This window comes from Ensifer aridi, from assembly GCF_002078505.1.
In the GTDB taxonomy this organism is placed as follows: domain Bacteria; phylum Pseudomonadota; class Alphaproteobacteria; order Rhizobiales; family Rhizobiaceae; genus Sinorhizobium; species Sinorhizobium aridi.
This window is the reverse complement of the sequence record NZ_LUAV01000034.1, coordinates 56,496-111,947: the sequence shown is the minus strand read 5'-3', so window position 1 is coordinate 111,947 and position 55,452 is coordinate 56,496. Positions and strand designations below refer to the sequence as shown.

55 protein-coding genes (2 of these 55 running past the window's edge) are annotated in these 55,452 nt (G+C 62.7%); 28 read left to right on the top strand and 27 right to left on the bottom strand.

The genetic code is table 11. From position 1 onward, the window contains the following. Positions 1 to 1,125, top strand: the 3' portion of a protein-coding gene (locus AYK65_RS25460) for an SfnB family sulfur acquisition oxidoreductase (RefSeq protein ID WP_081161807.1). Its footprint begins 93 nt before the window's first position; the window shows 1,125 of its 1,218 coding nt (coding positions 94-1,218); its start codon lies beyond the left edge, outside the window; the stop codon is at positions 1,123 to 1,125. A gap of 47 nt (positions 1,126 to 1,172) precedes the next feature. On the opposite strand, the gene AYK65_RS25455 is transcribed toward AYK65_RS25460, so the two are convergent. The 5 genes from AYK65_RS25455 to AYK65_RS25435 form a co-directional block, all read right to left on the bottom strand. After that, positions 1,173 to 1,628, bottom strand: coding sequence for an RrF2 family transcriptional regulator (locus AYK65_RS25455; RefSeq protein WP_081161804.1), 456 nt, complete (start codon positions 1,626 to 1,628; stop codon positions 1,173 to 1,175). 344 nt (positions 1,629 to 1,972) lie between these two features. Next, positions 1,973 to 2,734, bottom strand: coding sequence for an ABC transporter ATP-binding protein (locus tag AYK65_RS25450; RefSeq protein ID WP_026616547.1), 762 nt, complete (start codon positions 2,732 to 2,734; stop codon positions 1,973 to 1,975). Further along, positions 2,728 to 3,798 (bottom strand): FecCD family ABC transporter permease, encoded by a 1,071-nt coding sequence (locus AYK65_RS25445; RefSeq protein ID WP_139793347.1) that lies wholly within the window; start codon positions 3,796 to 3,798, stop codon positions 2,728 to 2,730. The genes AYK65_RS25450 and AYK65_RS25445 overlap by 7 nt, the downstream gene beginning before the upstream one ends. Continuing rightward, positions 3,795 to 4,931 carry an ABC transporter substrate-binding protein gene (locus AYK65_RS25440; RefSeq protein WP_081161801.1) on the bottom strand — a complete coding sequence of 379 codons (1,137 nt, stop codon included), beginning with the start codon at positions 4,929 to 4,931 and terminating at the stop codon, positions 3,795 to 3,797. The genes AYK65_RS25445 and AYK65_RS25440 overlap by 4 nt, the downstream gene beginning before the upstream one ends. Positions 4,932 to 4,983: 52 nt before the next feature. Further along, positions 4,984 to 6,117, bottom strand: coding sequence for an ABC transporter substrate-binding protein (locus tag AYK65_RS25435; protein ID WP_026616544.1), 1,134 nt, complete (start codon positions 6,115 to 6,117; stop codon positions 4,984 to 4,986). 104 nt (positions 6,118 to 6,221) lie between these two features. Here AYK65_RS25435 and AYK65_RS25430 point away from each other — a divergent pair, with 104 nt between their 5' ends. Together AYK65_RS25430 and AYK65_RS25425 are read left to right on the top strand one after the other, a co-directional pair. Next, entirely contained in the window at positions 6,222 to 7,037 is an 816-nt protein-coding gene (locus tag AYK65_RS25430) for a class I SAM-dependent methyltransferase (protein ID WP_081161799.1), read from the top strand. Positions 7,038 to 7,806: 769 nt separating this feature from the next. After that, complete coding sequence (locus tag AYK65_RS25425) at positions 7,807 to 8,226, top strand: DUF4168 domain-containing protein (RefSeq protein WP_026616542.1); 420 nt, start codon at positions 7,807 to 7,809, stop codon at positions 8,224 to 8,226. 73 nt (positions 8,227 to 8,299) lie between these two features. Here the strand turns inward: AYK65_RS25425 and AYK65_RS25420 are convergent, their stop codons facing one another. From AYK65_RS25420 to glgX, 4 genes are all read right to left on the bottom strand, one after another. Beyond that, positions 8,300 to 8,671, bottom strand: coding sequence for a hypothetical protein (locus AYK65_RS25420; RefSeq protein WP_026616541.1), 372 nt, complete (start codon positions 8,669 to 8,671; stop codon positions 8,300 to 8,302). Positions 8,672 to 8,763: 92 nt separating this feature from the next. Continuing rightward, positions 8,764 to 9,192: a CBS domain-containing protein gene (locus tag AYK65_RS25415; RefSeq protein ID WP_046117213.1), complete on the bottom strand. Its 429-nt coding sequence runs from the start codon at positions 9,190 to 9,192 to the stop codon at positions 8,764 to 8,766. Positions 9,193 to 9,281: 89 nt separating this feature from the next. Beyond that, positions 9,282 to 9,539, bottom strand: coding sequence for a DUF2934 domain-containing protein (locus AYK65_RS25410; protein ID WP_046117214.1), 258 nt, complete (start codon positions 9,537 to 9,539; stop codon positions 9,282 to 9,284). 380 nt (positions 9,540 to 9,919) lie between these two features. Further along, positions 9,920 to 12,022, bottom strand: a complete 2,103-nt coding sequence (gene glgX / locus AYK65_RS25405; RefSeq protein ID WP_081161796.1) for a glycogen debranching protein GlgX — start codon at positions 12,020 to 12,022, stop codon at positions 9,920 to 9,922. Positions 12,023 to 12,225: 203 nt separating this feature from the next. Here glgX and treZ point away from each other — a divergent pair, with 203 nt between their 5' ends. Next, a complete protein-coding gene (treZ, locus tag AYK65_RS25400) occupies positions 12,226 to 14,031 on the top strand; it encodes a malto-oligosyltrehalose trehalohydrolase (protein WP_046117216.1) in 1,806 nt (601 codons plus the stop codon). A gap of 80 nt (positions 14,032 to 14,111) precedes the next feature. Further along, positions 14,112 to 14,753 (top strand): UdgX family uracil-DNA binding protein, encoded by a 642-nt coding sequence (locus AYK65_RS25395; RefSeq protein WP_046117217.1) that lies wholly within the window; start codon positions 14,112 to 14,114, stop codon positions 14,751 to 14,753. 41 nt (positions 14,754 to 14,794) lie between these two features. Here AYK65_RS25395 and AYK65_RS25390 read toward each other — a convergent pair whose 3' ends face one another. Next, positions 14,795 to 15,517 carry a glutathione S-transferase gene (locus tag AYK65_RS25390; RefSeq protein WP_026616536.1) on the bottom strand — a complete coding sequence of 241 codons (723 nt, stop codon included), beginning with the start codon at positions 15,515 to 15,517 and terminating at the stop codon, positions 14,795 to 14,797. A 25-nt stretch (positions 15,518 to 15,542) separates the two neighbouring features. Further along, positions 15,543 to 15,839 (bottom strand): DUF3175 domain-containing protein, encoded by a 297-nt coding sequence (locus AYK65_RS25385; protein ID WP_081161793.1) that lies wholly within the window; start codon positions 15,837 to 15,839, stop codon positions 15,543 to 15,545. 87 nt (positions 15,840 to 15,926) lie between these two features. Between AYK65_RS25385 and AYK65_RS25380 the strand changes: the two genes are divergently transcribed. Further along, positions 15,927 to 16,436, top strand: coding sequence for a cupin domain-containing protein (locus AYK65_RS25380; protein ID WP_081161790.1), 510 nt, complete (start codon positions 15,927 to 15,929; stop codon positions 16,434 to 16,436). A gap of 12 nt (positions 16,437 to 16,448) precedes the next feature. Here AYK65_RS25380 and AYK65_RS25375 read toward each other — a convergent pair whose 3' ends face one another. Further along, entirely contained in the window at positions 16,449 to 16,664 is a 216-nt protein-coding gene (locus tag AYK65_RS25375) for a hypothetical protein (protein WP_026616533.1), read from the bottom strand. A gap of 172 nt (positions 16,665 to 16,836) precedes the next feature. Between AYK65_RS25375 and AYK65_RS25370 the strand changes: the two genes are divergently transcribed. Then, positions 16,837 to 17,163, top strand: coding sequence for a hypothetical protein (locus AYK65_RS25370; RefSeq protein ID WP_081161787.1), 327 nt, complete (start codon positions 16,837 to 16,839; stop codon positions 17,161 to 17,163). A 36-nt stretch (positions 17,164 to 17,199) separates the two neighbouring features. Here AYK65_RS25370 and AYK65_RS25365 read toward each other — a convergent pair whose 3' ends face one another. After that, on the bottom strand, positions 17,200 to 17,379 hold the full coding sequence (locus AYK65_RS25365) for a hypothetical protein (protein ID WP_026616531.1): 180 nt from the start codon (positions 17,377 to 17,379) through the stop codon (positions 17,200 to 17,202). A 336-nt stretch (positions 17,380 to 17,715) separates the two neighbouring features. Here AYK65_RS25365 and AYK65_RS25360 point away from each other — a divergent pair, with 336 nt between their 5' ends. Beyond that, complete coding sequence (locus AYK65_RS25360; RefSeq protein ID WP_081161784.1) at positions 17,716 to 19,386, top strand: HWE histidine kinase domain-containing protein; 1,671 nt, start codon at positions 17,716 to 17,718, stop codon at positions 19,384 to 19,386. Further along, positions 19,370 to 19,756 carry a response regulator gene (locus AYK65_RS25355; protein WP_026616530.1) on the top strand — a complete coding sequence of 129 codons (387 nt, stop codon included), beginning with the start codon at positions 19,370 to 19,372 and terminating at the stop codon, positions 19,754 to 19,756. Before AYK65_RS25360 ends, AYK65_RS25355 begins: the two co-directional genes overlap by 17 nt. Positions 19,757 to 19,888: 132 nt before the next feature. Here the strand turns inward: AYK65_RS25355 and AYK65_RS25350 are convergent, their stop codons facing one another. Both AYK65_RS25350 and AYK65_RS25345 read right to left on the bottom strand, forming a co-directional pair. Further along, complete coding sequence (locus tag AYK65_RS25350) at positions 19,889 to 20,158, bottom strand: hypothetical protein (RefSeq protein WP_139015788.1); 270 nt, start codon at positions 20,156 to 20,158, stop codon at positions 19,889 to 19,891. A gap of 151 nt (positions 20,159 to 20,309) precedes the next feature. Next, complete coding sequence (locus tag AYK65_RS25345; protein WP_026616528.1) at positions 20,310 to 21,593, bottom strand: DUF763 domain-containing protein; 1,284 nt, start codon at positions 21,591 to 21,593, stop codon at positions 20,310 to 20,312. Between the two features lie 149 nt (positions 21,594 to 21,742). Here AYK65_RS25345 and AYK65_RS25340 point away from each other — a divergent pair, with 149 nt between their 5' ends. The 8 genes from AYK65_RS25340 to AYK65_RS25310 all read left to right on the top strand — a co-directional run bounded on the left by AYK65_RS25340 (position 21,743) and on the right by AYK65_RS25310 (position 30,668). Continuing rightward, on the top strand, positions 21,743 to 22,300 hold the full coding sequence (locus AYK65_RS25340) for a DNA-3-methyladenine glycosylase (protein ID WP_026616527.1): 558 nt from the start codon (positions 21,743 to 21,745) through the stop codon (positions 22,298 to 22,300). Between the two features lie 97 nt (positions 22,301 to 22,397). After that, the gene (locus AYK65_RS25335) at positions 22,398 to 23,285 is read left to right on the top strand and encodes an NAD(P)-dependent oxidoreductase (protein ID WP_081161781.1); all 888 of its coding nucleotides are present in this window, start codon (positions 22,398 to 22,400) and stop codon (positions 23,283 to 23,285) included. A gap of 204 nt (positions 23,286 to 23,489) precedes the next feature. After that, positions 23,490 to 24,299, top strand: a complete 810-nt coding sequence (locus tag AYK65_RS25330) for a TIM barrel protein (protein ID WP_046117224.1) — start codon at positions 23,490 to 23,492, stop codon at positions 24,297 to 24,299. A 233-nt stretch (positions 24,300 to 24,532) separates the two neighbouring features. Beyond that, positions 24,533 to 25,462 (top strand): sugar ABC transporter substrate-binding protein, encoded by a 930-nt coding sequence (locus AYK65_RS25325; RefSeq protein WP_081161911.1) that lies wholly within the window; start codon positions 24,533 to 24,535, stop codon positions 25,460 to 25,462. Between the two features lie 141 nt (positions 25,463 to 25,603). Further along, the gene (locus AYK65_RS25320) at positions 25,604 to 27,145 is read left to right on the top strand and encodes a sugar ABC transporter ATP-binding protein (RefSeq protein ID WP_081161779.1); all 1,542 of its coding nucleotides are present in this window, start codon (positions 25,604 to 25,606) and stop codon (positions 27,143 to 27,145) included. A 32-nt stretch (positions 27,146 to 27,177) separates the two neighbouring features. Next, a complete protein-coding gene (locus AYK65_RS25315; RefSeq protein WP_081161776.1) occupies positions 27,178 to 28,203 on the top strand; it encodes an ABC transporter permease in 1,026 nt (341 codons plus the stop codon). A gap of 201 nt (positions 28,204 to 28,404) precedes the next feature. Further along, a complete protein-coding gene (locus AYK65_RS33560) occupies positions 28,405 to 28,527 on the top strand; it encodes a hypothetical protein (RefSeq protein WP_267885973.1) in 123 nt (40 codons plus the stop codon). A 329-nt stretch (positions 28,528 to 28,856) separates the two neighbouring features. Then, positions 28,857 to 30,668 (top strand): methyl-accepting chemotaxis protein, encoded by a 1,812-nt coding sequence (locus AYK65_RS25310; protein ID WP_081161774.1) that lies wholly within the window; start codon positions 28,857 to 28,859, stop codon positions 30,666 to 30,668. Between the two features lie 45 nt (positions 30,669 to 30,713). Here AYK65_RS25310 and AYK65_RS25305 read toward each other — a convergent pair whose 3' ends face one another. After that, positions 30,714 to 31,742, bottom strand: a complete 1,029-nt coding sequence (locus tag AYK65_RS25305; protein ID WP_026616520.1) for a LacI family DNA-binding transcriptional regulator — start codon at positions 31,740 to 31,742, stop codon at positions 30,714 to 30,716. A gap of 167 nt (positions 31,743 to 31,909) precedes the next feature. On the opposite strand from AYK65_RS25305, the gene AYK65_RS25300 reads away from it, so the two are divergent. The 3 genes from AYK65_RS25300 to AYK65_RS25290 all read left to right on the top strand — a co-directional run bounded on the left by AYK65_RS25300 (position 31,910) and on the right by AYK65_RS25290 (position 35,550). Then, the gene (locus AYK65_RS25300) at positions 31,910 to 33,436 is read left to right on the top strand and encodes a sugar ABC transporter ATP-binding protein (RefSeq protein ID WP_046117228.1); all 1,527 of its coding nucleotides are present in this window, start codon (positions 31,910 to 31,912) and stop codon (positions 33,434 to 33,436) included. 75 nt (positions 33,437 to 33,511) lie between these two features. Then, complete coding sequence (locus AYK65_RS25295) at positions 33,512 to 34,522, top strand: ABC transporter permease (protein ID WP_081161771.1); 1,011 nt, start codon at positions 33,512 to 33,514, stop codon at positions 34,520 to 34,522. 92 nt (positions 34,523 to 34,614) lie between these two features. Further along, entirely contained in the window at positions 34,615 to 35,550 is a 936-nt protein-coding gene (locus tag AYK65_RS25290; RefSeq protein ID WP_373414911.1) for a substrate-binding domain-containing protein, read from the top strand. 382 nt (positions 35,551 to 35,932) lie between these two features. Here the strand turns inward: AYK65_RS25290 and AYK65_RS25285 are convergent, their stop codons facing one another. After that, positions 35,933 to 37,312: a sensor histidine kinase gene (locus tag AYK65_RS25285; RefSeq protein WP_081161768.1), complete on the bottom strand. Its 1,380-nt coding sequence runs from the start codon at positions 37,310 to 37,312 to the stop codon at positions 35,933 to 35,935. Further along, on the bottom strand, positions 37,309 to 37,986 hold the full coding sequence (locus AYK65_RS25280; protein ID WP_026616515.1) for a response regulator transcription factor: 678 nt from the start codon (positions 37,984 to 37,986) through the stop codon (positions 37,309 to 37,311). The genes AYK65_RS25285 and AYK65_RS25280 overlap by 4 nt, the downstream gene beginning before the upstream one ends. Before the next feature lie 79 nt (positions 37,987 to 38,065). Here AYK65_RS25280 and AYK65_RS25275 point away from each other — a divergent pair, with 79 nt between their 5' ends. From AYK65_RS25275 to AYK65_RS25255, 6 genes are all read left to right on the top strand, one after another. Continuing rightward, complete coding sequence (locus AYK65_RS25275) at positions 38,066 to 39,133, top strand: ABC transporter substrate-binding protein (protein WP_026616514.1); 1,068 nt, start codon at positions 38,066 to 38,068, stop codon at positions 39,131 to 39,133. 237 nt (positions 39,134 to 39,370) lie between these two features. Continuing rightward, complete coding sequence (locus AYK65_RS25270; protein WP_026616513.1) at positions 39,371 to 40,315, top strand: Bug family tripartite tricarboxylate transporter substrate binding protein; 945 nt, start codon at positions 39,371 to 39,373, stop codon at positions 40,313 to 40,315. Next, positions 40,312 to 40,806 carry a tripartite tricarboxylate transporter TctB family protein gene (locus AYK65_RS25265; RefSeq protein WP_026616512.1) on the top strand — a complete coding sequence of 165 codons (495 nt, stop codon included), beginning with the start codon at positions 40,312 to 40,314 and terminating at the stop codon, positions 40,804 to 40,806. Before AYK65_RS25270 ends, AYK65_RS25265 begins: the two co-directional genes overlap by 4 nt. Before the next feature lie 14 nt (positions 40,807 to 40,820). Further along, the gene (locus AYK65_RS25260; RefSeq protein ID WP_026616511.1) at positions 40,821 to 42,338 is read left to right on the top strand and encodes a tripartite tricarboxylate transporter permease; all 1,518 of its coding nucleotides are present in this window, start codon (positions 40,821 to 40,823) and stop codon (positions 42,336 to 42,338) included. Positions 42,339 to 42,537: 199 nt separating this feature from the next. Then, a complete protein-coding gene (locus AYK65_RS32115) occupies positions 42,538 to 42,702 on the top strand; it encodes a hypothetical protein (protein ID WP_139793346.1) in 165 nt (54 codons plus the stop codon). A 175-nt stretch (positions 42,703 to 42,877) separates the two neighbouring features. After that, complete coding sequence (locus AYK65_RS25255; RefSeq protein WP_081161765.1) at positions 42,878 to 43,654, top strand: TIGR01458 family HAD-type hydrolase; 777 nt, start codon at positions 42,878 to 42,880, stop codon at positions 43,652 to 43,654. Between the two features lie 73 nt (positions 43,655 to 43,727). On the opposite strand, the gene AYK65_RS25250 is transcribed toward AYK65_RS25255, so the two are convergent. Continuing rightward, a complete protein-coding gene (locus AYK65_RS25250; RefSeq protein ID WP_026616509.1) occupies positions 43,728 to 44,762 on the bottom strand; it encodes a glutamine synthetase beta-grasp domain-containing protein in 1,035 nt (344 codons plus the stop codon). A gap of 580 nt (positions 44,763 to 45,342) precedes the next feature. Here AYK65_RS25250 and AYK65_RS25245 point away from each other — a divergent pair. Continuing rightward, entirely contained in the window at positions 45,343 to 45,537 is a 195-nt protein-coding gene (locus tag AYK65_RS25245) for a DUF2735 domain-containing protein (protein ID WP_026616508.1), read from the top strand. Positions 45,538 to 45,584: 47 nt separating this feature from the next. On the opposite strand, the gene AYK65_RS25240 is transcribed toward AYK65_RS25245, so the two are convergent. The 8 genes from AYK65_RS25240 to AYK65_RS25205 form a co-directional block, all read right to left on the bottom strand. Then, positions 45,585 to 46,259, bottom strand: coding sequence for an HAD family hydrolase (locus AYK65_RS25240; protein WP_046117232.1), 675 nt, complete (start codon positions 46,257 to 46,259; stop codon positions 45,585 to 45,587). Positions 46,260 to 46,451: 192 nt separating this feature from the next. Beyond that, positions 46,452 to 47,465 (bottom strand): ScyD/ScyE family protein, encoded by a 1,014-nt coding sequence (locus AYK65_RS25235; protein ID WP_081161762.1) that lies wholly within the window; start codon positions 47,463 to 47,465, stop codon positions 46,452 to 46,454. Further along, positions 47,444 to 48,223, bottom strand: coding sequence for a formylglycine-generating enzyme family protein (locus AYK65_RS25230; protein ID WP_244560114.1), 780 nt, complete (start codon positions 48,221 to 48,223; stop codon positions 47,444 to 47,446). The genes AYK65_RS25235 and AYK65_RS25230 overlap by 22 nt, the downstream gene beginning before the upstream one ends. A gap of 67 nt (positions 48,224 to 48,290) precedes the next feature. Then, entirely contained in the window at positions 48,291 to 49,364 is a 1,074-nt protein-coding gene (locus AYK65_RS25225; protein WP_046117234.1) for an ABC transporter ATP-binding protein, read from the bottom strand. A 20-nt stretch (positions 49,365 to 49,384) separates the two neighbouring features. Beyond that, complete coding sequence (locus AYK65_RS25220) at positions 49,385 to 50,245, bottom strand: carbohydrate ABC transporter permease (protein WP_026616503.1); 861 nt, start codon at positions 50,243 to 50,245, stop codon at positions 49,385 to 49,387. A gap of 4 nt (positions 50,246 to 50,249) precedes the next feature. Further along, positions 50,250 to 51,170: a carbohydrate ABC transporter permease gene (locus AYK65_RS25215; protein WP_026616502.1), complete on the bottom strand. Its 921-nt coding sequence runs from the start codon at positions 51,168 to 51,170 to the stop codon at positions 50,250 to 50,252. A 128-nt stretch (positions 51,171 to 51,298) separates the two neighbouring features. Further along, on the bottom strand, positions 51,299 to 52,558 hold the full coding sequence (locus tag AYK65_RS25210) for an ABC transporter substrate-binding protein (protein ID WP_046117235.1): 1,260 nt from the start codon (positions 52,556 to 52,558) through the stop codon (positions 51,299 to 51,301). Positions 52,559 to 52,781: 223 nt separating this feature from the next. Next, a complete protein-coding gene (locus AYK65_RS25205; protein WP_046117236.1) occupies positions 52,782 to 53,846 on the bottom strand; it encodes a glycosyltransferase family 2 protein in 1,065 nt (354 codons plus the stop codon). A gap of 348 nt (positions 53,847 to 54,194) precedes the next feature. On the opposite strand from AYK65_RS25205, the gene AYK65_RS25200 reads away from it, so the two are divergent. Then, positions 54,195 to 55,452 carry the 5' portion of a mannitol dehydrogenase family protein gene (locus AYK65_RS25200; protein ID WP_081161757.1) on the top strand. Its footprint extends 206 nt past the window's final position, so only the first 1,258 of its 1,464 coding nucleotides appear in the window; it begins with the start codon at positions 54,195 to 54,197; its stop codon lies off the right edge, out of view.

Sequence of the window (55,452 nt, the reverse complement as noted above, 5' to 3'; positions counted from 1 at the left end):
GCGGCGGAGCTCGCCGAGGGCGCCAGCGAGCGCGACCTCGAGCGAGTCCTTCCCTATGAGGAACTCGACCGGCTTGCGCAATCGGGGCTGCTGGCGATCAGTATTCCTTCGGAACACGGCGGCATCGACGTCTCGAACGCTGTGCTTGCCGAAGTGACGGCGATCCTGGCCGAGGCCGACAGTTCGATCGGGCTGATCCCGCAAGAGCACTTCTACATCCTGGAAGCGTTACGCCAGCATGGGAGCGAGGAACAGAAACAGTTCTTCTTTGGCCGCGCGCTCGCCGGCGACCGCTTCTGCTGTGCGCTTTCGGAGACCGAGACCAGTGCAGCCGGTCACTACGAGACCCGCATTACAGAAGATGGCGCCGGCTACCGCATCGATGGCCGCAAGGAACATTCGACCGGCGTTCTCTTTGCCGATTGGATCGCCGTCTTCGCGCTCGACGCGGCCGGCCGGATCGCCTTGTCCATCGTTCCTCGCGGGGCCGAAGGCATCCAGATCATCGACGACTGGGATAGTTTCGGACAGCGCGTCACCGGTACTGGCACCGCGGTCCTGCAGAACGTCTATGTGAATGCGGACTCCGTCATCCGGCACCACCGGGGCTTCGAGCGGCCGACGGCGATCGACGCCGTCGGCCAGATCATCCACGCGGGCGTCGATCTCGGCATTGCCCGAGCCGCCTTCCGCGAGACCGTCCACTTCGTTCGCTATCACGCGCGCCCCTCGCCAGGGAGCGGTGCCGAGCAGGTATCGGAAGATCCGTTGGCGATCACCGAGCTCGGCAAGATCGCCACCCACCTGGAGGCGGCAACCGCCTTGATCGAGCATGCGGGCCGGAAGGTCGACGCCGCCCAGGTCGATCCGACGGAGGAGCACGCGGTCACAGCCAGCCTCGCGGTTGCCGCCGCCAAGGTGGTCACGAGCGAAGTCGCACTGGAGGCCGCCAACACGCTCTTCGAACTGGCCGGCACCGCCGCGACCAGGGTTGCGCTCAATCTCGACCGCTATTGGCGCAACGCCCGCACCCACACGCTGCATGACCCGCTTCGTTGGAAATACCACGCCGTCGGCAATTACCACGTCAACGGGGTCAAGCCTCCGCGCAACGGCGCGCTATGATCGGGGCCCCCCCGAACTTGATAACGGCCCTCTCCAGCCGGGAACGCCTAACCCGCTTCGCTGAGAAGCGGTGCGATGACATTCTCTTCCTCGCTTGCCGCGAACTGCTCGAGAGTCATGTTGTCGAGAATGCCGGCCATGGCATCGCGCACCACGATCATCGACCGACGCACATGACAGGTTTGCGGATCCGAACAGTCGTCGCAGACTTCATAGGCCGTGCGGCTCGCGCAGCGGATCGGAGCCAGCGGGCCGTCAAGCGTGCGGATCACCTGGCCGACGCGGATCTCGGATGCGGGTCGCGCCAGCGAATACCCACCGCCAGGCCCTTTTTTCGAGCGAAGAAAGCCGGCATTTCTAAGTTCCAGCATGATCGTGTCGAGGAATTTCTTCGGCAAGTTGTTGCGAACGGCGATATCGGTGATGAAAGCCGTTTCGCCCGGCTGAAGCTGGGCGAGGTCCACCATCGCCTTCAGACCGTATTTTCCTTTTTTTGTCAGCATGAGACATCGCTTTCGAGACGATCGGGGACGCGGAATGGAAAAGCGCGCGCTTTCCGCCCGCATCCACGACTGAAACACTGGAGAATCGACCACGTCTGATCCGGACTCGCGCCGGAATCACCCTGATCCGGTGCCGTCGAGCGCCACCCCGCCGGCTCTGTAGGGGCGGGCTTGCGTATCGGTTCCAGTTATAAATCAGCCGCATTTCAGCGGCAAGAAATCAATTCAGTTCTCAGATAGATTTACTTGAAAGTTCTAAGCGTCGCTAATGGTCGCACACGAGTCGGCGCGGAAATTTTCACATTTAATCGGGGCCGCGGGGTGGCGGCAACCGTGACCCCATCTCACCCAAGTGAGATGGAATCGTCGACGATGATGACCGGACGGCCGAGCGAGCAGGCCTCGACGCGCGCTTCGACGCGGTAGACGGATTTCAGCATCTCCGCGGTGATCACGGTGTGCGTCGGCCCGCTTGCGATCACTGACCCGTTGCTGATCACGATCGTATCGTCGCAATAACGGAGTGCGTGATTGAGGTCGTGGAGCGCGATCAGCACGGCCATGCCGGACTGTGCTGCGAGGCGCTTCATGAAGCTGAGGACCTCGATCTGGCGGAAGAGGTCCAGCGCCGAGGTCGGCTCGTCCATGAGGAGGACTTCCGGCTTGCGCACCAGTGCCTGGGCGATCGACACGAGCTGGCGCTGCCCGCCGGAAAGTTCGCCGAGTCCGCGGAAGGCGAGATCATCGATCCTGAGCGCCGCGAGCACCCGATCGATCTCGGCGAGCTCCCCGTCCTTCACCTTCCACCCGGAGCCCTGCTTTGCAGAAAGCAGGACCGACTCGTAGACCGTCAAGACGGCATTGGCGCCGGTGTCCTGCGGCATGTAGCAGATCGCTTCCTGCCCTTTCGCTGTATCGGAAAGATGGACGAGGCCGGGACCGGCGGCGAGGCCGGCGATACGTTTGAAGAGCGTCGATTTTCCGGCTGCATTGGGGCCGATGACGGCAGTCAAGCGACCGCCGCTCAATGTGCCCGTATTGATGTCGGACAGCACGATGCGGCGGCCATAGGTCGCGCCGACATCCTTGAGTGCGAGGCCTACCATGAGCGCCTCCTGTTGGTGAAAATCAGCACAAAGAAGAAGGGGACGCCGACGAGCGCCGTGATAATGCCGATCGGCAGCACCGCCCCCGGAATGAGCATCTTGCTGACGACCGACGTGACCGAGAGCAGGAGCGCGCCGCAGAGGACGGAGGCCGGCAGGAAGAAGCGCTGGTCTTCGCCCACCAGCATGCGGGCGATGTGCGGCCCGACGAGGCCGACGAAGCCGATCGTGCCGACGAAGGAGACGGGGATCGCCGAGAGCAGGCTGACCGTCAGCATGGTTTCGAGCCGCAGCCGGCGAACATTGATGCCGAAGCTCGCCGCCTTGTCGTCACCGAGCCGGAGCGCCGTCAGAGCCCAGGCATGCCGCGCGAAAAGCGGCACGGCGAAGACGAGCACTGCCCCGGTTATCCAGACCTTCGGCCAGGTCGCCTTGGTGAGGCTGCCCATGGTCCAGAACACCACCGCCGCGAGCGCCTGCTCGGAGGCGAGATATTCGAGCAGCGACAGCGCCGCGTTGAACGTAAAGACGAGCGCAATGCCGAGAAGCACGATCGTCTCCACGGTGACGCCGCGCATCGTCGAGGCGAAATGGATGAAGAGCGCCGCGACCATCGCCATCAGGAAGGCGTTGAGCGGCACCATGTATTGAACCGCCACCGGAAAGACCGCCACACCCGCAACGAGGCCGAGTGCCGCGCCGAAGCCGGCAGCGGCCGAAATGCCGAGCGTGAAGGGGCTTGCGAGCGGGTTGGCGAGGATCGTCTGCATCTGCGCGCCCGCGACAGAGAGCGACGCGCCGACGGTCACCGCCATCAGCGCGATCGGCATGCGGATATCCCAGATAACGACGCGAAGCTGGTCGCCGACGCTCTCGGCCCAAAACAACGCCGTCAGCACGTCTGCGAGCGGATAGTTGGCAGGTCCGAGTGCCATGTCGACGGCGACGGAAAGAAACAGTGCCACGAGAAGGCCGGAGAGCAGGAGCACACGACGCGCAACGAGCGCGCGGTAGCGTCCGCGTCCTTCGAGACCGGCGATTTCATCGGAGATCGCCACCATCATTCACCCCCATCCGAAAGCGAGACGAAATAGCCGGGCCGATAGGCGACCGGGAGGAATTTCTCATGGAATTCGCGGAAGGTCCGGTCAGGATCAATATCGGCGAAGAGGTCCGGGTGGAACCACTTGGCGAACTGCTGAATCGGAACGAACTCGTAGGGCACGCCATAGAACTGGTGCCAGACGGCGTGCACCCTGCCCGCCTTCACCGCATCGAGGCTGGCAAAGGCCGGGCGCTGCATCAAGCCCCTCAATTTCTCCCGGGCCGCCGTGGGATCGGCGCCGCGGCCGACGGCTACGAACTGATTGAGATCGGATTCGGCCGACCAGTTGCTGCCGGTCACGATGACATGATCCGGATTGGCAACCACGAGCTGTTCGGGATTGAGATCGCCGAAGGTCGCTGTGATCACGTCGGAGCCGATATTGTGGCCCCCAGCCTTTTCCGCCATCTCGCCGAAATTCGCCGGGCCGAAGGTCCGGCAGCAGGCCGTCTCCCCGGTGATCCCGGGCGAGCGTTCGATGAAGACCTTCGGGCGCTCGATCGCACCGGCGTTAGCGAGCCGGTCGGTCACGATCGCGATTTGGGCGCGCCGGTAGTCGATGAACTCCTTCGCCCGCGTCTCGGCGCCGAAGAGCTGCCCAAGTATCTCGATCGATCTCTCGCTGTTCTTCGCGGGATCCACACGGAAGTCGAGATAGACGACGGCGATGCCTGCGGCTGTCGCCTTTTCGATGAAACCTGCTTCCTCGACAGCCTTCTCAGCTTCGAGGTTCAGCGTCAGCACGTCGGGCTTGAGCGCGATTGCCGCTTCCAGGCTGAAATCGCCGCTCGGGATGTAGCCGAAGCGCGGCAGCTTCTCGACCGCGGGAAACCGCTCCGAGTAACCGGCATAGGAATCCGGATCCTTCTTGATCAGATCGTCGCGCCAGCCGACGATCGTGTTGAAGACATGTTCGCCCTTGAGCGCCGCGCCGACATGAATCTGACGCGCCTCGCCGAGCAATATCCGCTTGGCCGGCAGCTCGATCTCCACGTTGCGGCCGGTGACATGGGTGATTTCCGCCGCAAACGCCGAAGCCGCGGCCATGGCCGCGGCAGCGAGTGCCAAAAGGACGTTCTTGAGAATCGGCATTCCAAGACCTCGAAATAGGCGAGCGGAGGGCTTTTGCCCTCCGATACGGTGCTTATTGACCCACATTCAACGAAACGAAGTAGCCGCTCTTGTAAGGCAGCGGCAGGAAGCGCTCGTGCAGTTCCTTGAACGTCGTTTCCGGATCGAGGTCCGCGAAGAGATCGGGATGCAGCCACTTGGCGATCTGCTGGATGGCCACGAACTGGTAGGGGTTGTTGTAGAACTGGTGCCAGATGGCGTGGACGTTGCCTTCCTTGACGGCCTTCACACCGGTGAAAGCCGGGCGCTTGGTCAGGTTTTCGAGCTTGCGCAGCGCTTCCTTCTCATCCGCGCCATAGCCGACACCGACCCAGTTTCCGCCCGGGACATAACCTTCCCAGTTGCCGCCGGTCACGATGATCTGGTCGGGATTGGACGCGATGATCTGCTCCGGATTGACCGTGCCGAAGGTTCCCGGAATGATGTCCTTCGCCATGTTCACACCGCCGGCGAACTCGACCATCTTGCCGAAATTCTCGTTGCCGAAGGACATGCAGCAATCGTCGGAATAACCGCCGGCGCGCTCGACGAAGACGAGCGGCTTCTTCGGATTGGCTTTCGCCAGCACGTCGGTAACCTTGGCGATGCTGTCGGCGCGGAATTTGATGAATTCCTCCGCCTTTTCCTCCTTGCCGAAGAGCTTGCCTATGAGGCGCATGCTCGGTTCGGTGTTCTCCATCGGCTTTTCGCGAAAATCGACATAGACGAGCGGGATGCCGACCTTTTCGAGCTTCTCGATATAACCCGCTTCTTCCGTCGCCGTCTTGGCGTCGATGTTCATCAGCATGACGTCCGGCTTCAGCGCCACCGCCTGCTCGATATCGAAGGTTCCGTCCTTCATGCCGCCAAAGGTCGGCAGCTTGGCAATCTCGGGATATTTGGCGAGGTAGGCAGCGTAGGTTTCGGGGTCTGCCTTTGCGAGGTCGTCGCGCCAGCCGACGACGCGCTTGAAGGGCTCGTCTTTATCCAGGGCACCGACGAAATAGATCTGGCGCCCCTCGCCGAGAATCACATGCTCGACCGGCACGTCGACCTCGACCTCGCGACCGGTGACATCTTTCACCTTCACGGTGTCGGCGAGCGCCGTCGTCGAAATAAGCACGCAAAGACCCGCGGCGGCAGCGGCCACCTTGTTGAAAAGCCTCATTGTTCCCTGCTCCATTAAAATTCGGTGCCTTCTAATATTTCCTGACTTTACCAGTCAACATATATCTTTTAGAACGCTTCCAAACAGCAGGGGCCTGAATAAAGATGAGCGACGTGGCAGCGCGCCCGAACTACGATCTTCGTGACGAAATCAAAGCCTATTGGTCCGCGCGTGCCGCCACCTTCGATCTTTCGCCCGGACACGAGATCTTCTCGGAGGAAGAACGCGCCGCTTGGCATAGGCTCTTCTTGCGTCATCTCGGCGAGGGCGCCGGACGCTCGGCGCTCGATCTTGCAAGTGGAACCGGGGTCGTCTCGCACCTGCTTGACGATCTCGGCTTCAGGGTCACCGGCCTCGACTGGGCCGAGCCGATGCTCGAACTCGCGCGGCGCAAGGCAACGGCACGTGGACGCAATATCTCCTTCCGCATCGGCGACGCGGAGAACACGATGGAGCTGGACGGCCACTACGATGTCGTGGTCAACCGGCACCTGGTCTGGACCCTCGTCGCCCCGGCCGCGGCTTTCAAGGAATGGCGACGCGTGCTCAAGCCTGGGGGCAGGCTGCTGATCGTCGATGGCGATTTCGTCAATACGAACCGGCTGGAACGGTTCTTCTCGGCGCTGAATGCCTGGGGCCAGCGTCTCGGCCTTCTCAAGCCCGACGCACCGTCGCTTTCGGGCGAGATGATGAACACGCATCGCAGCATTCTCTCCCGCGTCCACTTTTCGCATGGAGCTCGCGCGGACGCCGTGGTCGACCTGCTTCGGGCGGCCGGTTTCGTCGACATAGAGGTCGACACCGGTCTCCATGACATACACCGGACGCAGGCGAAGAACTGGAATTTTTTCAAGGGGCTAGCCCGCAGAAGCCAGCATCGCTACGCGATTGCCGCAAGCAAGCCGAAGGAAGCCCCCTGATCCGAGGGGCGGCGCGACGCAGCGATGCATAGCCAAAAAAAGAGCCTGCCGCGGGAGGAGGGCGGCAGGCTCTTCGGAAAGAACCGATCAGCAACATGGGAGGAGGAGGGTTGCTGATCCCGCGGGCAACCTCGGGAGGAGGAGAAGGCCGCCCACAAGTCGACGCCACGCGGGAGGAGGTGCATCGCTTCGACGGAGTGGACTATACGCCAGGCACGCGCATCTCATCAGACGATTCTTTGCAGGTCTGCTATGTGCTGCACGCGCAGCGCGCGATCTAGCACATGTTTCCTTGACCGGAACCGGCCTCAGGACAAAAAACTACAGCAATTCAAAGCGGTACAGGCGACCTCTGTGCATCTGAAAAGACGCGCGGCGCTGTAGGTCACGGGTCGCTCTCAGGAACCGCTCTGCCTCTTGAAATCGGCGGCGCCCGTCTCCATCTCTCGGCCACTACCCGTCATCGAGAACCAGGCGCGCGGATGTTGGTCCGCCGCGCTCGCGTTTTCCGGGTCAAAGGGCGCTCCCCGAAAGGGTCGAGCGCCCTTTTCGATTCCGCAGCCTCCGGATGCGGCTGTCCCTTCCTCATCCCGCGCTAGGGCCACAAAGCTGCCGCTTAATGGTCAGCAAATTGCCCCGCCCTCGCCGCACCGAGCACTTCCGAGGCCTGCATGCTTGAGGAATCGCTTGCGTCGCACGTTCCGAGGCCAAGCGAATGAGCAGGCGGTATTGCTGCCGATCACGTCATGCACGTCACGGAGAACCGAACATGATCACTCGTTACGCACTCGTCGCATCGCTGGCCGTTGCAGTCACCAGCCTAACGGCTATTGGACCGGCCGCGGCGCTAGAGGTCGCGCAGGCGCAACAGCCGGCGCCGGCGCAGCCCGATGCGAGCGGAGCGACCGCCCCCATCAGCGAGCAGAAGATCGATGCCTTTGCCGTTGCCTACCTTCAGGTGGACAAGGTCAGGCAGGAATATTCCGCCAAGATCGAAGCGACCACGGACGCAAACGCCAAAGCAAAGCTCGAGGCCGAAGCGAGCCAGCAGATGGTCAAGGCAGTCGAAGGCTCGCCGAACATGTCGGTCGAGGAATATACGACGATCCTGAAGGCCGCGCAGAGCGACCCGGCACTGGCGAAGAAGGTCCAGGAAAAGCTTCAGACGCCCGCGCCGTCGCAGCAGTAGAGCACCCAACAGCACCCGTGCGCCTTATCAGACGCACGGGTGCTGAAGACATGGAATCGCTGCTTGTTTTTCGTCAGCCGGCGATAAGCCAGAACAGCGATGCCGATACCAAGATGAAGAGGCCTATGGCCGCCAATAACCGCAGGGTGCCGGCATTGGTGTTGTCGCCGAGCACGCGGTTCCAGGATTCGCCCCCCGTTGCGTCATCCGCGCCTCCCACGCTTTCCGCCGTTTCCGGCTCGGCTCTGAGCGCGTGTGCGCGTCGGACCCGCTCATCGCTACCGCTGAAATCATGGGGCGGCGGTTGCGGCGGATCGGGCTGCGCCCCGTCGTTGGCAAGGGTCGAAGCCCAGCTGCCCGCGTCGGATGCATCGGCAACGTGATCCTCCGATGCGCGATCGGCGAGATCGCCGCGGCTTCGGTCCTTTTCCTGTTTATGTGGCATCTCGAACTCCTGCGCGCGTCGCGGAGAGGCGCTTTTGCGCCTCTCACATCACCTCACCCCGCTAAAAGCCAGTGAGCGCGTCAGCCGCCCCGTTAGGTCTGATTGTGCGAGCCACCGGGAGTCGTTACTCCCTTGAGCCCTGAGCCGGCGACCGACGGCTGTTCGCGGGCAGCGTCGGCAAGCGAGACGATCCCCACCAGCCGTTTGTCGCGATTGACAACCGGCAGGCGGCGGACCTGGATATCGCCCATATTGCGCGCGACATCGTCCACCTCGTCGTCCTCGAAGCAATATTTGACGTCTGTGGTCATGACGTCTGCAACGCGCGCCTGCGGGTCGAGACCATCCGCCACACCGCGAACGACGATGTCTCTATCTGTTATCATGCCGACCAAGCGGTCATGGTCTCCGACGGGCATGAAGCCGATATCGTTGTCCGCCATCTGCCGCGCGACGGAGGCGATCGTGTCGTTCGGGTCGGCCAGTACGACGTCTCTGGTCATGATTTCCGATACATGCATTGTTCTGCTCCTTCTATGGGCGGTGGCTCTTACGCCGCGACGCCGAGAGGCGTCGCGGCCGGGCCGCCGCGCAAGCTGCTTGGCTGATGTCAGCCTCCGTTGCTCTTGCGATTCGACTTCGTCGGACTTCCTTCGGGCGCCGCCGGTGCAGGGGAGGCGCCCGTCGCTTCCCCGCCTTCGCGTTTCTCACTCCCGCCGTCTGGCGGGACGCCCTGCATTTCTCGCGACGCCTGCTCCCAATGTCTTTCGTGCTGGCCTTCCGGTCGGCCCTCCTGCTCCCAGATCGCATAGGCCCTGCGCCTGATGAGCTCTTCCTTGTTGGTATCCATGTCCCTGTTGTTGTCCATGTCCCTCACCTCTCACGGCTGGACTGCACTAATGGCAAAACCGAAACGGCACGACCGTGCATTTGTTCCATCGGCTATGAGCCCTCAGTGCCTTGGCGGCTCGGGATTTTCATCGGGATTGGGAAGCGGCACTTCATCCGGTAGACGGTCGGGTTCAGGCTCCTCAATGGGCGGCTCCGGAATCCACGGTGGCTCCTGTGGCGGTTGCTCCGGGAACCGCTCCGGCTGACGCGGATTTGGCATTTTCATCTCCATTTCCAGTGAACCGAATGCGCGAGAACGCGCCTCTCATCGGACAATCCCGATCGGCAGAGATTGTTCCGCAAGCGCCTGACGGCTTCCGAGGTGGATGCGGCTGTGCGGCTCGCCCGCCTTTCGCTTCAAGCCGGCGCCGTCGATCCGGTCGCGTGCGGAACGAAAGCAGCGATGCTCTGCGCCGGAATGACCTCCCGGTCCGCGGCACCGTGCGTGCCAAGGACGTCGTCGGGGGCGGTGCAGAGCACGCGCCGCCACCCCTCGGCGTGCTCCGCTCGAGGGAGTGCGATCTCGCAATCGGGGCCGGCGTTGAGGACAAGGAACATCTCGCCCGCCGGGGCAGCTTCCGCGGTGGCCGCGCGACGCAGCCAGGCACCGATCAGACGCAACTCGCCGTTCTGCCACGCCCCCTCGTCCATCGGGCTGCCGTCGGCCTTGTACCACGCTATTTCGACGCGGCCGTTTTCGTCGGGTTCGCCATCGAGAAATCTTTCCTGACGCAGGACCGGATGCTCCTTGCGGAAGGAAACGAGCTTGCGACAGAGGTCCAGAAAGTCCTCGTCCGCCGCCTGCCAGTCGAGCCAGCCGATCTCGTTGTCCTGGCAATAGGCATTGTTGTTGCCTTGCTGGCTGTTTCCCAACTCGTCCCCGCCGAGCATCATCGGGACACCCTGACTGACCATCAGCGTTGCCAGCATGGCGAGGCGTCGTCGCCTTCGGGCCGCATTGATCGCCGGGTCCTCCGTCGCGCCTTCGACCCCCATATTGTCCGAATGGTTTTCCGGATGGCCGTCGCGGTTTTCCTCGCCGTTCGCTTCGTTGTGCTTCTCGCCGTAGGAGACCGTATCCATCAGCGTGAAGCCGTCATGTGCGCTTACGAGGTTGATCGACGAGGTCGCGGCGCGGTCCGAGTGGCGGAACTCGACCGGCGAACCGAGTAGGCGTTGGGCGAGCGCCGGAATCATTCCGGCATCGCCCTTCCAGAAGCGCCGGACGTCGTCGCGAAACCGGTCGTTCCACTCGCGAAACGGGGGCGGAAAGCCGCCGAGCTGATACCCCCCCTCCCCGATATCCCAGGGTTCCGCGATGAGCTTGACGCCCGCAAGCATCGGGTCCTGCCTAATGGCATCGAAGAAGCCGCCCTCTCGATCGAACTCCATGTATTCACGACCGAGCGTGCTTGCGAGGTCGAAGCGAAAACCGTCGATATGCATGACGCCGACCCAGTAGCGCAGGCTGTCGAGCACCATGCGCAGGACCAGGGGATGTGCGACGTTGAGCGTGTTGCCGGTGCCCGTCGTGTCGTAGGTATGGCGCGGCTTCTCGGGCGACTGGCGATAGTAACTGAGGTTGTCGAGCCCGCGGAAACTCAAGGTCGGACCGCGTTCCGATCCTTCGGCGGTATGGTTGTAGACGACGTCCATCAGCACCTCGATGCCGGCGGCATGGAATTTCTTGACCATCGTCTTGAATTCGGTGATGCGGCCGCCTTTGAGATAACGCGGATGCGGCGCGAAGAAGCCGAGCGGCTGATATCCCCAGTAGTTCCTGAGCCCCCGCTCGACCAGGTACCTGTCGTCGAGAAAATACTGCGCCGGCATCAGTTCGACCGCCGAGATCCCGAGCTTCAACAGATGCTCGACGATCGGGTCGCTGGCCATGCCGAGGAACGTGCCGCGCAGCTCGTCGGCGACCATGGGATGGGTCATGGTCATGCCGCGAACATGGGCCTCGTAGATGATCGTTTCCGTCCACGGACGGCGGATTGCTTCTTCACCCGCCCAGTCGAAGTCCGGATCCTGCACGACGCCCTTGATCATGAAAGGCGCGCTATCGCGCTCATCGAAGGAAAGATCGCCGTCCGGGCTGCCGATCGTGTAGCCGAAGAGCGCGTCGTCCCAGACGAATTCCCCGGTGACCTGTTTGGCATAGGGGTCGATGAGCAGCTTGTTCGGATTGAAGCGATGACCATTGTGCGGATCATAGGGGCCGTGGGCGCGATAGCCGTAGAGGGTGCCCGGGCCGATCCCCTCGATATAGCCGGACCAGACATCGCCCTCGCGCTTCGGCAGCGGCAGCCGCGCCGTTTCCCGGCCGTCTTCGGAAAACAGGCAGAGCTCGATCTTTTCGGCATGCGCGGAGAAAACGGCGAAATGCGTGCCGTGCCCGGTATATTCGGCACCGAGCTCGGGTTTGATGAAATCCAGTTCCGAGAACGCAACATTCATCTTGTCGTCGTGCCCCCTATGGCCGGGCTGAAAGCCATGGGGCAACGCCGAAGGGCGACGTTTGTTCCTGCCGGCAGTCGGGGTGGCTCGCCGTGTAACATGCCCTTGTGCGCGTCCAACCGTGCGCTCGGCGCTGAAGGCAACCCCGGAACTTTCTGCCGGCGTGGCAGTTCCTCGTCTCTCAAACAGGGGGGCGAGATCCGATGCGAGAGACAGCGACGCCCATAGGGTTCAGGAAAAGCTGGGGCGCCAATTTCATCGGCGACGATGTCGTACAATTCCGCCTATGGGCGCCCGACGAGCCGACCATTGACCTCGCGCTCAACGGTACCATGCACCAGATGCAGCGGCTTGACGGCGGCTGGTTCGAAATCTCAGCGAAAGCACGCGCGGGGGACCGTTACTGGTTTCGGCTTTCTGACGGCACAACCGTCGCCGATCCGGCGTCCTCGGCCCAGGAAAGCGAGGCCTCCGGTGCTTCGATCCTCGTCGATCACTCGGCCTACAAGTGGCAAGCCACCTCCTGGCGCGGTCGGCCGTGGGAGGAGACGATCATCTCGGAGCTCCATATCGGCTGCTTCACGCCGGAAGGCACCTTCCGCGCCGCGGTCGAGCGCCTCCCGGATCTGGCCCGGGCCGGGTTTACCGCCGTCGAGATCATGCCCGTCGCGCAGTTTCCCGGCGCGCGCGGCTGGGGCTATGACGGTGTGCTGCATTATGCGCCGCACAACGCTTATGGCACGCCGGACGATCTCAAGGCCCTCGTGGATGCGGCACATTCGCTCGGCCTCATGGTCCTGCTCGACGTCGTCTACAACCACTTCGGACCCGAGCAAAACCACCTCGCCCGCTATGCCTCACGCTTCTTCAACAAGGATCGCCCCACCCCCTGGGGCGCCTCGATCGCCTTCGAAGAAGATGCGGTCCGGCGCTATTTCATAGAGAACGCGCTCTACTGGCTCGGCGACTTCCGCTTCGACGGGCTGCGCCTCGATGCGACCGACCAGATCCGGGACACGAGCAAGCCGCATTTCCTGGTCGCACTGGCTCACGAGCTCCGGCAGACCTTTGCCGGGCGCGAGATCCATCTCGTCGTCGAGGACGCCAATCGCCGCAGAAGCCTCGTGGCCCGGGATGCGAACGGCGTTGGCGCTCTCTTCGATGGATCGTGGAACGACGACTTCCACAATGCTCTTCATGTCGTCGCGACCGGAGAGACCGAGGGCCACTACCGGCGCTTTGCGGACGATCCATGGGGCGACTTGCGGGACGCCATGACGGAAGGCTTCGCCATGCCCGCCAAGGAGGACGACTTCTTGTCCGCGCGGACCAATGCCCGGGTGCCGCCGCAGGGTCGCGTGAATTTCCTGCAGAACCATGACCAGATCGGCAATCGCGCCTTCGGCGAACGCCTGGTATCGCTCGTCAAGGAAGACCACCTGCGCGTGATGACGGTGATGCTGATGCTCGCGCCGCAGATTCCCCTGCTTTTCATGGGCGAGGAGTATGGCGAAACCCAGCCGTTTTATTTCTTCACGGACTATGAAGGCGAAATCGCCGAGGCCATTCGGCTGGGCCGCCGAGGAGAGGCGGAGAATTTCGGCGGCCTCCCGCCGGGCAAGACCGTGGACGATTTGCCCGATCCGCTCGACGAGCGGCAGTTTGCCGAATCGAAGCTGCGCTGGAGCCGCGCCGCAAGCCCGGCAGGCAGGCGGCAGCTCGCCTTCATGCGCGACCTCGCCGAGATCCGTCAGCGGCATATCGTGCCTTTGCTCGCCGGCACGGCTTTGCCGCAGTACCGGACAACCCCCACGAAGGAAGGCGTAGTTGCTATCGACTGGCAGTTCGAGGGGGTCTTGCTTGAATTGCGCGTCAACCTTTCGGAGGAAACGAGGATAATCCCCGCGATCCGCGGCCAACCGATCTTCGCGAGCGAAGCACCCGATCACAACGCTGCCGCCGGCAACGAGTTGAGCGGTCCGGGCATTATCGTGGCCGTGGCGCGCTAGATCAGCATCGTGGGAACAGCCCCTATACCTAGTGGTTAGTATGGACAACAACGAGGAGGGAGGAACGATCCTCGGAGGAGATGCCGAAGGAAATTGTGAAACTCGGTCCGGCACTTTCCGGCGAGCACGCCGACGCATCCACGATCGTCGCCTTAAGGCGGCAGGCGGAGGGCTGCGAGCGCTGCGACCTCTACAAGAATGCAACGCAACTCGTCTTCGGTGAGGGCCCGACAGATGCGCGTGTCGTGCTCGTCGGCGAGCAGCCCGGCGATCGCGAGGATCTTGCCGGTCATCCTTTCGTCGGACCGGCGGGCCGCGTTCTCGACGAATGCCTCCACGAGGCTGGAGTGGACCGCTCGGACTGCTACGTCACCAATGCCGTCAAGCACTTCAAGTTCGAGCAGCGCGGCAAGCGCCGGCTCCATTCGCGCCCCAATGCCGGTGAGATCCAACGTTGCGCCTGGTGGCTCGGCGCGGAACTTGATCGAATTCACCCGGAAATCGTCGTCGCCCTTGGCGCGACGGCGCTGTTCTCGCTGCTCGGGCGCAGCGTCGGGGTCACCCGCAACCGCGGAGAAGTGATCGGAACGCCCGACGGCTACCCGGTGCTAGTCACGATTCACCCGTCCTATCTCTTGAGAATTCGCGACGGTAGCGACGCTGCCGCGGAACGGGCACGCTTCGTGAAAGACCTTGCCAAGGTCGCAGCCCGGATCGGCTAGGAACCATCGTGATCCAGTGCATCTCTCCCAAAGCCGGGATATCAGGATTGCCGGTCGAGCTCCGGATAGTGGCGGAAGACGCAGGACTCGTTGAAGGACAATCGCCGATCCGAGGCGAGATAGCTGACAATCCTCGGCCGCGCCGCAACGGCGTCGTGCAACGCGATCAGCGCGGGAATGTTGGCCTCCAAGCCGCCCATCGCTTTGGGAAAGGCGTAGCGCAGGCCTTCTATCACCTGGAAGAGCGAAAGATCGACATAGCTCAGCCGGTTGCCGACGATGTGCTTGTGCCCCGTCGGGTTCTGGACGAGCACGCGCTCAAAATAGCCAAGGAACATCGGTAGACGCTCCGAGAGAAAGTTGGCCGATCGCCGCAGCGCCTCCGGTTTCTGCTCCTCGTAATAGAGCGAGACACCGATCGGGTGGTGTGTGTCGTGGATTTCCGCAACGAAATCGGTGATCGTCAATTGCAGGCCGTTGGCGGCGTATCTGAGGTCCTCCTCCTCGGGTGCAAGGCCGAGCCGCGGGCCGAGATAGAGCAGGATATTGGCGACATGAGATATGATGCGGTCGCCGTCCATCAGGAACGGCGGCGCGAGGGCCACGGTCGCGCCGCCTGCGTCTTTCATCAGTTTCAGCATTGCCGTCGTGCCGCCGGGCTCGCGCGCTACATCGACGTAATCCGCGCCGGCTTCCTCGAGCGCCAGGCGTACGAATTCGCCGCGGCCGGGAATGCCATCCCAGTAATAGAGCTTGTAAGCCATGGAGAGTCCCCCGTCTGTCGATGTTTCATTTGGGCTCGCGGCCGAAATCCTTTCTAAGCTGGTTCTTCGCCTTTTCGAGCACACCCTTCTGCTTGCGGGTCAATCCCGCACCTGCCCGGTTGATATAGAACGTCAGCATCGACATGGCAGAGCGGAATGGGCTTGATTTTCGGCGATCACTCTCTTCCGCCGAGCGTTTCAAGGAGTGCGCGATGTCCTTAGGATCATCCAATTTGAAAACTCCAGGCTCAAGGTCCAGCGCATCGCTATGCTCGGTTACCTCCTGCGACCATTTGTTTTTCTTCTCATGCTTTTTGCTCATCGTCGTTCTTTCATGGTTTCCATCAGAGCGCTTCGACCTATCTTCAACTGAAGCCTGCGGAATTCGTTCCGTTCGAGGAGAAGTCCGATGAAGATCGATGAGTTGATGTTTGCCGAGAGCGACGGCGTGCCGAACAACCCGCACCTGCCGGTCCTCGTCTACCATCGCGCGATCGACGTCTCGGGCGACACCGCGCGGGACTTCGAGATGCGCTTTCACGCCAACGACTGGGGCGGTCTCTGGCGCAACGGCGTCTTCGGCTATCACCATTATCATTCTCAAGCGCACGAGGTTCTAGGCATCGCCACCGGCAGCGCAAGGCTTCTGATCGGCGGCCAGGCGGGTCGGGAGTTGGAGGTCGCCGCCGGCGATGCCATCGTCCTCCCCGCGGGCACCGGCCATTGTCGGCTGATGGCGAGCGACGACTTCCTGGTCGTCGGCGGCTATCCGCCGGGACAACGGGCAGACGTTCAGCGCCCTCCCGCAACGGAGGCCGACCGTGGGGCAATCGCTTCGGTGCCGCTGCCGCGCCTCGATCCCGTGCTCGCTGCTGACGGTCCCGCCGTCACGGTCTGGCGGCGCGCCGTCCGCGCCTGAGCCTGAAGCCTTTCAGCGCAGCCAGACGGGCAGATCCGAGGCCTGCCGGCAGCCCGGTACCCGCTCTTTCAAGCCGAGCGTTTCCCACGCGAATTTTTGCGCGGCAATCCGCGCCATCTCCTTCGTCGGATAGATATCCGGCAGCACATAGTCCCTGGCGCCGCAACAGAGCAGGGCCTTATGGCTCAACAGGTCGAAATGGAGCTCAAGGGTTTCTTCGAAATGCATGGACCGCTCCCCAGATGATGCGGAGAAACGACGATCTCGGCGGGAAGTTCCAATCGCCATTCAGACAGGGAAATTCCCCTGAGAAGGCGGCCGAGCGCGGCTATTCCAAGGAGCATCGAGGCGGAACTAACGGCCCCGTTCCGGAGTTGGAAACGCTTCTGGGAGGTGAGCCATGAGCAGGAACAAGTACGAAGGCCCACGATCATCCGCCGCGCGTCCACACGATCCCGCGGGTATCGATGAACCAATCGATGCATGGGAGCGGAAGCCAGGAAGCTCGCAGTCGGAAATCCGCAAGGAGCTCGACAATTTGCGCGAACGCATAGACCGGCTCGAGGCGGAGATCGATGCGATTGCGACCGAGGCCCATACAGCCGTCGGTACCCTGCCCGGCGCCGACAGGCTCGAGACAGCGAGGGACGTGGTCGCCGACAAGCGCGGCGAGATACAGCGCTTGACGTCCCGGCTACAGGAAATTGAACGGACGCTGGCGCAATAGGCGGCCGCAGGCGAGGCCACAGGCGCCGTCATTCCGTCAAAACACGGTCATCCAAACGCCGCGCCAGAAGAGCGAGTTCGGGTCGTCGAGATCCTCGGCATCGGCGCCGTCGACGAGCTTCCGGAATTTCACGGGCGTCGCCTTCTGCTCGCCGGCGCCGCGGCGGGGGCGCTCTTCAGGCGCGGCTTCGGCGTTCGGCCTTCTGATGGCAAACATCGCGAAATCCTTTCCTGCCGGGGTAACCGTCTGTCGGCGGAAGGGTTCCATCCAGCGAGTTGCTCGGCGCGGCTCACCTGTTAAGGTGGATGGGGTGCCGTCCACAAATCGTGTGGTCCGAACCGATCGGCCGTCTCGATTTGCCGATCACAGCAACAGCGAACCGAAGGAAGCATTGTGAAATGCGGCTCCACGAGCCGGCCTAGAAGAAGTCGCTCCGGCTCGGTGTTCGGTGTAGAATTAAGCTATCGTCGCTTTTCAAAAAATTTTGCGTGAAGAAGCTACGGCTGGGTAAGGTCCCGGCTTCGATTCAAAACTTGCTTTGGGGGTGCAACTATGAGCCGGGAAACAGATCCGCCGATAGTTCGTATCGGCGCTTCGGCAGGGGGCGTTCAGGCACTTCAGACCTTGTTCGAACACGTGCCCGCCGACACGGGCGCTGCCTTTGTCGTAAGCGTGCATCTTGATTCTGACGCCAGGCGCGAGCTTGCCGCCCTTTTGTCGACGCGAACACAGATGCCGGTAATTCAGGTCGAGGATGCTGCCCGGCTTGAGCGAAATCATGTGTACATGATTTCGGAAGGCGCCAGTAAGGAACTGCGTGCCGCTAACGAAGACCTGCAGACTGACAATGAAGAGCTCAGGGGGAAATTGGAAAGCGTTTCTCGCGCCCATAGCGACCTGCAGAATCTCGTCGCGGCAACCGACGTGGCCACGCTTTTCCTCAGCCCCTCACTGCATATCAAGCGCTTCACCCCGCGCCTCATGGAGATCTTCCACGTCACCAACGATGACGAAGGACGGCCGATCACCGATTTCACCCATCACCTCGAATACGAGAGGCTGGCCGACGATGCGCGCTCCGTGCTGGGGAATCTCACGCCGATAGAACACGAGGTGAAGAGCCGCAACAACCGCTGGTACCTGGTGCGGATGCGTCCCTACCGGACCATCGAGGACAAAGTCGATGGTGTTGTGGCTACCTTTGTCGACATCACGGAACGTCGCGAAGCGGAGGAGGCGGTGAGGCAGAGCGAGCAGCGCCTCGACCAGGAGATGCGGCTCGTCGAACTCTCACGCTCACCCATATTCGTCTGGGAATACGACGGGGGAGTGACACAGTGGAACCGCGGCAGCGAGCAGCTCTACGGCTACACGAAAGAGGAGGCCCTCGGGAAGAGAAAGAACAAGTTGCTGAAAACGGTCGTCCCCGGTGCGTCATTCGAGGCGCTTAGGCAGTCCCTTCTCGAAAATGGTCGCTGGAGCGGCGAGTTGCGTCACACCACGAAAGATGGCCGCGTCCTGACGGTGGAAAGTCACCTTGAACTCATGCCCCTCGGCGACCGCCGGCTCGTTCTCGAGAGCACACGCGACATCACCGATCAGAAGCGCTGGGAGCGGCGGCGACAGCTCCTGCTCGGCGAAATGAGCCATCGTGTAAAGAACACGCTCGCCGTCGTGCAATCGCTGGCGCGCCAGACGCTGCGCACCGGCGATTCGAACGAGGACTTCGTCGAACGCTTCGACGGGCGCCTCTCGGCGCTTGCAAGCTCTCACAAGCTTCTCGTCGATTCCGAATGGGCCGGCGCGGAATTGGCCGCGCTGGCACTCAGTCAGCTCGAGGCCTATGCAGGTGGAGATCCGCGCAGGTTGAAGATCGAGGGCGAGCCGGTAACGCTGACGCCGGATATCGCGACCCCCTTCGGACTCGTCCTCCACGAACTCGCTACGAACGCCGCGAAATACGGCGCCCTGTCGACACCACAAGGACGTGTAACGCTAAGCTGGAAGCTCAACCACGGGAACAATGGCCGTCGGCTGACCGTTGTCTGGAAAGAACGCGGCGGGCCGCCGGTCGAGCCTCCGACCAGACAAGGTTTCGGTGGCGTGCTGATCGAAAAGGGCCTGCCGGGTGCGGTGGTCCATCGTGATTTCGAGCGCGAAGGCGTCGTCTGCACGATGGAGATCGAGCTGCCGGAGATTCCGGAGAATGGAGCGGAGTACTGAGGAGAACCGGTCTTTGCACGGCACCAGAATTCTGGTCGCCGAGGACGAGATCCTCATCGCGCTCGACATCGAGGCAACATTTCGGGATGCCGGCGCCGTTGTCGTAGGCCCCTGCACGACGCTCTCCGCCGCCATGGAGGCAGCCAAGAGCGAGACCCTTTCCTTGGCCATCCTGGATATCCGCCTCGGTCACGTGACGACCGAGGACGTCACCGATCTGCTCGTGAGACGAGGCATCCCCTTCCTGTTCTACAGTGGCCAGAAGTTGCCCGCCGGAATGCGAAAAAAATGCGGCGGCGCGATCATGGTGTACAAGCCGGCCAGCCAACAGGAACTCCTGGACGCAGCCACGAAGGCGCTGGCTGCCTAGAGCAATTCCAGGAAAAGTGTGTAACGGTTTTCCGTCCGGAATTGCGTCGTTTCAAACAGTTAGATCATTTCACTGTCTCGATGGAACAGTGAAATAATCTGACACCCTTCCGGGCAAAAGGCTCACTTCCGTTCAGTGGCGATGGATGAACTTGCAGAAGCGGCTTGTTTGCCCGTCATCGGTCATATCCTGATGAAGAAAGGCCAGGTTCTCCTCGTCGAAGATCTTGAAGAACTCATCCCAGGAGATCTTCTCCAGCGTGTCTTCGGGTTTGCCGAAATCAATGCGAAGAAGACCACCGCCACCCTCGGTCGCGTCCTTCACGCGCGCCGGCCGGCCTTTGCGGGCCTCTACCCAGTTGCGGATCGTGTCGTGGTCAACAGTAGTCATCGCAGCGGTCATCGGAAGCTCCATGAACTGGCGATCGCAACGGTCCGGATCGCTCCAATCCGGAAGGCGATCTTTACAGGCGGAAAGCGGGACGCGCAGAAAGCGCCACTATTCCGGCTCTGACTTCTAAATCGATCGCTGCAATGATTGTTCCCGCGGCCTCCTAGCGCCGGAGGCGGTCGCCCGATCGAGGCAGGTTTGTCTCGGCCTCGCCACTATCCCGCTCCCAACCGAACACGCTGCGCCCGCCGAACCGCGCCGAGTCGCGGAACTCACCCGCGACAATCTCCTTGAGGTCCGGACCGGTGACGTAGCGCTCAAGCCGGCGCGACTGGTCGTCGAGCCGCCTCAGCGCGGCGAGTTCTTCCTCCCGTCCGAGGCGGCCGTTCATGACCGCCGATTTCATCACCCGGATCGTCTCGTCATAGACCTTCAACGGCACGGGAAACGGATGCCGGTCCTTGCCGCCATGGGCGAGCGAGAAGCGGGCGGGATCGGAGAAGCGGCACGGCGCGCCGTGAACCACCTCGGCAACCATCGCGAGCGCCTTGACCGTCCTGGCGCCGACGCCCGGCACCAACAGCAGGTGTTCAAAATCCTTCGGCCCACGATCGGCGGCGGCGGCGAAATTGCCGTGCAGGCGTCGGAGATTGACGTCGCTCTCACGCACGTCGTGGTGGGCAGGCATGACGAGGTGCGGCAGGAATGGTTGCTCCGCAGCCGCCGGACGCTCGGCACGCGATTCGATCGAGGCGATTTCGCGCAGGAGCCCGTCGGGCCCGAGTGACTGGAGGAGATCGAGCTGTGCCGCCCGCGACGGGGCGGCGCGTCGGTCAGCGAGATTGACGATCTCGCCCTGTTCTCTTCCTTCGATGGCGGCGTGCGGCGAATCGACGAAGCTTTCGAGGCCTTCCGAGAGCCAATGATAGCGCCGCGCCTGCCGCCGGTCTCCGTTCATACCCTGCTGGACGACGACCCATTTGGCGTCGTCGGTGACGATGAAGCCGTGCAGATAGAGGTCGAAGCCGTCCTGAACGGCGGCGCTGTCGACCTTGGCGACGAGCCGGCTCGCTTCGGCAAGCGCACTGCCGTCAAAGCCGACACGATCGCCGATAGACACGAGTTCGCCGGGCGTTTTGCGGGAATGCTGGCCGCGACCGCCGCAGACATGAATGCCGAGCTCGCCGGCACGCGGCGTCAGTCCACGCTTCAGCGCCCCGATGACGCTGGTGGTGATGCCGGACGAATGCCAGTCCATGCCCATTACGGCGCCGAAGGATTGGAACCAGAACGGATGCGCCAGACGCCTCAGGAACTCGTCGCGTCCATAGTGCTGAACGATCGACTCGGTGATCAGCGTGCCGAGCCGCGTCATGCGGTCGCCGAGCCACCGCGGGACTCGCCCGCCATGCAGCGGAAGATCCGCATTGCCAGCTCTTTGCGCCATGATTTCTTCCGTTGACTTAGCGATGGGTAAGCTAGCACGGCTCGTGTTGGTGCCGGAAGCGCTTCATGCGTGCGAAAGCCGCAGCATTGGTCATCCGGGTGGCATTGTCAGCACCTCTTGCATAGGATGAGGACGACTCGAACCGACTGGTGTACCGATTGACGTGGGATGTAAGCTTTTTCGCGCGCGGCGCTGTCGAAGTGGCGGCAGACCTGATCGGCGCCGAATTCACGGTCTCGGGCGTCGGCGGCATTATTGCCGAAACCGAGGCCTACCTGCCTGATGACGCCGCGTCGCACAGCTTCGCCGGCGCCACGCTTCGGAACCGCGCGATGTTCGGTCCGCCGGCACACGCCTATATCTATCTTTCCTATGGCCTTCACTGGTGCCTGAACTTCGTCTGCCTGCCCGGCAGCGCCGTGCTGATCCGCGCGATCGAACCCAAATGGGGTATAGAGACGATGCAGGCGCGAAGGGGCGTTCGGGAAGAGAGGCTGCTATGCTCCGGGCCGGGACGCGTCGGCCAGGCGCTCGCGATCAACAGGGAGCAAGACGGTCTGCCGCTTTATGAAAAGCCGTTTCTTCTCAGCCTGCCGGTGAAGCGGCCGCCGATCTTCTCCGGGCTTCGCGTCGGGATCACCAAGGCCGTAGACCATCCCTGGCGTTTCGGGCTTGCCAACTCGCCCTTCGTCAGCCGGAAATTCTAACCTGGGGAGTGTGCGCGGTTTTCCTCGCATTCCGCGCTAACTACTTAGAATCGATCACGTTGAGGAACGCTGTCAGCCAATCAGAGGGAGATGACCAATGACGAAATCGAATGTGGGCTTCATCGGGCTTGGGCTGATGGGCCAGGGCATGGCGGCGAACATCCTGAAGAAGGGCTGGCCGCTCTTCGTGATGGCTCATCGCAATCGCGCACCCGTCGATGCGCTTGTCTCTGGTGGTGCGAAGGAGGCAAGCAGCCCCCGTGAGATGGCCGGGGAATGCGACATTATCGTCCTTTGCGTCACCGGCTCCCCGGAAGTGCTGTCGGTCGTGGAAGGACCGGACGGCATCGCGAGCGCCGGCAAACCGGTTACCATCGTCGACTGCTCGACCTCCGATCCCTCCGTCACGACTAAACTTGCCAAGGACCTTTCCGGAAAAGGCGTCACCCTCGTCGACGCGCCGCTCAGCCGCACGCCCGCCGACGCCGCCGCCGGCACGCTCGACGTCATGGTCGGCGGCGCGGAGGAGGACGTGCGCCGCGTCTGGCCGGTGCTCGAATGTTTTGCCGGCCGCATCGTCCACACCGGGCCGACCGGTACGGGCCACACAATGAAGCTGCTCAACAACTTCGTGTCGATGGGCTATGCGGCGCTTTATTCCGAAGCGCTGATGCTCGGCCGAAAGGCCGGGCTCACGCCAGAGGTTTTCGACAGCGTCATCCGCGGCGGCCGCATGGACTGCCCCTTCTACCAGACCTTCTTCCGCTGGGTTCTGGAGCGTGATCCGAACGCGCACAAATTCGCGATCCGCAACGCCTTCAAGGACATGAGCTATCTCGCTGCCTTCGCCAATGCCTGCGGCGCGGCGAACCCGATGGGTGCCGCCGTCCGGAATTCCTTCGCTCAGGCCGTGGGTGCAGGTCGGGGCGAGGACTACGTGCCGATGCTGTCGGACTTCGTGGCCGAGGCGAATGGGATCAAGTGACCGTCGTTCGACGAACGGGATAGTCACTCCGGCGATGACAGGATTCCATCATCGCCGGAATACAATCTTGCAGGAATGAAATAGGCGCTCCCGCCTCGGTCTTTGACTGATGCCTCCAGACTCGCGAATGTGCCGACCGGAAATGGAACAAATGTTCCGATTTGCCGCGACAGCCAATCCAAACGCTCCTGGAGGACACCCGCGATGACCGCCCTTCCCTTCGCCCTCAACCATATGGCCGCACCGGGCCTGCCGCTCGATGCCTTCTTCGCGCTCGCCAAATCGCTCGGCATTTCCGCTGTCGAAATCCGCAACGACCTTGCCGGCAATGCGATTCTCGATGGGACAAGCCCCAAGGAGGTGAAGGCCCTTGCGGAGAAGCAGGGGCTGACAATCATCTCGATCAACGCCCTGCAGCGCTTCAACGAATGGAACGAGGCACGGGCAGCAGAAGCGCGCGACCTTATCTCCTGCGCACGCGATTGCCGAGCGAAGGCACTCGTCCTAGTGCCCGTCAACGACGGCAGCGGCAGGGAGGATGGCGCCCGGCAAGCGAATCTGCGTCAGGCCTTGAAGGCGCTGAAGCCGTTGCTGGACGCCGCGGGAATCATCGGCCTCGTCGAGCCGCTCGGCTTCGAGATCTGCTCGCTTCGGTCGAAGGCCGAAGCGGCCGAAGCCATCCGCGAAATCGGCGGGACGACTTTCCGTCTGGTGCACGACACCTTTCATCATCACCTCGCCGGCGAAGAGCAAGTCTTCCCGGACCTAACCGGTCTCGTGCACATTTCCGGCGTCAGCGACACGGAGGTGGCGGTGGCCGACATGCGCGATCCGCACCGGGTCCTGGTCGATGCCGAGGACCGGCTCGACAATGCCGGCCAGATCCGCCGTCTGCGGGCCGAAGGCTATGAAGGACCCTTTTCCTTCGAACCCTTCGCTCCCTCCGTACACGAACTCGGCGATCCGGCGGCAGCGCTCCGCGAAAGCATGGACTATCTGCGCTCGAGGACCTGATCAATCCATGCAGGAAAGAACGGAAATCCGCGCGGGCGCCGTAAGACTCTCTTGACGGCGCCCGGATAAAATGGAATACCTATTCCGTAATAGCAAACCGCTGGTTTGTTTATTCCGTTTTCACCGGAGGCGCAGCGGGAGTGCCGCTTCCGGTCAGAGATGGACTCGATCTTGAAGGGATCGCGTTTCCGGCTGGAGAAGGTGTCGCCGGCACCAATGTGGAGGAGAAGAGAATGAAGAAATTTGTCCTGGGCACTGCGATGGCCCTCCTGATGTCGACGGCAGCGCACGCGGAGACCATCGGCGTCTCGATGGCGCTCTTTGACGACAACTTCCTGACCGTTCTGCGCAATGGCATGCAGGATTATGCCAAGACGCTCGACGGCGTGGAGCTGCAGATCGAGGACGCACAGAACGACGTCGCCAAGCAGCAGAGCCAGATCCAGAACTTCATCGCCGCGGGCGTCGACGCGATCATCGTCAACCCGGTCGACACCGATGCGACCGCTGCCATGTCGAAGATCGCGGCGGACGCCGGCATCCCGCTCGTCTATGTCAACCGCGAGCCCGTAAACATCGACTCGCTCCCCGAGAAGCAGGCCTTCGTCGCTTCGAACGAAGTTGAATCCGGCACGCTGGAGACGCAGGAAGTCTGCAAACTGCTCGGCGGCAAGGGCAAGGCCGTCGTGATGATGGGCGAGCTCTCCAACCAGGCAGCGCGCATGCGCACCAAGGACATCCACGATGTTCTCGCCACCGAAGCATGCAAGGGCATTGAGATCGTCGAAGAGCAGACCGCCAACTGGTCTCGCACCCAGGGCGCCGACCTCATGACCAACTGGCTTTCGGCCAGTGTTGAGTTCGACGCCGTTATTGCCAACAACGACGAAATGGCGATCGGCGCCATCCAGGCGCTGAAGGCTGCCGGCCGCTCGATGGACTCCGTCGTCATCGGCGGCGTCGACGCCACCCAGGACGCGCTTGCGGCGATGGCTGCCGGCGACCTCGACGTGACCGTTTTCCAGAACGCCGCCGGCCAGGGCAAGGGCTCCGTCGATGCCGCTCTGAAGCTCGCCAAGGGCGAACCGGTTGAGAAGAAGGTCTACATCCCCTTCGAGCTCGTAACGAAGGAAAATCTCGACAAGTACCAGGCAAAGAACTGATCTTCGCCTAGGGAGCGCGGGTCAATCCGCGCTCCCTATCGAACAGTCCGCGCGTGGCCCTCGCCGGCCGACAAGAAGGCACACTCCGCCCGCCACGTGGACGTTCCGGCCAGTGCCCGGAAAAATGGGGAGGCAATGAGAATGACACTCAGTCCCACAACGATGGCAGCCGTGCGCGCCAGTGGCGCCATACCCAATGCCGAATACCTTCTGACGGCGGAAGGCGTGCGCAAGGAATTTCCAGGCGTCGTCGCGCTCGACGACGTTCAGTTCAGATTGAAGCGCGGCACAGTGCACGCGCTGATGGGCGAGAACGGCGCCGGCAAGTCGACGCTGATGAAGATCCTCGCTGGTATTTACCACCCGGACCAGGGCGAGGTGAAACTCCGCGGCGTCGACATCCAGCTGAAATCGCCCCTCGACGCGCTCGAAAATGGCATCGCCATGATCCATCAGGAGCTGAACCTGATGCCTTTCATGACGGTCGCCGAAAACATCTGGATCCGCCGCGAACCCAAGAACCGCTTCGGCTTCGTCGACCATGGCGAGATGCGCCGCATGACGGCGAAGCTTTTCGAGCGGCTGAAGATCAACATCGATCCCGAAATCGAAGTGCGCCATCTCTCGGTCGCCAACCGGCAGATGGTGGAAATCGCCAAGGCGGTCTCCTACGAATCCGACGTGCTGATCATGGACGAACCGACGTCCGCCCTTACGGAACGCGAGGTCGCGCATCTCTTCGAAATCATCCGCGATCTGCGCTCCCAAGGCATCGGCCTCGTCTACATCACCCACAAGATGAACGAGTTGTTCGAGATCGCCGACGAATTCTCCGTCTTCCGCGACGGCAAGTACATTGGCACGCACGCCTCGAGCGAGGTCACCCGCGACGACATCATCCGCATGATGGTCGGGCGTGAGATCACCCAGATGTTCCCGAAGGAAGAGGTGCCGATCGGCGACGTCGTCCTGTCGGTCAAGAACCTGACGCTCAACGGCGTCTTCCACGACGTCTCCTTCGATGTGCGCGCCGGCGAAATCCTCGGTGTCGCCGGGCTCGTCGGCTCCGGTCGCTCCAACGTCGCCGAGGCGCTCTTCGGCGTCACACCGGCAAGTTCGGGGACGATCTCGATCGACGGCAAAGAGGTTGTCATCGACACTCCCACCACGGCGATCCGCCATCGCATGGCGTTCCTGACCGAGGACCGCAAGGATACCGGCTGCCTGCTCATCCTCGACATTCTCGAGAACATGCAGATCGCCGTGCTCCAGGACAAGTTCGTCAAGAGCGGCTTCGTCAGCGAGAAGGACGTCACCGCCGCCTGCGAGGAGATGAGCCGCAAGCTCCGCGTCAAGACGCCGAACCTGCAGGAGCGGATCGAGAATCTCTCGGGCGGCAACCAGCAGAAGGTGCTGATCGGCCGCTGGCTGCTCACCAATCCGCGCATCCTCATCCTGGATGAACCGACGCGCGGCATCGACGTCGGCGCCAAGGCGGAAATCCACCGCCTTGTGACCGAGCTCGCCAGAAACGGCGTCGCCGTCATCATGATCTCGTCGGAAATGCCCGAGGTACTCGGCATGAGCGACCGGATCATGGTCATGCATGAGGGCCGTGTCACGGGCTTCCTCGACAGGGCTGAAGCCACCCAAATCAAGGTCATGGAACTTGCCGCGCGCTAGGCGCGAATTGCCGACCGCAGGGAGGAACGACAATGGATACCAATATCGCTGCACATGGCACGGGTTCGACCCTCGCCGGGTCGAGACGGCGTCTGCCGCCCGAGTTCAACATCTTTCTGGTGCTGATCGGCATCGCGCTCGTCTATGAGGTCCTCGGCTGGCTCCTGGTCGGTCAGAGCTTTCTGATGAACCCGCAGCGCCTGACCATCATGATCCTGCAGGTGTCGGTGATCGGCATCATCGCCGTCGGCGTCACTCAGGTCATCATCACCGGCGGCATCGACCTGTCATCGGGCTCCGTCGTCGGCATGACGGCGATGATTTCCGCTAGCGTGGCGCAGGCCTCCACCTGGCCGCGGGCCCTTTATCCCTCGCTCACCGACCTGCCGGCGATCGTACCGATCGGCCTGGGCGTCGGCATCGGTCTCGTCGCCGGCTACATCAACGGCCAACTCATTGCCAAAACCAAGATCCCGCCCTTCATCGCCACCCTCGGCATGATGGTGTCGGCACGCGGCATCTCCAAGTGGTATACCAAGGGCCAGCCGGTCTCCGGCCTCACCGAGCAGTTCAACTTCATCGGCACGGGCATCTGGCCGGTCATCGTCTTCCTCGCCGTCGCACTGATCTTTCATATCGCGCTGCGCTACACGCGCTATGGCAAATTCACCTACGCGATCGGCGCAAACGTTCAAGCGGCACGCGTCTCCGGCATCAATGTCGAAGCGCATCTGGTAAAGGTCTACGCCATTGCCGGCATGCTGGCGGGCCTCGCCGGCGTCGTGACCGCGGCGCGCGCCCAGACCGCGCAGGCCGGCATGGGCGTCATGTACGAACTCGATGCGATCGCCGCGACCGTTATCGGCGGCACGTCCCTCACCGGGGGCGTCGGACGCGTCACCGGCACGGTGATCGGCACCGTGATCCTCGGCGTGATGACCTCGGGCTTCACCTTCCTGAGGGTCGACGCCTATTACCAGGAGATCGTCAAGGGCGTCATCATCGTTGCCGCCGTCGTCGTCGACGTCTATCGCCAGAAAGGCCGGAAAAAGACGTGAAAAGACTGCCCTCCCAGTGAAGTGACTGGCCGGAATGACGAAAGTCATTCCGGCATTTTCTTTTCTTATATTATCGGCCTGCAGCAACATTCTCGCCACTTGACATATGTTTTCCTTGCAAGGCAGCCCCTTTGACCCCGCCCTGGCAATTGTGTTGGCGATACACTATGTGAGTGGCGTCCAAAACATCGGAGACTTATCATGTCGTCGCAGCGCAAGCTTGCGAAGCAGTCCCAGCCGCGTTTCCTCTTCCAGCTCTGGAACGCTATGCTCCGGGTCCAGACCCGCGAAACTGCTTCCCTCTTCACGTCCCGCGAACGCTGACACCCCCGCCAGAACGGAACGAGAAAACCGCGTGTGCCCTTCATCCGCCTGCCGGCTCCCCGCCGGCGGGTGAAGCTTCGCATCGTCTCGCACGACGAGAGCCGCAGTGGCTCCGCTTAATTAGGTAGTAATAATTATCATATAATTCTACTCGTTATACGAGAACGTTTCCAAGCGTTCGCCTCAGCGAAAAGCTTGCGCATGATGCCGGACGTTCTGCACCGGGTCGGTCCGGAATTTTTCATGACCTATTGCTGGCTGCGAGCTCTTAAAGTGTTCCGCGCACACGGACACGTCCAACGTCGCGGCTTTTCCGTGGGAGAGATTGCATGAAAATATCCATTGCGCGCGGCCTCGCGATCTTCGGGATCGTCGTCGCCGTCGGTCTGATGGTTTCCATCGGCATCAAGACCTATGCCTTCGACAAGCTGCGGGTAAACGGACCCGTCTACACTCGGGTGGTCTACGGAAAGGACCTGATCGCCGACATCCTGCCGCCGCCGCTATACACGGTGGAGTCCTATATGCTGGCGATGGAGGCGGTATCCAATCCCGAGCTCGCGAAGGCCAATCTCAACAAGATAGAAACGCTGAAGCAGGCCTATGACGACCGCCGCGCCTACTGGAAAGCATCGACCGCTCCCGAAGCGTTGAAGGCAAAGCTGGAGAATGATGTCCTCGGCAGGGCCGAAGTCTATTGGGCGACGATGGAGAACAAGTTTCTCGCTCCATTCCGCAGCGGCGATCCGGGTTCGGCCGCGCAAGCGCTCGGAGAGCTGAAAGCGAGCTTTCATCACCATGAAGCGGCGGTCAACGAACTGGTGACGATGGCGGATGGCTTCCTCAAGCAGCAGGAAGCGGGCGCCGCCGTGGAGACTACCGCGCTTTCATGGGCAGCAAATATCAGTTCGGCGATCTCCGTCCTGCTGCTGCTCGCCGGCCTCTGGTTCTTCCGCCATCGCGCCGTGAAGCCTCTTGCCACCATGTCTTCCTATATGGAGATTCTCGCCGCTGGCGACTACGGCCGCGATGTTCCCTATGCTGGGCGTGCGGATGAGATCGGCACTGTCGCCAGATCGGTCGCGGTGTTCCGGGAAGCGGCAATCGAGCGTCGCAATGCACGCGAGCGAACCGACGAGGAGCGTCGTCTTCGGGACGAACAGGAGACTGCGCAAAAACAACGGAAGGCGATCGAGGAGCAAGAAAGACTCCAGGTCATCGAGCATCTGACCCGCGGCCTCGAACGTCTGTCCGCCGGCGATCTCTCCGTCCGCATAGACGAAAGCTTCTCGGAAGCATATGAGGAGCTCAGAACCCAATTCAACACGAGCGTTGAACGGCTGGCGGAGACCATTTCCGGCGTCCTGCATGCCACCGCTAAGCTGCGCATGAGCTCCTCGGAGATTGCCGAGGCGACCGACGATCTCGCCAAGCGGACCGAGCAGCAAGCGGCCTCGCTTGAGCAGACGGCCTCGGCCTTCGACGAGATCACGGCGACCGTGCACAATTCCTCGGAACGTGCACGGGAGGCAAGTCAGGTCATGGCTGCGGCCAAGAACAGCGCGGACACATCCGCCGCGGTCGTGCAGGAGGCGGTCGCCGCGATGGAGCGCATCGCGGGGTCTTCGACGCAGATCCGGCAGATCATCAATGTCATCGATCAGATCGCCTTTCAGACCAATCTCCTGGCGCTCAATGCCGGCGTCGAAGCCGCGCGCGCGGGCGACGCGGGCAAGGGCTTTGCCGTCGTCGCCCAGGAGGTGCGGGAGCTGGCCGGCCGCTCCGCCAATGCCGCCAGGGAGATCAAGACGCTGATCGAGGCGTCGACGCTGGAGGTCGCCGGCGGCGTGGAGCTCGTCAACCGCACGGGAGAGGCTTTGACCGGGATCGAGCAACATGTGCAGCAGGTGGCAGGGCTGATTGGCGCGATCGTAACCGCGGCGACCGAACAGACGGCCGCTTTGTCCGAAATCAATGCTGCCCTCCATTGCATGGATCAGGTGACGCAGCAGAACGCCGCCATGGTCGAAGAGACCAATGCGGCCTGCCGGGAGCTCAGCGACGAGGTCCAGGACCTCGACCGCATCGCCGGCCGCTTCCAGGTGCAGGAATATCGGCAGGCACGGAGGCGAGTGGCCTAGCGCGGAACGAGGAAGAAGCGCCTCCCACTCGCGGGGAGGGATGACTTACCGCATCCAGCGCGGCGACGGTGCGGAGACCGAATTGCGGACAACCAGATCCGGTCTCAGAAGGATTTCGGTCTCCGCAGGGCGCCTGTCCGACAGGAGCTCGAGCAGAAGCGTCATGGCATGTTTGCCGATCAGCGTTCGCGGTTGGCGGATCGTGGTCAACGCCGGCGTCATGAAGGTCGCCTGCGGCACGTCGTCGAAGCCCGTCACCGAGAAATCACGCGGTATGTCATAGCCGCGCGTCTTGAGCCCGATCATCACCCCGAGCGCCGTCTGGTCGTTGACGCACATGAAAGCGGTGGGCAACGTGTCACGCACGAAGAGCCGCTCGACAGCGGCCCTTCCGCTTTCGAGCGTGCCGTCTCCCTCCTGGACCAGTCGAAGCTCCGCGGGAACGCCCGCCGCGTCGAGGCCGGCATCATAACCGGCCCGCCGCCGCATGTAGGCGAGCCGAGTGCGAGAATCGCCGATAAAGGCGATCTTGCGATGGCCTTCGGCGATCAGCAGGTCGACCACCTTGCGGGCCCCCTCCATGTCGTCGACGCCGACATACGGTATGCCGCCGTTGAAGACCGGCTCGAAGATGCCGACGCTCGGGGGCAGGCGCGCCGTCATCGTTTCGTGGCCGAACGGAAGGATGCCGGTGAAGAGGATGAGGCCCGCCGCCTGGTTGGAGTTCAGGAACTTCAGATATTCGAGCGCGCGCTGGGCATCGTTCTGGGTATGGCCGATCAGCACCCCATAGCCATGCGATCGCGCCTCGTTCTCCAGTCCGACGAGAATGCTGGAGAAGTTGGGGTCGCCGATATCTGGGGCAACGACCAGGATCATGTTTGACCGGCCGAGCCTCAGGCTGCGCGCCATGGCATTCGTCGTGTAGCCGGTAATCGCAATCGCCTGGTTGACCTTCAACCGCGTCGATTTCGCGACTTTCTCCGGCGTGTGGATCGCTCGCGACACCGTCGCGATCGAAACTTCGGCGATCCTGGCGACGTCTTCGATGGTTGCGGGCGTAGAATCCGACACTCTCGCTCTGCCTTGCGTCTCGTCTGCGCGGGACACTACACACACCACAGGCAACGTCAAAGGTTGCCGCAGAAATTTCTGTGTAACCGCCTATGTAAACCTTTACATCACCACTGTAAAGGTTTACACAAGCCTCACAAGCGGGTGGGAGCCGCAAGGGGGAATCAATGAATTCGGAGATGATCGACGCCACGCGCGTTGTGCTGGAGGCACGCCGCATCAGCAAGTCGTTCAGCGGCGTGCAGGTGCTGTTCAGCGTCAACTTCGAGCTCCGCGCCGGCGAGATCCATGCCCTTATGGGCGAGAACGGCGCCGGCAAGTCGACGCTGGTCAAGATTCTGTCGGGTTTCGAGGAGCCGTCCTCGGGCGAAATCCTGCTCGACGGCAAGCCGGTGAAGCTGCCGGCGAACGGTGCGGCGGAAGCGCTGGGCATCGTCATCATTCACCAGGAATTCAATCTCGCCGAACATCTGACGGTTGCGGAAAGCCTCTTTCTCGGCCGCGAGGTGACACGTTTCGGCGTGCTCGATCGCAAATATATGCGTGCGGAGACGCGTCGGGTGCTCGATCTCCTCGGCTGTCGCGTCGACGCGAACGCGTTGATCAGCAGTCTATCGATCGCCGAAAAGCAGATGGTGGAGATTGCCAAGGCCATCAGCCGCGACGCGCGCGTCGTCTTCATGGACGAGCCCACGGCCGTTCTCTCTCGCGAAGAAACCAATTTCCTCTTCCGCCAGGTGCGCAAGCTGCGCGACCACGGCACGAGCTTCGTCTTCGTTTCGCACAAGCTCGACGAGGTTATCGAGCTCACCGATCGGGTGACGGTGCTCCGTGACGGGCAATGGGTCAAGACCGCCCCCACCTCGATGCTCGACGGGGAATCCATCGCCCAGCTCATGGTCGGCCGCGAGATGTCGAGTCTCTATCCCACGAAGAGCGAGCCGGACGTCGACGAGCAGCTCGTGCTGCGCGTGGCCTCCGTCTCGACCGACTATGTCAAGGACGCCAGTTTCGAGGTGCGCAAGGGCGAGATCCTCGGCTTTTCGGGCATGATCGGTTCCGGAAGGACTGAACTGATGGAGGCGATTGCCGGTCTGCGACCGCGCCTGTCGGGAGAAGTGACAATCCGGGGCGAAGCGGTTCCTTCCGGAGACGTGCATGCCGCCAACCGATGCGGTCTCGCCTATATGACCAAGGACCGCAAGGCCAAGGGCCTGCTCCTCAACTCGGGCATGACGGCAAATCTGACCCTGCAGTCGCTCGGCCAGCATGCCCGCCTCGGCTATCTCAGCCCCGCGAGTGAGGCCGCCGCGCTCGAAAAGGCCCGCCGCCGCTTCGACATTCGCGTGCGAGACGGCAATGTCGTGGCGAGACGCATGTCCGGCGGCAACCAGCAAAAGCTGCTGCTCGCTAAGGTGATGGAGACGGAACCGGAAATCATCATCATCGACGAGCCGACGCGCGGCATCGACGTCGGCACCAAACAGCAGATCTATCACTTCATTTCGGCACTGGCGCGTGACGGCCGCTCTATCATCGTCGTCTCCTCCGAAATGCCGGAAGTCATCGGGCTCTGCACGCGGGTTGCCGTCATGCGCGAGGGACGCATCGTCGGCATGCTCGAAGGCGACGAGATCTCCGAGCAGGAGATCATGCGCTACGCAGCGGGACTTAAGAGGATGGCTGCAGCCTGAGGTACAGGCCGGCGAAATCAGGCAGTCACAGGAAATGGATTCCCCCGAGCTTCGGGGCGGGAGGTTGGTTTGGACATGAGCGTGAATGAGGAAAGCCTTCAAGCAACAAGTCACCGCCGTACCTGGCGGGACGTCGATCTGAGGGCCGTGGCGCCGTTTGCGGCGCTTGCACTGCTGTTGATCGTCGGCGCGATCGTCAACCCAAACTTTATCAGCATCAACAATCTCGCCAACGTCGCCACCCGTAGCGCCTTCATCGCGATTATTGCCGTGGGCGCGACCTTCGTCATCTCGGCGGGCGACCTCGACCTTTCCGTCGGCTCGATGGTCGCCTTCGTCGCGAGCTTGATGATCCTATTCATGAATTGCGGCGTCATCGCCGATCCGGCCTTGATGTTGACGGCCGCGATCGCTTTCGCGGTCGCAGCGGGGGCGGCCTGTGGCCTCGCCAACGGTCTGATCACCACCGTCGGCAGGATCGAGCCTTTTATCGCGACACTCGGCACGATGGGCATCTATCGCGGCCTCACCACCTGGCTTTCGCAGGGCGGCGCGATCACGCTTCGCGAGCCGGAGATCCAGGAACTCTATCGGCCGGCCTATTTCGGCAGCATTCTCGGCGTGCCGGTGCCGATCGCGATCATTCTCGCCGTCACCGCCGTCGCCGCCTTCATTCTCTATCGCACGCGCTACGGCAGGCACGTGGTCGCCGTAGGCTCCAACAGCGACGTTGCCCGCTATTCCGGCATCGCGGTCAACCGGGTGCGCACAATCGCCTTCGTGATCCAGGGCCTCTGCGTGGCGATTGCCGTGCTGCTCTATGTGCCTCGCCTCGGCTCGACCTCGGCGACGACCGGCATCCTCTGGGAACTGCAGGCCATCACCGCCGTGGTTGTCGGCGGAACGGCGCTCAAGGGCGGCGCGGGCCGCGTCTGGGGGACCATCTGCGGCGCCTTCATCCTCGAATTGGTCGGCAACATCATGCTCCTGTCGAACTTCATCAGCGAATACCTGATCGGCGCGATGCAGGGTGCGATCATCATTATCGCGATGCTCGTCCAGCGCTCGCTGGTACGCAAATCGTGACAGGCTGGACCGAGGTGGTCCGGCCGCATCAAGCGAAGACCTTGTAAAGACCCTTGGACATCGGGAGGAAAGTGAACATGCGAAAGGGATTAATGGGCATTGCTGCCGTCGCGGTGATGGCATTGACGAGCGTGGCCCACGCGGAGGAGAAGAAGGTTACGATCGGCGTGTCGATCCCGGCGGCCGACCATGGCTGGACCGCCGGCGTCGTATTCCACGCGGAGCGCGTAGCCAAGCAGCTCATGGAGCAGCACCCTGGCCTAAATGTCATCGTGAAGACCTCGCCGGATCCGGCGAGCCAAGCCAATGCCGTACAGGATCTCGAAACCCAGGGCATCGACGCTCTGGTGATCCTGCCGACCGATCCCGATCCGCTGGTCAACGCCATCAAGGAGGTCAAGGGTAACGGCAAGTTCGTGGCACTCGTCGACCGCGCGCCCTCGGTCAACGACAACAGCGTGCGCGACCTCTATGTCGCCGGCAACAATCCTGCTCTCGGCCAGGTCGCCGGCGAATACATCAAGGCTACGACGCCCGAGGCCAAGGTCGTCGTCATTCGCGGCCTGCCGATCCCGATCGACCAGCAGCGCCAGGACGGCTTCGACCAGGGCATCGCCGGCTCGAAGGTGGAAATCCTCGACCGCCAATACGGCAACTGGAACCGCGACGACGCCTTCAAGGTGATGCAGGACTATCTGACCAAGTATCCGCAGATCGACGTCGTCTGGTGCCAGGACGACGACATGGCCGTCGGCGTGCTGCAGGCGATCGAGCAGGCGAAGCGCACGGACATCCAATATGTGGTCGCCGGCGCCGGTTCGAAGGAAATGATCAAGAAGGTCATGGACGGCGACAAGATGATCCCGGTCGACGTGCTCTACCCGCCGGCGATGGTCGGCACCGCGCTCGAAATGACCGTCGCCAACTTCTACGGCCAGGTTCCGGTTCGCGGCACCTACACGATCGACGCGACACTCGTCACCAAGGACAATGCGAAGGACTTCTATTTCCCCGATTCGCCGTTCTGATCGCATCGATCGGCGATAGTTTAAGCTCGGCCTGCCCGCGGATTTCCCCGGGCAGGTTTCGTTTTTTTGAGAGCGCCAGGCTTAAGGGAAACCGATCGAATTACAACCCCAGGCGAAGGCATTGTTGACCCCCTCTGCCCTGCCGGGCATCTCCGCCACAAGGCCGAGATTGGCAAACCGCGGGCTCCTCCCTTCGTCTTTCTGACAGCGTTAGGTCGCGCACGGCGCCCCACTTGCTTTGCCCTTCTGCGGCGCTGACGAACTGGCGAAAGCGCCGATGCTGGCCGATCTCCCTCCTTGTGGGGGAGATGCCCGGCAGGGCAGAGGGGGTGCTAACGAGCGCCATCCGCCGATGCAATCTCTCGGCTACAGACCCTCCCCCTCACCCCGACGGGAACGCCAACACGACCTTCAGTCCCCGCCCGCCCTCGCCCTCTTCAAGGCGCATCGTTCCGCCGTAAAGCGCGGCGATCTCCTCGACGATCGGCAGGCCGAGTCCGGTGCCGGGGGCTTCGTCACCGCCACGGCGGAAACGCTTGAGCACCGCCTCGCGCAACTCCGGCCGGATGCCCGGACCATTATCCTCGACCTCCAGCGCGACGGTCTCTTCGCTTCCTTCGACGCGAACCGTGACCTCCGCGCCACGGCCCGCGTAAAGGAGGGCGTTGCCGATCAGGTTCTTCAGGAGCTCGCCGACAAGCAGCGGCTCGGCGCGGATCCAATGCTCCCCCTCCCCGGCGAAGCCGAGATCGATACCGGCCTCGCCCGCGGCCGGCACGTGGTCGGCGGTGATCGAGCGAGCAAGCCCTACGAGCTCGATGCGCTCCGAGCCCCGCGCCTCCTCCCTCGCCGCCGCATCGATCCTCGCCATCAGCAAGAGCTGCGCGAGAATGCGCTCGGCATTGGCGACCGCTTCATCCGCTTTCCTTGCGGCCGCCCGCGTTTCCTCGATCGTCATCGCTCGCTGTGCCAATGCAAGCTGCGTGCGGATGATCGCCAGCGGTGTTCTGAGCTGATGGCTGGCATTGCCGGTGAAGTGGCGAAGGGCATCGAGCGCCGATTGCAGGCGCACCATGAAGGAATTCACGGTATCGACGAGCCCCTGGACCTCGTTCGGCACGCGCTCCCGGATCGGATGCAAATCGTTCGGGCTGCGCTGGGCGATCGCATCGCCGAGGCGATAGAGCGGCCTCAGCGAGAAGGTGACGGCCACCCAGACAATCACCGCCGCGCCGGCGATCATCAGCCCGAGGCGCATGGCCGAGCGGAGGAGAATGGTCTGGGCCAGTTGTCGCCGCGCGATCGTCGTCTCGGCGACGGTGACGACGAAAGGAACGGAGTTAACACCGGTCGACGCGGAACGCCTGAGAGCCGCCACGCGGATCGGCTCACCGCGGAAGACCGCGTCGGCGAAGCTCGTCGGCTGGCCGGCGTTCTCGGGAAGCGAAGGCAGCGTCTGATAGCCGGTGATGAACTCACCCGGCGGACCGTCCACGCGATAGAAAACGCGGTCCTGCGCGGCCGACGTCAGCATCTCGAGCGCCACATAGGGGATATCGACCTGGAGCGAGCCGTCCTCGGCAACGACCACCCTCTCGGCGATGGCCAGCGCCGAACCGGCAAGCACCCGGTCCGAGACGGCATTCGCCGTCTTCACGGCCTCGCGATAGGTATCAACCAAGGCAATGACGCCGATGACGGCGGTCGAGATCAGCAGCCAGGCGAGCAATCGGCGTCGCAGCGAATAGACCGCGGACTTCATTCGGAACCGGCCGTCTTGTCGAGGTAGTAACCGATGCCCCGGGCGGTGCGCACAGTCAGGCCATAGGGAGCTAGGCGCTTGCGCAGCCGGCTCACATATTGCTCGATCGCGTTGGCGCTCAGATCATCGTCGAGCCCCGTGAGCGATTGCACGATCGCATCCTTGGCGACCACCTTGCCAGCACGCATGAACAGAAGCTCGAGCAGGCCGAGCTCGCGGGCGGGAATTTCGATCGGCACGCCACCTGCGGAAAAGCTGCGCGCCGTAAGATCCAGCGAGACATTGCCATAGCTGACGACAGAGGCGCGCAATCCCGCCTGGCGCCGAAGCAGGACCCGCACGCGGGCCTCGAACTCGCCGATGTCGAACGGCTTGATCAGGTAGTCGTCGGCTCCGAGGTCGAGCCCTTTGACCCGCTCCTCCGGTGTACCGCGCGCCGTCAGGATGAGGACGGCTGCCCGATTCTGCCGGGCACGCATGGCACGCAGCACCTCAAGCCCGTCCATTTCCGGCAGGTTGAGATCAAGGATCACCAGATCGAAGCTTTCGGCCGCCGCCACCGCATGGGCGGAGGCGCCGTCGCTGACGACATCGACGGCATAGCCGCTGCCGCGCAGGAGCGTCGAAAGGCCCTCTGCTAGGGCCCGGTTATCTTCAACAAGCAAAATTCGCAAACTATCGCTTCTCCCCGAGATCACTTTATCGGTCACGAGCTTGCTTGTGAACGGCGCTCTGCTCAGGCATTGTGGATTTATGCGGTTCTTGATTTCTCTAGCTTTTTCAGTTCTGTCCTCCGCGATTGCGCATGCGGCCCCGGTGTTTTTTCCGGCCGGTTCCGGCGATGCCGACGCACCGATCCTGACGGTCTATTCCTCGCTCGACGAACCGCTTGCTCGGCCGATGATCGTCGGCTTCCAGAAAGCCAATCCGGATGTGGCGGTGCGCTATGAGGACATGCTGACCGGCGAGATCTACGACCGGATCGTCAAGGAGACGGACGCCGGCCAGAAGACCGCGGATTTCGCCTTTTCGTCGGCCATGGACCTGCAGGTCAAGCTCAGCAATGACGGCTATGCGCAGCGTAGCGACCTGCCGATGAGCGGGCGCTGGCCGGCTTGGGCGAACTGGCGCAACACGGCCTATGCGCTGACTTTCGAACCCGCCGTCTTCGTCTACCACAAGCCGAGCTTCAAGGATGAGCGGCCACCGGCGACGCGCGCCGAATTCGTCGATTATCTCAAGCGGAAGGGAAGCGCCGTCTTCGGCCGCATCGGTACCTATGATATCGAACGCTCCGGCGTCGGCTTCCTCTTCATGTCGCGCGACCAGGAGCAGTTCGGCGACATCTGGACCGTCATCCGCGCAATGGGCGCGGCCGGCGTGAAACTCTATTCGACCAGTCAGGCGATCCTGGAGCGGGTTTCCGACGGACGTTTCGTCCTCGGCTACAATATCCTGGGCTCCTATGCCGCCGACTGGGCCTCGCGGCATCCGGACGTCGGCATCGTTCTGCCGAGGGACTATACCGTGGTCATGTCGAGAATCGGCCTCGTGCCGCAGGCGGCGGCCGCTCCCGAGCTCGGCCGCCGCTATCTCGAATTCTTCATGTCCAAGGAAGGTCAGACGATCATGGCGCGGGAACTGCAGATCCCGGCCGTGAGCCCGGACGTCGCCGGTGAGAATACGGCCAATACGATGCAGGAGATGCTCGGCGCGCAGCTGAAGCCGGTGCCGGTCAGCCCCGGACTGATGGTCTATCTCGACCAGGTCAAGCGCGCGCGGCTGATTGCCCGCTGGAACGAGATGCTGCGGCTGCAGTGAAAATTTCCGCAGCCAAACAAGTCATTTACGCGAAGCGGACTTGATGTCAGGTTAATGTCAGCTTTCTATGGTGGCTTAAGGTCACTGGCGAGCCCGTGGAGGCGGATCGCCGGCAGTGTATCGGGAGGACATCACCAATCCGGTCGGAGGTCGCCGCTTCAGTCGACCACCCGCTTCTCCCGTTCGCGACGATAATCAACGTGCGCGCAACGAAGCGCGCCTCACGGAGGACCGACCTTGAAACATTTCTTCCTCGCATCCATTCTCGCCGGCGCTCTGGCATTGCCGGCCTATGCCGCCGACTACACGATCATCGCGCCGGCAAATCCGGGCGGCGGCTGGGACCAGACCGCCCGTTCGCTGCAGACCGTCATGCAGCAGGAAGGCATTTCGGGCAACGTGCAGGTACAGAACGTTCCGGGCGCCGGCGGCACGATCGGCCTCGCCCAGTTCGCCAGCCAGCAGAAGGGCAACCCGAATGCTCTGCTCGTGGGCGGCTACGTGATGGTGGGCGCCATCCTCACCAACAATTCGCCGGTAACGCTCAAGGACGTCGAGCCGATCGCACGGCTGACGGGCGAATATGAGGCGATCGTCGTTCCGGCCGCTTCCGAGATCAAGACCATGGCCGACCTCGTCGCGGCGCTGAAGAAGGATCCGGGCTCGGTCTCCTGGGCCGGCGGCTCGGCAGGCGGCACCGACCACATCGCGGTCGGCCTCATCGCCAAGGCTGCAGGCGTCGATCCGACGAAAATCAACTACATCGCCTATTCCGGCGGCGGCGAAGCGCTCGCCGCGATCCTCGGCAGCCAGGTGACGGCCGGCATCTCCGGCTATGGTGAGTTCGAATCCCAGGTCAAGGCCGGCACGCTTCGCTTGCTTGCCGTTTCGAGCGCCGAGCGCATCCCGGGCATCGACGCACCGACGCTGAAGGAATCGGGCGTCGACGTGGTCGTCGAAAACTGGCGCATGGTTGCGGCCGCTCCTGGCCTTACCGACGAGCAGAAAGCCGCCGTCTCCGCCGACATCGAAAAGCTCGCCAAATCCGCCGGCTGGCAGGAAGTGCTGAAGACCAAGGGTTGGCAGGATACCTATCTCGCCGGCGACGCCTTCAAGGAACAGCTCACCAAAGACATTGCTGCGACGGAAACCGTCCTCAAGGATATCGGACTGGTCAAATGAACAAGGGCAACAACCCTTCTGCCGAAACGCGCCGCCCCGACCGGGCGGCGCTGATCATCGCCGTCGTCTTGGCCGCGATCGCGGGTCTGATCTTCTGGGACGTTTCACGCCTGTCGGGGCTTGCAGGCTATTCGCAGGTTGGGCCGACCACGGTTCCCTATGCGATCGCCTTCTGTCTTGTCGGGCTCGCGATCTGGACGGCCGCAGAAGCCTTGAGGGGCGACTTCGGCCACGAACGCGAGAAGCAGGAATTCGGCCCGGTCGTCTGGATCGTCGGCGGGCTCGCCGCACAGATGCTGCTGCTCAACACGCTCGGCTTTTCGATCGCAACCGGCATCCTTTTCGCCATGACGGCATGTGGGTTCGGAAAGCGTAGGCTATGGTTTACGATCCCGATCGGCATCGCGTTCAGCTACCTCGTCTGGCTGATTTTCGCCAAGCTCCTGCAATTGTCGCTGCCCGCAGGGCCGCTTGAACGCCTGTTCTTCTGAGAGGGCCGACGACCATGGGTACTTTCGATTTCCTGCTGCAGGGGCTGTTGGTCGCTGCCCAGCCGATGAACCTGCTCTACGCTCTGATCGGCGTGACGCTCGGCACCGCCGTCGGCGTGCTCCCTGGCATCGGCCCGGCATTGACGGTCGCGCTCCTCCTGCCCGTTACCTACAAGCTCGACCCGGGCGGTTCGCTGATCATGTTCGCCGGCATCTATTATGGCGGCATGTATGGCGGCTCGACGACGTCGATCCTGCTCAACACACCGGGTGAAAGCTCGTCGATCGTCACCGCGCTCGAGGGCAACAAGATGGCCCGCGCCGGCCGCGGCGGCCCGGCTCTCGCAACGGCGGCGATCGGCTCCTTCGTGGCGGGCCTTATTGCAACGCTCGCGCTCGCCTTCATCGCCCCCTACATCGTGAAGCTCGCACTCGTCTTCGGGCCGCGCGAATATTTCGCCCTGATGGTGCTCGCCTTCGTCACGGTCTCCTCCGCCTTCGGCGATTCGACGCTACGCGGCCTCACCTCGCTCTTCGTCGGTCTGACGCTCGCCTGCATCGGCATCGACCAGTTGACGGGCCAGACGCGCCTCTCCTTCGGGGTGCCCGACCTTCTCGACGGCATCGAAGTGACGACGCTTGCGGTCGCGATGTTCGCGATCGGCGAGACGCTGTTCATCGCAGCCCAAGGAGACCGCGGCCCCGACAAGGTCGAGGCGGTTCGCGGCTCGGTCTGGATGAGCGCAATGGACTGGGCGCGTTCGTGGAAGCCCTGGCTGCGCGGCACCTTCATCGGCTTCCCGATCGGCGCCATGCCGGCCGGCGGCGCCGAGATCGGCACCTTCCTCTCCTATGCGGCGGAGAAGCGCCTGACCAAGCATCCGGAAGAATTCGGCAATGGCGCGATTGAAGGCGTGGCCGGTCCCGAAGCCGCCAACAACGCATCCGCCGCCGGTACGCTCGTGCCGCTCCTGACGCTCGGTCTGCCGACGACGGCAACAGCGGCGATCATGCTCGCCGGCTTTCAGCAATACGGCCTGCAGCCGGGTCCGCTGCTTTTCGCCACCAATCCTCAGCTCGTCTGGGGCCTGATTGCCAGCTTGCTCATCGCCAACTTCATGCTGCTTGTCCTGAACCTGCCCCTGATCGGTCTCTGGGTGAGGCTTCTGACGATCCCGAAGCCCTGGCTCTATGCCGGCATTCTGTTGTTCGCGACGCTCGGCACCATCGGCGCCAACCCGTCGGTCTTCGAGCTTGGCATGCTGCTCGCCTTCGGCCTGCTCGGCTATGTCATGCGGGTCTTCGGCTATCCGATCGCGCCGGTCGTCGTCGGCCTGATCCTCGGGCCGCTTGCCGAGCAGCAATTGCGCCGGGCGCTTTCGATCAGCCAGGGCGATATAACCGTGCTCTTCACCTCGCCGATCGCCGCGGTGCTCTTAGTGATTGCGGCGCTGGCCCTGATCGTGCCGCTCATCCTCAGAGCACGCGGCCGCGGCGAAGTCCTTGCCCAGCTCGCAGCCAGCGAAGACTGACCCCTCCGCCTCCCAAGGCGTTTCGAGGAGCGAGACGAGGAGGGGCAGCCTCGTTCCGCTCCGATCCAGGCCCGGCCGGGTGACCCCCGCCGGGCCTGCTTTCGTTGCATGGCTGGGCTGAGGTTTTGTGCATTGCAAAAGAACCTCGCCGGGCCCATCTTTTTCTCATCGAAAGAGAAAAACGAAAGCGAGCAAAGAGATGACTAGCAAGAACCGCATGGGCTTCATCGGCCGCGCCTTCGCAGTCCTGGGTGCCGCCACTGCCGCGGCCGCCGCCGTCGAAGGTCACCGCCGCCCGACTGCACGCGATCTCCGCACCCTCGGCATCGATCCGGCCAACTTCCCGGACACCCGCCGCGGCTGAGACGCCGGCGTGTAACTACGGCTTCAGCTTGTACGAGCGCGGCGGCAGAACCGCCGCGGCATAGAGCGCCGCTCAGTGTGGCGCGAGAAAACGGCGCTCGCAGTGATGCGCCTCAACTCCGCATTCACCTCAGCGCGAAACTTGACCGACAGCACTAGCGTGCCATCCTGACCGGATGATCAATGCAGTGCTCCTTGATCTTGCCGGGGTCATCTATGACGGCGAGAGCGCCGTGCCGGGCGCAACCGAGGCTGTCGCTCGCTTGCACGCAGCCGGCCTGCCGATCCGCTTCGTCAGCAACACCACGCGCTCAACGAAGCGAGCCGTTGTCGATCGCCTTACGAGGCTCGGCCTTGCAGTCGCGAGCGACGAGCTATTCACCCCAGCAGAGGCAGCGTGTCGCTGGCTTCGCCAGCATGCGCGATCGCCACACCTTCTCGTTCATCCCGATCTCGTTTCCGAGTTTCGGGACCTGCCGGACGCCGCGAGCACGGCCGTCGTTGTCGGCGATGCGGGCGAGGCCTTCGAGTATCGCGCGCTCAATGCGGCGTTTCGGGAGCTTGTCGACGGCGCGGAGTTGCTGGCGCTGGCGCCGAACCGCACCTTCAAGGACACCGACGAGAAATTGAGCCTCGACGCCGGCGCTTTCATCGCCGCGCTGGAATTCGCGGCCCAGAAACAAGCCGTTGTCCTCGGCAAGCCGGCACCCGACTTTTTCCGCTCTGCGCTGGCCCCCATCGACTGCCCGGGCGCGGATGCCGTGATGGTCGGGGACGACGCGGAAACGGATGTCGCCGGCGCGCTCAAAGCCGGCGTTGGTCACGCACTGCTGGTGCGCACGGGCAAATATCGGGCGGGTGACGAGAGCCGTTTCGAGCCCGCGCCGACAGCGACGGTGGCTGACGTCTCGGCCGCAGTCGATTGGATCCTTCGGAACCGCAGCGAAGGGTGATCGCGCGCGGAACCGGAATTCGAAAAAAGCATGGCGCCGACCCTGCGGTCGGCGCCATGAAGTCTTGGGAGTATTACGCTACCTTCGAAACCGTCGTCGGAACGCTGGAAATCGTCTTCAGGACGCGGGAAGCGATCTGGTAGGGGTCGCCCTGGGAGTTCGGACGGCGATCTTCGAGATAGCCGCGGTATCCGTTGTTGACGAAGCTGTGTGGAACGCGGATCGATGCGCCGCGGTCGGCAACGCCGTAGCTGAACTTGTTCCACGGTGCTGTCTCGTGCTTGCCGGTCAGGCGCAGGTGGTTGTCCGGACCGTAGACGGCGATATGCTCGTGCAGGTTCTTCTCGAAGGCGGCCATCAGCGCTTCGAAATAATCCTTGCCGCCGACTTCGCGCATATAGGCGGTCGAGAAGTTGCAGTGCATGCCGGAGCCGTTCCAGTCGGTATCACCGAGCGGCTTGCAGTGCCACTCGATGTCGATGCCGTACTTTTCCGTCAGGCGCTGCAGCAGGTAACGCGCCATCCAGACTTCGTCGGCGGCCTTCTTGGAGCCCTTGCCGAAGACCTGGAATTCCCACTGGCCCTTGGCGACTTCGGCGTTGATGCCTTCATGGTTGATGCCGGCAGCCAGGCAGATGTCGAGGTGTTCTTCGACGATCTGACGTGCGACGTCGCCGACGTTGCTGTAACCGACGCCGGTGTAGTACGGGCCCTGCGGTGCCGGATAGCCCTGCTCCGGGAAGCCCAGCGGACGGCCGTTCTTGTAGAAGAAGTATTCCTGCTCGAAACCGAACCAGGCGCCTTCGTCGTCCAGGATCGTCGCGCGGCTGTTCGACGGATGCGGCGTCTTGCCGTCCGGCATCATGACCTCGCACATGACCAGCACGCCGTTGGTGCGGACCGGATCCGGGTAGACGGCAACCGGCTTCAGCACGCAATCGGAGCTGCGGCCTTCGGCCTGCATCGTCGAGCTGCCGTCGAAGCCCCAGAGCGGGAGCTGCTCGAGCGTCGGAAACGCGTCGAATTCCTTGATCTGCGTCTTGCCGCGGAGATTGGGTACCGGCGTGTAGCCATCGAGCCAGATGTACTCGAGCTTATACTTTGTCATCAGCAAATCTCTCTAACGTGGTGCTGCGAGGTTTGAGCAAATCCTGAAGCGGCCTCCGCACGATATGCGTTCAACCGCCAGGGATCGATTCCCCTTAAGCATCAAGCGTGCCAACTCGACCGCGTAAGGGATACTTTTTTGGGTGACGCAGCCGCCGCGGATTGAATCCGCGCCACTCAGCGCCGCGAAGGCGACCGGAAGCCGGCGCTCTCTTTCCCGCCGAGGCCTCAAGCGTCGCGTCGCCGATCGAAGTTGAATCAGGACAAAAACATGCAGCAATTCAACGCGCTACCGCAGCCTTTGTGGTATCAGGATGCACGACGCCGTCGGCATCCCCCTTTTTCGGCGCCCTCGCTCAGGGGAGCGGCGCAACTGACGGAAAAATCAGTGCTCCAAAATGCGCCAGAGAGGCGCTGCTGCCTAAAAAATCGCACCCGCGGCTATCTCTCCGAGAAATGCATCGGAGAATGCTCGCGATTCCGGCACCCAATTGAACGATTTTTCGGCAATTGGCGCAAATGATGTGCAATTCGCGTCTCCATGCACTATGTTTCCTCCAGGACTCACGGGAGACCAGAGCATGGCCACGAGTTTTCACGGCAAGTCTGCGACGATCCTGAAGTTTCCGACGCGGATCCCACGGAAGGCCGAGGAGCGTCGCTCCGAAGTCCAGCGGAAGGGAGACATCGCCTCCTCGGATGTGTGCGCGGCTGCCGTCGACGGCTGCTGGTATCACGAAGAAGCGGTTCGCGAAGAGGCCAAGACCACGCACTGAGCCTCCGGCTCGTTCCCAGGCGTGCGGGGATCAGAACGCTGCTTTCGTCACCGCCGTCCTCCAAGCTCGTCGATATGGTTAAGCATGTCGGCGGGATCTTCGAAAATGCGATACGCTCCCGCGTGCCGCAGTTCCTCGTGCCCGTAACCGCCGCTTAACAGCCCAACGCCCAAAGCGCGGCAGCGCACCGCTGCCAGCATGTCCCAGATGCTGTCGCCGACAACCACCGCCGTTTCGATGGGCGCGCCGAGCTGCTCGGCGGCGGCGAGAAAGAGGTCCGGGTCGGGCTTGGCATATTTGACGAGGTCCCGCGTGACGACCGGGATGACTGCCGGATCGACGTCAAGCGCAGCGAGGTTCACGGCCGCCGTTTCCATGCGCCCGCTCGTCGCGATCGCGTAGGATATCTTCGCGTCCGTAAGCCAGCTTAGCAGCTCGCGTGCGCCGGGCAGTGGCCGAATGCTGTCCGCCTGCCGCTTATAGGCTTCGGCATGGCGTCGGCGCAGGCGCGCTACCCGCTCCTCGCTGATCTCCATGTTCGTTTCGCGCAGGAGCTGATTGGTGAAGAGGCCGCCGCTCATCCCGATCTTGCGGTGAATGCGCCAAACCGAGAGATCAATGCCCTCACCGTCGAGCGCTTCCTTCCAGGCAAGCACATGCTGATAGACGCTGTCGACGAGGGTGCCGTCGAGATCGAACAGGAAGACCGGTTCAATGCGCATGCTATTTCTCCTGCTTGATGATGCCGTCACCCGGAATATGGTGCAGGCTTCACACGGGAACAGGCGCTACTGCATGTTTCCTTAAATCGTTAGCCGATTTAAGGACAAAAACATCCAGCACCTCAAAACTGCTACAGCGACCTTCGCGCGTCTGACGCGCGGCGCAGTAGTTCTACTTTCTCTTCGTGAACTCTATTTGCGCGTCGGATCAGACGCGCGGTGCCGTAGAAAATGGAGATTGCCGCCGAGATCGGAAACGACGAGCTGCCGTCCGTCCCAAACGAGAACCGACACCGGCCGCGTGAGCCCATCGAGGATCACCTCGCGATCACCCTCACCGAATCGCAGCAGTCGGCCGCTGCCTTTTGCGAATCCGTGGCTCTGGTCGTAGGTTCCATGCTCGAGGACGAGCATCGCCCCGTTGTGGTCGAAGGCGACGGCCACCGGCGCGTTGAGCCCCTCCGCCTCGAGCCTCGGCGTAGACGGGCCACCAGCCACAGGGAGCGAAACGACCTTGCCGGCGCCTGGCAGGAAGGGAAAGCCGCCGAAGAGCGTGATGTAGAGCCGCCCGTTGCTGAGCGCGACGCCGGTCGGCACCGCGTCGACGGCATGGGTTTCGCCCTTTGCGAACTCCGTCGGCGACAAGCCTTGCAGCGTCTCTCCTCTTTGTTCCAGCCGTCGGAAGGTGACGATCGTATTCCTGCGGCCATCCAGTCGCAGGTGTTCGACGCTGTTGCGCGCGGCGTCGACAACGTAAAGCTCGTCAGCCGCCGCGACGAAATCGAACGGGTTCCAGAAATCATTGCTGATGACGCTCGTCTTGCCGGCATTGTCGAGCGCGACGAGCGCATGGTCGAGCGGTCCCTCGCGCCTATCGACCGGCGTCCACCCTTGAGCAACCACCAGCCGGTGCCCGAGGCGGGCGACGCGGTAGGGTCCGGTCGGGTCGCCGATCACGTCGAGGCCATGCGGAAAGACCGGACCGAAGGCGGCAAGCCCGCCGTCCGGGCCGCGGCGATAAAGCCGGCCGCTCGCAAGATCGCTCACCAGCAGCGCGTCGTCGTCGCGCGCCAGGCCGGCGAAGCTGGCTCCCGGCACATGGATGGTCTCGAGCCCGTAGTCCGGCGAAGCGGAGGGCTCTGCGGCCATCACCGCCGCAGGAAGCATAAGCATCGAGGCGGCTATCAGGGTTCGGAGCGCACGCATCGGAAGCCGCCATTTGCCGAGAAGCGGAAGTCGGGATCATAGGCGAGCCGGTAGGTCGTCGTCAGATGGCTCGGGTCGCTGTTCCACGACCCGCCGCGCAGCACGCGGAATGTTCCGGTGGCCGATTGCGCCTCTTCTCCGCTCCTCTCGTAAGGGGCGTAGACATCCTTTGTCCACTCCCAGACATTGCCGACAAGGTTGAACACGCCCTCCCCGCTCGCGCCGCTTGCGAAAGCATCTGCCGGCGCGGTCATCGGATAACCGTCGCGCGCGTCTGCCGAACAGCAGACCTCGGCACCGGCATTGACTCGGGTCTCGTCCGGGGCGGCAGAGCCCCAGGGAAATGCTTTCCCCGCCGCTCCCCGCGCCGCCCGTTCGTATTGCTCTTCCGACGGCAGCGAGAGGCCATAATGCCGGCAGTAAGCGTCCGCGTCCGCCCAACTGACGCCCACAACCGGACGGTCGTCCAGTCCCAGCACCGGGTGGCCGGCATAAAAGGCGGGCCGATGGCCGGTCGCTTCGACGAAGCGTGCATATTGCCGGTTGGTGATCTCGGTGCGGTTGATCTGAAAAGACTGCCCCTCCACCACCCGACGCGGCCGCTCGTTCTCGGGGCCGTCATCGCGGCCAAAGACGAAGGGGCCTGCGGGTATCTCGATCAGCGGGTTACCGTGAATCGGACCTGCGTCGGCGGCGAGCGCTCCGGCTGTCATGAAAAGAGCGATCGCCGCTGTCACTGTCTTAGGGCGATCGCCCATCGGACTACGCCGTGCTCGGCCGTCTCTCCCCGCACCCGCCTTACCATCGCCACCCGCGTCCGGCATCTCAGCTATTGGACTGGATATCGACACGTCGCTCCGTCTCCGCATCGAATAGGAACATGCGATCCCTGGCGATCCTAACGGCGACCCTCTGATCGATCTGACCGGAAAAGTTCTTGTCGGCCCGCACCGCCAAGAGCTGGCCCCCGAGCTGCAGGCTTACGAGCGTGTTCTCGCCGGTAAGCTCCACCGAATAGATCGGCGCCACCAGATTGGTGTCGGGATCTTCGGCGCTTGCCACATGTATATCTTCGGGGCGTACCCCGAGCACGGCGCGCGGGATATTGAAGCGGCCCGCGCCGCCGACTCGAAGGCCCGCGCTCGCGAACACGCCGTCCTTCACCTCGCCGGGGATGAGATTCATGGACGGGGAGCCAATGAACCCCGCGACGAAGAGCGTGCGAGGATCATTGTAGATTTCTCGCGGCGTTCCGAGTTGCTCGATCACGCCCTTGTTCATCACCGCGACCCGGTGGGCGAGCGTCATCGCCTCGATCTGGTCATGTGTCACATAGATCGTCGTCACCTGCAATTCGTGCTGCAAGTGCTTCAGTTCCGCCCGCATCTGGGTGCGCAGCTTCGCGTCGAGATTGGACAGCGGCTCGTCCATTAGGAAGACGCGCGGCGTGCGCACGATGGCGCGGGCGAGCGCGACCCGCTGCCGCTGGCCGCCCGAAAGCTCCTTCGGCAGGCGCTTGAGCATGGTTTCGAGCTCGACCCGCCGTGCCACCTCGGCCACGCGCCGCGTGTATTCCTCCGGTGGCACTTTGCGGATCTTCAAGGGATAGCCGATATTGTCCTCGACGGTTAGATGCGGATAGAGCGCGTAGGATTGGAAGACCATCGCGACGTCGCGATATTTCGGCAGCACATCGTTGACGCGATCGGCGTCGATATAAATATCGCCGGACGTCGCCTCTTCGAGACCGGCGACCATCCGCATCGTTGTCGTCTTGCCGCAACCCGAAGGCCCGAGCAGCACGAGGAACTCCTTGTCGCGGATCTCGATGTTGAAATTGGCGACGGCGACGAATTCGCCGAACTTCTTGGTCACATTGTCGAACCTAACGGACGCCATCGGCCTCAACCCCTCTCCCTTCAACCCTTGACGGCGCCGAGGGAGAGCCCCCGGACGAGATGCTTCTGGACGATGAAGGCGAAGATGACGATTGGTACGCAGGCCATGAAGCCGGCTGCGCTGATCTCGCCCCAATAGGTCGCGTACTGGGTCACGCGCCCGGCAATACCGATCGGCAGCGTCTGCGACTGCTCGGTGAGCGTGACGATGAGAGACAGCAGGAATTCGTTCCACGAGATGATCAGGCAGAAGATGGCGGTTGCTGCAAGCCCAGGTCGCGCAAGCGGCAGCGCCACGTGCAGGAACGCCCCCCAACGCGTGTCGCCGTCGACGATCGCCGCCTCTTCGAGCTCGACCGGAAGATCCTGGAAATAGCTCTTCATCATCCAGGTCGCGAAGGGCAGGTTGAAGGCGGTATAGGCGATGATCAGAGCCGACTTCGTGTTGAGCATGTCGAAATAGTTGAAGAACAGGTAGAGCGGAATGATGCTGACGATCGGCGGCATCATCCGCGTCGAAAGGATCCAGAACGAAATCTGCTTTCGCCACTGCCACGGATAGCGGAACCGCGCGAGCGCGTAGCCCGCCATGGTGCCGAAGGTCACCGAAATGGCGGTGGTCCCGATCGCGACCAGGAAGCTGTTCAACGCATAGCGCAGGAACGGTCGCTGGACGAAGGCTTCGTCGTAGTGCTTCAGAGTCGGGTTTCGCGGCAGCCACTCCGGCGGCACGGCGAAGATGTCGATATCGAACTTGAAGGAGTTCGCCGCGATCCAATAGACCGGAAACAGGGTCAGGATCAGCGCAACAAGGATCGTGAGATAGGCCGCGAAGCGGAGAAGCATCTCCCGGCTGCGGTTGCGTGTTCTTATCGTCGCCATCGCCTCACTCCGCAAGCCGCATGCGTTTCATGAACCAGGTGCTCAAGACGATCGTCACAAACAGAACGAAGAGCGATATCGCCGCCGCATAACCGGGATCGGCGAAGCGATAGGCGACCTGGTAGATATAGAGGCTCAGGACCTTGGTCCGGTCCGCCGGCCCGCCCCCTGTCAGGATAAAGACAAGGTCGAACAGGCGCAGCGCATCCATCACGCGCAGGAGGAGGGCAATGGCGATGACCGGCTTCAGGAAGGGAATCGTCAGGTCCCAGAACTGCCGCCAGGATGAGGCGCCGTCGAGCGCGGCCGCCTCATAGGGCTCGACGGGCAGGCTGGCGAGTCCCGCGAGCATCAGGAGAAAGATGAACGGCGTCCACTGCCAGACATCGGCAACGATGATCGAGAACATCGCAAGGTTCACGTCGCCGGCCCAGGCCTGTATGGGCAGGCCGAGGCGGAACATGATCTCGTTGAGAACGCCGAATTGCGGCTCGTAGATGAGCTTCCAGGTGATGGCGACGGCGATCGGCGGCAGCATCATCGGGATCATCAGCACGGTCTTCAGGAAAGTAAGCCGGCGGATGAACTTGTCGAGCAAGAGCGCGAGGCCGAGGCCGAGCAGGAATTCAATCGACACCGCCACGACCGTAAAGACGACGGTGTTGCGCAGGGCGACCTGGAATTGGCCGTCGGTGAGCAGCCGGGCGAAGTTGTCGACGCCGACGAAGGTCCAGGGCAGGTCGGGGTTGGGACTGACCCTGTGGACCGCCGCATAGAACATGTAGATGCTCGGGAAGATCGTCAGCGCCAGGAGAATCACCACCGTCGGGGCGAGCATGAGATAGCGCAGGTGACGCTCGGACCATTGCTCCATACCGCGCCCAAGTCGGAGCGACGCAGCTGTGCCTTTTTCGGACTTCAACATAGGTCCCTCCCGGACCTGTCCGTACGCACTGGGGCGGGAAGAGGCAGGGCCCGTGCGGCGTTCCTCGACCCCGCGCCTTAGCACCGACCGCAAGGCGGGAACGGAAGCCCCGCCTTGCGGTCGGCCGTTTATTTGATGCCGGTAATCTCTTCGACCGCGGCTTGCGAGTTCTTCAGCGCCTCCTCCGGCTTGATCGTTCCGGCGACGGCCTTTGAGAGCTCGATCCCGAAGGCGTTCTCGATTTCCGGCCACTTCGGGTGGCGCGGCCGGGGCGTCGAAGCCTCGATCGCCTGCATCAACACCGGATAGTGGCGAAACTTCTCCTGTTTGGTGAGTTCCGGATCGGTGAAGACCGACGCTCGGACGGGCGGATTGCCGCGCTCGGCGGAGATCCTGATCTGCTGGGGCGAGGTCGCCCACATCATGAAGTCGAAGGCCTCCTGCTTGTTCTTGGACGCCGCCATGATGCCCATGGTCCAATGGCCTATCTCCGAGCTGCCCGGCTTGGTACCCGCCGGAATCGGGCTATAGGAAATCTTGCCGACCATCTTCGATTGGCTCGGATCCTCGAAGGTCGCGACCCAGTTCGGCCAGTTGATCGACGAGGCAGCGGTGCCGGCGGCCATGGCCGTTCCGACTTCGTTGGCGTTGTAGCTCTCCACACCCTTCGGAGAGACGTCGCGCAAGGCCATGAACATCTTCATGGCTTCGGCGCCCTCCGGCGTGTCGATGGTGACCTTCGTCCGGTCCTCATTGAACATATTGGCGCCATAGGACCAGAAGATCGGCATGAAGTCGGCCACCACCGGGTTGCCCTGACCGCCGCGGAAGACATAGCCGAAATAACGGCCCCCTCCCTGCTCGGTCAGCATTTTCGCAGCCTTCAGGACGTCATCCCAGGTCTTCGGCGCCTCGACGCCCGCCTCCTTGAACTTGGCGGCGTCATAGAAAAACATCTGCGCGTTGCCGACATATGGCAGGCAGACATAAGGCCCCTCATTATAGGGATTGCGGCAGATCGCCAGCGACTTCGACAGGAAGTCGTTGTCCGGTCCCTCGACGCCCGCATTCTTGAAGTAGGACGTCAAATCCTCGAGATGGCCGTTTTCGGCGAAAAACGGAATCCACGGGTCGTCCATCAGGATGATGTCGAAAACGCCCGATTTCGTTGCCCCTGCATTGGCGCCCTGTTCGAAGACATTGGCATAAGGCGCCTGCACCGTCTCCACCTTCGTGCCCTTCAACTTCGCGTAGTCGGCAGCCGCGGCCCTAAGGCCGTCACCCTCACTCCCCGAAGGCACGAGGATCGTGATGTCTGCCCAGGCAGACGCACTCATTGCGAGCGCTGATGCCGCGACCGCCAGGGCGAGACACAGTTTGCGCACCATAATACACCTCCCAATCCGAGCTTGCGTGCAGGGCACCTCATGGAGGCCCCAGCCGATGCGGCCTGGCGGAGACGCTGATGCAACGTCAATGAGTACCGGCCTCGGAGCGAGACCGGAACGTCATCGGGCTCCACAAGCCGACGTTGCTCCAGCGCTAATTTATCACATCAGGATTTATTTAGAGAGGGCTGCATTAGTAGTTACTTCGGGTAGGCCCTGAGTCCTATCCCGTCACATGGCGGATGGTCTTCGAGAGCCGCGCAAGAAAGGCCGGCCTTGAAGAGGCGACAAGCTTCCATGACAACACGGCCGTTGCCATGCGCAGCGGAAGGAGTCCAACGGATAGGAACCAGGCCGCCAGCATAGCGCGACGGCGCAAGGAGACGTTCATTGCCAAGCTTGCGACGGCACCGGCAGCACCGAGCGCTACCCTGGAATCGTCAGCGACTGGATGGCGCCGGCTATCGACGCACAAGGAGGCCAGCCGTTCCTCCAGATGCGTCGGATCGCGCAGATTGGCGTCGTGCGAGACCTCCAGCCCAACGTTCTTCGCCTGAGCCGCCAGCGCTTGCAGGCGGTGAAAGTCGTGCTCGACACGCCAGCGCGCTCGCTGTCCAAGCTTCTCGGCGAAAATCGAATGATTGTTTCCATGGATGCGATAGGCACCGAGACAGGAGTCGATCGACCTCACTTGTCCGTAAAGCGGTGCCAAGGTGACGAGATAACCATCGGCACCCTGCCGGAATTCTGTCTCCGGGATCGGCATGATCGCGTCTAGCGCCGAACGCGCAAAGGCCAAACCGCTGGTCACCGTCGTCTGATAGCGGGCGCGGCGCAACAATTGCGGAGTAACGTCGCCGGACTCGAAAGGCACCTCGGGCGGAGGGAACACGTCGTTGACGTGCTCGCATTCGTCGACGATGTGCAGCCTGAACTGCATCTGAGCCGTATCGTCCTCCCAACGGGCCACTATCTCGGAGACTGCGTTCGGGTAAAGGTAATCGTCGGCGTCGAGGAAGAGCACGATCGCTCCCCGGCTCGCCGCAAATCCCGTGTTGAAGGCTGCGCCATGGCCGCCATTCGCCTCGCGCATATGGGCTTTGATCCTCCCTCCATAGGAGGCGATCACATCAGCCGAATCGTCAATCGACGCGTCGTCTACGACGATGACCTCGACGTCACTGTGGCTTTGGTCCAGTGCGCTCTCGATCGCCCGCGGGAGGAAACGCGCATAGTTGTAGTTCGCAATGATGATTGAGACTGGAAGACGGTCTTGGATGGAATGCATCGCATTGAACCTCGCAATTCTGCTTTGGTCGCGGCGAACCTTCTCATCAGGTCCTGGGAGATTTTGCCCGCTCCGAAAACCGCAAATGCGGCGAAAGAGCCTCCAAGGCTGAGCGGGCGGCGAAGATCGTGCTCGATCTATGTACGAGAACGTCTTCAGCCATTATGGCATTTGCATGACCCCGTCCGTCCGGTCCACTTCGGCCCCAGCGTCGGCGGCGGCGATTGACTCGATCTCGACGACTGGCCTATCAACTCTTGGCTGTTTCGAGAAAACGCGGGGGAGGAGCAAGATGCCTATCAGCCAACCGATCGCCGGGCGGGCGACCTCCCGCGAAAGGCGGACCTCATGACACGGCTCTCAAGACAGACGCTCGGCCAGCTACCCAAGGACGTTGGCAGGCCGAACTACGACCCCGCACGGGTGACCGTCGGCATCGTCCATCTCGGTATCGGCGCGTTTCATCGGGCACACCAGGCCGCCTTCACCGATGCGGTGCTCGCACAGGATCCCTCCTGGGGCATTTGCGGCGTTTCGCTCAGGAGCCCCGAAACCCGGGACGCCCTCGCCCCACAGGACGGGCTCTACACGCTCAAGGTCCAGGACGGCGACGGCGAAGAACTGCAGGTGATCGGCAGCGTCGTCGAATTGCTCTGCGCGCCGGAGGACCCGGAAGCCGTCCTTCGCCGCATGGCCGACCCCGCCACCCGCATCGTGTCGCTGACGATCACCGAAAAAGGCTATTGTCACAATCCTGCAACCGGCACGCTCGACGAAAATCACCCCGACATCGTTCACGACCTCGAAAACCCCGGCCAACCCCGCTCGGCAATCGGCTTCATCGTCGAGGCGCTGGCCCGCCGAAAAAGCGCCGGGACAGCACCGTTCACGCTGCTCACCTGCGACAATCTCCCGTCCAACGGCCACGTGCTGAAACGTGTCGTCACGCGCTTCGCGGAGCTTCGCGATCCAGCCCTGGCCGCTTTTGTCCGCAACGTCGCCTCGCCCTCCACCATGGTGGACCGGATCGTCCCGGCAACGACGGACAGCGACCGGAGTGCGATCGCGGCGGCGCTCGGGGTCGAGGATGCATGGCCCGTGATGACCGAGCCCTTCCGGCAATGGGTGATCGAAGATGACTTCCCGCTCGGCCGGCCCGCCTGGGAGAATGCCGGGGCGCTCTTTGCCGACGACGTCGCCGTCTTCGAGATGATGAAGCTCCGCCTCCTGAACGGCAGCCATTCGACGCTCGCCTATCTCGGCTATCTCGCTGGCGCCGAAACGGTCGCCGACGCCATGGCGCTCCCGGGCATGGAAGCGCTGATCGGAGGGCTGATGCGCGAAGAGGTGAGCCCGACGCTTCCGCCGCTGCCGGGTTTCGACCTTGCGGCCTACCGTGCCGAGCTCCTCCAGCGCTTTCGCAATCCGGCGCTGCGCCACCGCACATGGCAGATCGCCATGGACGGTTCGCAGAAGCTGCCGCAGCGGCTTCTTGGTACGATCCGCGACCGGCTGAAAGCGGGCGCTGGCTACGACCGCCTGGCGCTCGGCGTTGCCGCCTGGATGCGCTATGCGCGCGGAGTGGACGAGGCGGGCCGGCCGATCG

Excerpts from the sequence above, each read along its gene's own strand:
- AYK65_RS25450 (WP_026616547.1), bottom strand. The coding sequence starts at position 2,734 with ATGGTAGGCCTCGCACTCAAGGATGTCGGCGCGACCTATGGCCGCCGC.
- AYK65_RS25235 (WP_081161762.1), bottom strand. The coding sequence starts at position 47,465 with ATGCGTGCGCTCCGAACCCTGATAGCCGCCTCGATGCTTATGCTTCCT.
- AYK65_RS25370 (WP_081161787.1), top strand. The coding sequence starts at position 16,837 with ATGAGCAGGAACAAGTACGAAGGCCCACGATCATCCGCCGCGCGTCCA.
- AYK65_RS25390 (WP_026616536.1), bottom strand. The coding sequence starts at position 15,517 with ATGGCTTACAAGCTCTATTACTGGGATGGCATTCCCGGCCGCGGCGAA.
- AYK65_RS25250 (WP_026616509.1), bottom strand. The coding sequence starts at position 44,762 with ATGACAAAGTATAAGCTCGAGTACATCTGGCTCGATGGCTACACGCCG.
- AYK65_RS25435 (WP_026616544.1), bottom strand. The coding sequence starts at position 6,117 with ATGAGGCTTTTCAACAAGGTGGCCGCTGCCGCCGCGGGTCTTTGCGTG.
- AYK65_RS25345 (WP_026616528.1), bottom strand. The coding sequence starts at position 21,593 with ATGGCGCAAAGAGCTGGCAATGCGGATCTTCCGCTGCATGGCGGGCGA.
- AYK65_RS25415 (WP_046117213.1), bottom strand. The coding sequence starts at position 9,192 with ATGCATGTATCGGAAATCATGACCAGAGACGTCGTACTGGCCGACCCG.
- AYK65_RS25230 (WP_244560114.1), bottom strand. The coding sequence starts at position 48,223 with ATGGGCGATCGCCCTAAGACAGTGACAGCGGCGATCGCTCTTTTCATG.
- AYK65_RS25360 (WP_081161784.1), top strand. The coding sequence starts at position 17,716 with ATGAGCCGGGAAACAGATCCGCCGATAGTTCGTATCGGCGCTTCGGCA.
- AYK65_RS25455 (WP_081161804.1), bottom strand. The coding sequence starts at position 1,628 with ATGCTGACAAAAAAAGGAAAATACGGTCTGAAGGCGATGGTGGACCTC.
- AYK65_RS25375 (WP_026616533.1), bottom strand. The coding sequence starts at position 16,664 with ATGCATTTCGAAGAAACCCTTGAGCTCCATTTCGACCTGTTGAGCCAT.
- AYK65_RS25295 (WP_081161771.1), top strand. The coding sequence starts at position 33,512 with ATGAGCGTGAATGAGGAAAGCCTTCAAGCAACAAGTCACCGCCGTACC.
- AYK65_RS25205 (WP_046117236.1), bottom strand. The coding sequence starts at position 53,846 with ATGCATTCCATCCAAGACCGTCTTCCAGTCTCAATCATCATTGCGAAC.
- AYK65_RS25315 (WP_081161776.1), top strand. The coding sequence starts at position 27,178 with ATGGATACCAATATCGCTGCACATGGCACGGGTTCGACCCTCGCCGGG.
- AYK65_RS25410 (WP_046117214.1), bottom strand. The coding sequence starts at position 9,539 with ATGGACAACAACAGGGACATGGATACCAACAAGGAAGAGCTCATCAGG.
- treZ (WP_046117216.1), top strand. The coding sequence starts at position 12,226 with ATGCGAGAGACAGCGACGCCCATAGGGTTCAGGAAAAGCTGGGGCGCC.
- AYK65_RS25445 (WP_139793347.1), bottom strand. The coding sequence starts at position 3,798 with ATGATGGTGGCGATCTCCGATGAAATCGCCGGTCTCGAAGGACGCGGA.
- AYK65_RS25275 (WP_026616514.1), top strand. The coding sequence starts at position 38,066 with ATGCGGTTCTTGATTTCTCTAGCTTTTTCAGTTCTGTCCTCCGCGATT.
- AYK65_RS25310 (WP_081161774.1), top strand. The coding sequence starts at position 28,857 with ATGAAAATATCCATTGCGCGCGGCCTCGCGATCTTCGGGATCGTCGTC.
- AYK65_RS25225 (WP_046117234.1), bottom strand. The coding sequence starts at position 49,364 with ATGGCGTCCGTTAGGTTCGACAATGTGACCAAGAAGTTCGGCGAATTC.
- AYK65_RS25255 (WP_081161765.1), top strand. The coding sequence starts at position 42,878 with ATGATCAATGCAGTGCTCCTTGATCTTGCCGGGGTCATCTATGACGGC.
- AYK65_RS25285 (WP_081161768.1), bottom strand. The coding sequence starts at position 37,312 with ATGAAGTCCGCGGTCTATTCGCTGCGACGCCGATTGCTCGCCTGGCTG.
- AYK65_RS25430 (WP_081161799.1), top strand. The coding sequence starts at position 6,222 with ATGAGCGACGTGGCAGCGCGCCCGAACTACGATCTTCGTGACGAAATC.
- AYK65_RS33560 (WP_267885973.1), top strand. The coding sequence starts at position 28,405 with ATGTCGTCGCAGCGCAAGCTTGCGAAGCAGTCCCAGCCGCGTTTCCTC.
- AYK65_RS25385 (WP_081161793.1), bottom strand. The coding sequence starts at position 15,839 with ATGAGCAAAAAGCATGAGAAGAAAAACAAATGGTCGCAGGAGGTAACC.
- AYK65_RS25210 (WP_046117235.1), bottom strand. The coding sequence starts at position 52,558 with ATGGTGCGCAAACTGTGTCTCGCCCTGGCGGTCGCGGCATCAGCGCTC.
- AYK65_RS25300 (WP_046117228.1), top strand. The coding sequence starts at position 31,910 with ATGAATTCGGAGATGATCGACGCCACGCGCGTTGTGCTGGAGGCACGC.
- AYK65_RS25220 (WP_026616503.1), bottom strand. The coding sequence starts at position 50,245 with ATGGCGACGATAAGAACACGCAACCGCAGCCGGGAGATGCTTCTCCGC.
- AYK65_RS25240 (WP_046117232.1), bottom strand. The coding sequence starts at position 46,259 with ATGCGCATTGAACCGGTCTTCCTGTTCGATCTCGACGGCACCCTCGTC.
- AYK65_RS25335 (WP_081161781.1), top strand. The coding sequence starts at position 22,398 with ATGACGAAATCGAATGTGGGCTTCATCGGGCTTGGGCTGATGGGCCAG.
- AYK65_RS25320 (WP_081161779.1), top strand. The coding sequence starts at position 25,604 with ATGACACTCAGTCCCACAACGATGGCAGCCGTGCGCGCCAGTGGCGCC.
- AYK65_RS25350 (WP_139015788.1), bottom strand. The coding sequence starts at position 20,158 with ATGACCGCTGCGATGACTACTGTTGACCACGACACGATCCGCAACTGG.
- AYK65_RS25425 (WP_026616542.1), top strand. The coding sequence starts at position 7,807 with ATGATCACTCGTTACGCACTCGTCGCATCGCTGGCCGTTGCAGTCACC.
- AYK65_RS25325 (WP_081161911.1), top strand. The coding sequence starts at position 24,533 with ATGAAGAAATTTGTCCTGGGCACTGCGATGGCCCTCCTGATGTCGACG.
- AYK65_RS25365 (WP_026616531.1), bottom strand. The coding sequence starts at position 17,379 with ATGTTTGCCATCAGAAGGCCGAACGCCGAAGCCGCGCCTGAAGAGCGC.
- AYK65_RS32115 (WP_139793346.1), top strand. The coding sequence starts at position 42,538 with ATGACTAGCAAGAACCGCATGGGCTTCATCGGCCGCGCCTTCGCAGTC.
- AYK65_RS25380 (WP_081161790.1), top strand. The coding sequence starts at position 15,927 with ATGAAGATCGATGAGTTGATGTTTGCCGAGAGCGACGGCGTGCCGAAC.
- AYK65_RS25260 (WP_026616511.1), top strand. The coding sequence starts at position 40,821 with ATGGGTACTTTCGATTTCCTGCTGCAGGGGCTGTTGGTCGCTGCCCAG.
- AYK65_RS25215 (WP_026616502.1), bottom strand. The coding sequence starts at position 51,170 with ATGTTGAAGTCCGAAAAAGGCACAGCTGCGTCGCTCCGACTTGGGCGC.
- AYK65_RS25395 (WP_046117217.1), top strand. The coding sequence starts at position 14,112 with ATGCCGAAGGAAATTGTGAAACTCGGTCCGGCACTTTCCGGCGAGCAC.
- glgX (WP_081161796.1), bottom strand. The coding sequence starts at position 12,022 with ATGAATGTTGCGTTCTCGGAACTGGATTTCATCAAACCCGAGCTCGGT.
- AYK65_RS25290 (WP_373414911.1), top strand. The coding sequence starts at position 34,615 with ATGGGCATTGCTGCCGTCGCGGTGATGGCATTGACGAGCGTGGCCCAC.
- AYK65_RS25265 (WP_026616512.1), top strand. The coding sequence starts at position 40,312 with ATGAACAAGGGCAACAACCCTTCTGCCGAAACGCGCCGCCCCGACCGG.
- AYK65_RS25245 (WP_026616508.1), top strand. The coding sequence starts at position 45,343 with ATGGCCACGAGTTTTCACGGCAAGTCTGCGACGATCCTGAAGTTTCCG.
- AYK65_RS25420 (WP_026616541.1), bottom strand. The coding sequence starts at position 8,671 with ATGCCACATAAACAGGAAAAGGACCGAAGCCGCGGCGATCTCGCCGAT.
- AYK65_RS25330 (WP_046117224.1), top strand. The coding sequence starts at position 23,490 with ATGACCGCCCTTCCCTTCGCCCTCAACCATATGGCCGCACCGGGCCTG.
- AYK65_RS25355 (WP_026616530.1), top strand. The coding sequence starts at position 19,370 with ATGGAGCGGAGTACTGAGGAGAACCGGTCTTTGCACGGCACCAGAATT.
- AYK65_RS25440 (WP_081161801.1), bottom strand. The coding sequence starts at position 4,931 with ATGCCGATTCTCAAGAACGTCCTTTTGGCACTCGCTGCCGCGGCCATG.